Source organism: Priestia sp. TRM10 (assembly GCF_057808375.1).
The window spans coordinates 114,914-172,584 of sequence record NZ_JBJZOT010000007.1; the positions used below are offsets into that span (position 1 = coordinate 114,914).

General features: G+C 37.4%; 54 protein-coding genes and 1 other annotated feature (2 of these 55 running past the window's edge). Of the genes, 37 read left to right on the top strand and 17 right to left on the bottom strand.

Annotation, left to right across the window (positions count from 1 at the left end; all coding sequences use genetic code 11):
* The 5 genes in view from addB to hlpB are tightly spaced (at most 46 nt apart) and all read left to right on the top strand, a layout consistent with a single transcriptional unit that may run on beyond the window.
* Nucleotides 1–2,907, top strand: partial view of a helicase-exonuclease AddAB subunit AddB gene (gene addB / locus ACK3CR_RS05750; protein WP_488975036.1) — the 3' portion only. Its footprint begins 561 nt before the window's first position; the window shows 2,907 of its 3,468 coding nt (coding positions 562–3,468); its start codon lies off the left edge, out of view; it ends in the stop codon at nt 2,905–2,907.
* Nucleotides 2,904–6,614, top strand: a complete 3,711-nt coding sequence (addA, locus tag ACK3CR_RS05755) for a helicase-exonuclease AddAB subunit AddA (RefSeq protein ID WP_430239693.1) — start codon at nt 2,904–2,906, stop codon at nt 6,612–6,614. The genes addB and addA overlap by 4 nt, the downstream gene beginning before the upstream one ends.
* Before the next feature lie 46 nt (nt 6,615–6,660).
* A complete protein-coding gene (locus tag ACK3CR_RS05760; protein ID WP_243514589.1) occupies nt 6,661–7,821 on the top strand; it encodes an exonuclease SbcCD subunit D in 1,161 nt (386 codons plus the stop codon).
* Nucleotides 7,818–11,201, top strand: a complete 3,384-nt coding sequence (locus tag ACK3CR_RS05765; RefSeq protein WP_430239690.1) for an AAA family ATPase — start codon at nt 7,818–7,820, stop codon at nt 11,199–11,201. Before ACK3CR_RS05760 ends, ACK3CR_RS05765 begins: the two co-directional genes overlap by 4 nt.
* 22 nt (nt 11,202–11,223) lie before the next feature.
* Nucleotides 11,224–11,532, top strand: coding sequence for an HNH nuclease-like protein HlpB (gene hlpB, locus ACK3CR_RS05770; protein ID WP_488975037.1), 309 nt, complete (start codon nt 11,224–11,226; stop codon nt 11,530–11,532).
* Between the two features lie 23 nt (nt 11,533–11,555).
* Here hlpB and ACK3CR_RS05775 read toward each other — a convergent pair whose 3' ends face one another.
* From ACK3CR_RS05775 to ACK3CR_RS05800, 6 genes are all read right to left on the bottom strand, one after another.
* Complete coding sequence (locus ACK3CR_RS05775) at nt 11,556–11,777, bottom strand: spore germination protein (RefSeq protein WP_243514580.1); 222 nt, start codon at nt 11,775–11,777, stop codon at nt 11,556–11,558.
* A 1-nt stretch (nt 11,778) separates the two neighbouring features.
* Nucleotides 11,779–12,174 carry a spore germination protein GerPE gene (locus ACK3CR_RS05780; RefSeq protein WP_488975038.1) on the bottom strand — a complete coding sequence of 132 codons (396 nt, stop codon included), beginning with the start codon at nt 12,172–12,174 and terminating at the stop codon, nt 11,779–11,781.
* Nucleotides 12,175–12,186: 12 nt separating this feature from the next.
* Entirely contained in the window at nt 12,187–12,363 is a 177-nt protein-coding gene (locus tag ACK3CR_RS05785; protein WP_026009683.1) for a spore gernimation protein GerPD, read from the bottom strand.
* On the bottom strand, nt 12,363–12,974 hold the full coding sequence (gene gerPC / locus ACK3CR_RS05790; RefSeq protein ID WP_243514569.1) for a spore germination protein GerPC: 612 nt from the start codon (nt 12,972–12,974) through the stop codon (nt 12,363–12,365). Before gerPC ends, ACK3CR_RS05785 begins: the two co-directional genes overlap by 1 nt.
* Before the next feature lie 84 nt (nt 12,975–13,058).
* The gene (locus ACK3CR_RS05795; RefSeq protein WP_243514566.1) at nt 13,059–13,298 is read right to left on the bottom strand and encodes a spore germination protein GerPB; all 240 of its coding nucleotides are present in this window, start codon (nt 13,296–13,298) and stop codon (nt 13,059–13,061) included.
* A 12-nt stretch (nt 13,299–13,310) separates the two neighbouring features.
* On the bottom strand, nt 13,311–13,532 hold the full coding sequence (locus ACK3CR_RS05800) for a spore germination protein (RefSeq protein ID WP_019393877.1): 222 nt from the start codon (nt 13,530–13,532) through the stop codon (nt 13,311–13,313).
* Nucleotides 13,533–13,708: 176 nt separating this feature from the next.
* On the opposite strand from ACK3CR_RS05800, the gene ACK3CR_RS05805 reads away from it, so the two are divergent.
* Both ACK3CR_RS05805 and ACK3CR_RS05810 read left to right on the top strand, forming a co-directional pair.
* The gene (locus ACK3CR_RS05805) at nt 13,709–14,872 is read left to right on the top strand and encodes a DUF418 domain-containing protein (protein ID WP_488975039.1); all 1,164 of its coding nucleotides are present in this window, start codon (nt 13,709–13,711) and stop codon (nt 14,870–14,872) included.
* Nucleotides 14,873–14,927: 55 nt separating this feature from the next.
* Entirely contained in the window at nt 14,928–15,812 is an 885-nt protein-coding gene (locus ACK3CR_RS05810) for a fumarylacetoacetate hydrolase family protein (protein ID WP_488975040.1), read from the top strand.
* Nucleotides 15,813–15,850: 38 nt separating this feature from the next.
* Here ACK3CR_RS05810 and ACK3CR_RS05815 read toward each other — a convergent pair whose 3' ends face one another.
* Nucleotides 15,851–16,414 carry a DUF2777 family protein gene (locus tag ACK3CR_RS05815; protein ID WP_243514555.1) on the bottom strand — a complete coding sequence of 188 codons (564 nt, stop codon included), beginning with the start codon at nt 16,412–16,414 and terminating at the stop codon, nt 15,851–15,853.
* 193 nt (nt 16,415–16,607) lie between these two features.
* On the opposite strand from ACK3CR_RS05815, the gene asnB reads away from it, so the two are divergent.
* The 5 genes from asnB (at nt 16,608) to ACK3CR_RS05840 (ending at nt 22,200) form a co-directional block, all read left to right on the top strand.
* Nucleotides 16,608–18,452: an asparagine synthase (glutamine-hydrolyzing) gene (gene asnB / locus ACK3CR_RS05820; RefSeq protein ID WP_488975041.1), complete on the top strand. Its 1,845-nt coding sequence runs from the start codon at nt 16,608–16,610 to the stop codon at nt 18,450–18,452.
* Nucleotides 18,453–18,804: 352 nt separating this feature from the next.
* Complete coding sequence (locus ACK3CR_RS05825) at nt 18,805–19,968, top strand: ABC transporter ATP-binding protein (RefSeq protein WP_243514549.1); 1,164 nt, start codon at nt 18,805–18,807, stop codon at nt 19,966–19,968.
* The gene (locus ACK3CR_RS05830) at nt 19,969–20,610 is read left to right on the top strand and encodes an ABC transporter permease (RefSeq protein WP_243514547.1); all 642 of its coding nucleotides are present in this window, start codon (nt 19,969–19,971) and stop codon (nt 20,608–20,610) included.
* A gap of 41 nt (nt 20,611–20,651) precedes the next feature.
* Nucleotides 20,652–21,551 carry a glycine betaine ABC transporter substrate-binding protein gene (locus tag ACK3CR_RS05835; RefSeq protein WP_328123129.1) on the top strand — a complete coding sequence of 300 codons (900 nt, stop codon included), beginning with the start codon at nt 20,652–20,654 and terminating at the stop codon, nt 21,549–21,551.
* A 4-nt stretch (nt 21,552–21,555) separates the two neighbouring features.
* Nucleotides 21,556–22,200, top strand: a complete 645-nt coding sequence (locus ACK3CR_RS05840) for an ABC transporter permease (RefSeq protein ID WP_328123127.1) — start codon at nt 21,556–21,558, stop codon at nt 22,198–22,200.
* 33 nt (nt 22,201–22,233) lie between these two features.
* On the opposite strand, the gene ACK3CR_RS05845 is transcribed toward ACK3CR_RS05840, so the two are convergent.
* The 4 genes from ACK3CR_RS05845 to ACK3CR_RS05860 all read right to left on the bottom strand — a co-directional run bounded on the left by ACK3CR_RS05845 (nt 22,234) and on the right by ACK3CR_RS05860 (nt 24,951).
* A complete protein-coding gene (locus ACK3CR_RS05845) occupies nt 22,234–23,094 on the bottom strand; it encodes an SDR family oxidoreductase (protein WP_430239678.1) in 861 nt (286 codons plus the stop codon).
* An 80-nt stretch (nt 23,095–23,174) separates the two neighbouring features.
* The gene (locus tag ACK3CR_RS05850) at nt 23,175–23,666 is read right to left on the bottom strand and encodes a YajQ family cyclic di-GMP-binding protein (RefSeq protein ID WP_243514525.1); all 492 of its coding nucleotides are present in this window, start codon (nt 23,664–23,666) and stop codon (nt 23,175–23,177) included.
* 210 nt (nt 23,667–23,876) lie between these two features.
* Complete coding sequence (locus ACK3CR_RS05855) at nt 23,877–24,008, bottom strand: DUF3941 domain-containing protein (protein ID WP_019393866.1); 132 nt, start codon at nt 24,006–24,008, stop codon at nt 23,877–23,879.
* Nucleotides 24,009–24,060: 52 nt separating this feature from the next.
* On the bottom strand, nt 24,061–24,951 hold the full coding sequence (locus tag ACK3CR_RS05860) for a DegV family protein (protein ID WP_488975042.1): 891 nt from the start codon (nt 24,949–24,951) through the stop codon (nt 24,061–24,063).
* A 223-nt stretch (nt 24,952–25,174) separates the two neighbouring features.
* On the opposite strand from ACK3CR_RS05860, the gene ACK3CR_RS05865 reads away from it, so the two are divergent.
* A complete protein-coding gene (locus tag ACK3CR_RS05865; protein WP_328123121.1) occupies nt 25,175–26,020 on the top strand; it encodes a YitT family protein in 846 nt (281 codons plus the stop codon).
* 43 nt (nt 26,021–26,063) lie between these two features.
* Here ACK3CR_RS05865 and ACK3CR_RS05870 read toward each other — a convergent pair whose 3' ends face one another.
* From ACK3CR_RS05870 to ACK3CR_RS05880, 3 genes are all read right to left on the bottom strand, one after another.
* Nucleotides 26,064–26,546 carry a hypothetical protein gene (locus tag ACK3CR_RS05870; RefSeq protein WP_488975043.1) on the bottom strand — a complete coding sequence of 161 codons (483 nt, stop codon included), beginning with the start codon at nt 26,544–26,546 and terminating at the stop codon, nt 26,064–26,066.
* Nucleotides 26,546–26,692 carry a hypothetical protein gene (locus tag ACK3CR_RS05875; RefSeq protein WP_019393862.1) on the bottom strand — a complete coding sequence of 49 codons (147 nt, stop codon included), beginning with the start codon at nt 26,690–26,692 and terminating at the stop codon, nt 26,546–26,548. The genes ACK3CR_RS05870 and ACK3CR_RS05875 overlap by 1 nt, the downstream gene beginning before the upstream one ends.
* Before the next feature lie 105 nt (nt 26,693–26,797).
* Nucleotides 26,798–27,607, bottom strand: a complete 810-nt coding sequence (locus ACK3CR_RS05880; RefSeq protein WP_268582327.1) for a Cof-type HAD-IIB family hydrolase — start codon at nt 27,605–27,607, stop codon at nt 26,798–26,800.
* Between the two features lie 212 nt (nt 27,608–27,819).
* Here ACK3CR_RS05880 and ACK3CR_RS05885 point away from each other — a divergent pair, with 212 nt between their 5' ends.
* From ACK3CR_RS05885 to clpB, 13 genes are all read left to right on the top strand, one after another.
* Nucleotides 27,820–28,125: a metal-sulfur cluster assembly factor gene (locus ACK3CR_RS05885; RefSeq protein WP_019393860.1), complete on the top strand. Its 306-nt coding sequence runs from the start codon at nt 27,820–27,822 to the stop codon at nt 28,123–28,125.
* A 68-nt stretch (nt 28,126–28,193) separates the two neighbouring features.
* A complete protein-coding gene (locus ACK3CR_RS05890) occupies nt 28,194–29,441 on the top strand; it encodes a molybdopterin molybdotransferase MoeA (RefSeq protein WP_328123115.1) in 1,248 nt (415 codons plus the stop codon).
* A 428-nt stretch (nt 29,442–29,869) separates the two neighbouring features.
* Nucleotides 29,870–30,937 carry an N-acetyl-gamma-glutamyl-phosphate reductase gene (gene argC, locus ACK3CR_RS05895; protein ID WP_488975044.1) on the top strand — a complete coding sequence of 356 codons (1,068 nt, stop codon included), beginning with the start codon at nt 29,870–29,872 and terminating at the stop codon, nt 30,935–30,937.
* A 31-nt stretch (nt 30,938–30,968) separates the two neighbouring features.
* Nucleotides 30,969–32,201 (top strand): bifunctional ornithine acetyltransferase/N-acetylglutamate synthase, encoded by a 1,233-nt coding sequence (argJ, locus tag ACK3CR_RS05900; protein ID WP_488975045.1) that lies wholly within the window; start codon nt 30,969–30,971, stop codon nt 32,199–32,201.
* Nucleotides 32,164–33,006: an acetylglutamate kinase gene (gene argB, locus ACK3CR_RS05905; RefSeq protein ID WP_243514484.1), complete on the top strand. Its 843-nt coding sequence runs from the start codon at nt 32,164–32,166 to the stop codon at nt 33,004–33,006. Before argJ ends, argB begins: the two co-directional genes overlap by 38 nt.
* Entirely contained in the window at nt 32,981–34,141 is a 1,161-nt protein-coding gene (gene argD, locus ACK3CR_RS05910; protein WP_488975046.1) for an acetylornithine transaminase, read from the top strand. Before argB ends, argD begins: the two co-directional genes overlap by 26 nt.
* 105 nt (nt 34,142–34,246) lie before the next feature.
* The gene (locus ACK3CR_RS05915) at nt 34,247–35,317 is read left to right on the top strand and encodes a carbamoyl phosphate synthase small subunit (protein ID WP_243514478.1); all 1,071 of its coding nucleotides are present in this window, start codon (nt 34,247–34,249) and stop codon (nt 35,315–35,317) included.
* Nucleotides 35,310–38,426, top strand: a complete 3,117-nt coding sequence (carB, locus tag ACK3CR_RS05920; protein WP_488975048.1) for a carbamoyl-phosphate synthase (glutamine-hydrolyzing) large subunit — start codon at nt 35,310–35,312, stop codon at nt 38,424–38,426. Before ACK3CR_RS05915 ends, carB begins: the two co-directional genes overlap by 8 nt.
* A complete protein-coding gene (gene argF, locus ACK3CR_RS05925; RefSeq protein ID WP_243514473.1) occupies nt 38,426–39,379 on the top strand; it encodes an ornithine carbamoyltransferase in 954 nt (317 codons plus the stop codon). The genes carB and argF overlap by 1 nt, the downstream gene beginning before the upstream one ends.
* A 125-nt stretch (nt 39,380–39,504) precedes the next feature.
* On the top strand, nt 39,505–40,155 hold the full coding sequence (locus ACK3CR_RS05930) for an SDR family oxidoreductase (protein ID WP_488975049.1): 651 nt from the start codon (nt 39,505–39,507) through the stop codon (nt 40,153–40,155).
* Nucleotides 40,156–40,262: 107 nt separating this feature from the next.
* Nucleotides 40,263–40,442 carry a YjzC family protein gene (locus ACK3CR_RS05935; RefSeq protein WP_019393850.1) on the top strand — a complete coding sequence of 60 codons (180 nt, stop codon included), beginning with the start codon at nt 40,263–40,265 and terminating at the stop codon, nt 40,440–40,442.
* An 80-nt stretch (nt 40,443–40,522) separates the two neighbouring features.
* A complete protein-coding gene (gene cobT, locus ACK3CR_RS05940; protein ID WP_488975050.1) occupies nt 40,523–41,563 on the top strand; it encodes a nicotinate-nucleotide--dimethylbenzimidazole phosphoribosyltransferase in 1,041 nt (346 codons plus the stop codon).
* An 88-nt stretch (nt 41,564–41,651) separates the two neighbouring features.
* Nucleotides 41,652–44,246, top strand: a complete 2,595-nt coding sequence (gene clpB, locus ACK3CR_RS05945) for an ATP-dependent chaperone ClpB (protein WP_243514461.1) — start codon at nt 41,652–41,654, stop codon at nt 44,244–44,246.
* A 24-nt stretch (nt 44,247–44,270) separates the two neighbouring features.
* Here clpB and ACK3CR_RS05950 read toward each other — a convergent pair whose 3' ends face one another.
* Nucleotides 44,271–44,474 carry a YjzD family protein gene (locus ACK3CR_RS05950; protein WP_019393847.1) on the bottom strand — a complete coding sequence of 68 codons (204 nt, stop codon included), beginning with the start codon at nt 44,472–44,474 and terminating at the stop codon, nt 44,271–44,273.
* 244 nt (nt 44,475–44,718) lie between these two features.
* Between ACK3CR_RS05950 and ACK3CR_RS05955 the strand changes: the two genes are divergently transcribed.
* From ACK3CR_RS05955 to ACK3CR_RS05970, 4 genes are all read left to right on the top strand, one after another.
* On the top strand, nt 44,719–45,453 hold the full coding sequence (locus tag ACK3CR_RS05955; RefSeq protein ID WP_243514458.1) for an alpha/beta fold hydrolase: 735 nt from the start codon (nt 44,719–44,721) through the stop codon (nt 45,451–45,453).
* A gap of 110 nt (nt 45,454–45,563) precedes the next feature.
* Nucleotides 45,564–46,412 (top strand): NAD-dependent epimerase/dehydratase family protein, encoded by an 849-nt coding sequence (locus tag ACK3CR_RS05960; RefSeq protein ID WP_328123099.1) that lies wholly within the window; start codon nt 45,564–45,566, stop codon nt 46,410–46,412.
* Between the two features lie 113 nt (nt 46,413–46,525).
* Complete coding sequence (locus ACK3CR_RS05965) at nt 46,526–47,482, top strand: BMP family ABC transporter substrate-binding protein (RefSeq protein WP_328123098.1); 957 nt, start codon at nt 46,526–46,528, stop codon at nt 47,480–47,482.
* A 63-nt stretch (nt 47,483–47,545) separates the two neighbouring features.
* Nucleotides 47,546–47,737 (top strand): ComZ family protein, encoded by a 192-nt coding sequence (locus ACK3CR_RS05970; RefSeq protein ID WP_019393843.1) that lies wholly within the window; start codon nt 47,546–47,548, stop codon nt 47,735–47,737.
* Between the two features lie 46 nt (nt 47,738–47,783).
* On the opposite strand, the gene ACK3CR_RS05975 is transcribed toward ACK3CR_RS05970, so the two are convergent.
* Complete coding sequence (locus ACK3CR_RS05975; RefSeq protein ID WP_243514443.1) at nt 47,784–48,047, bottom strand: hypothetical protein; 264 nt, start codon at nt 48,045–48,047, stop codon at nt 47,784–47,786.
* Nucleotides 48,048–48,385: 338 nt separating this feature from the next.
* Here ACK3CR_RS05975 and ACK3CR_RS05980 point away from each other — a divergent pair, with 338 nt between their 5' ends.
* The 4 genes from ACK3CR_RS05980 to ACK3CR_RS05995 all read left to right on the top strand — a co-directional run bounded on the left by ACK3CR_RS05980 (nt 48,386) and on the right by ACK3CR_RS05995 (nt 52,514).
* On the top strand, nt 48,386–49,324 hold the full coding sequence (locus tag ACK3CR_RS05980; RefSeq protein WP_019393841.1) for a beta-ketoacyl-ACP synthase III: 939 nt from the start codon (nt 48,386–48,388) through the stop codon (nt 49,322–49,324).
* 59 nt (nt 49,325–49,383) lie between these two features.
* Nucleotides 49,384–50,619, top strand: a complete 1,236-nt coding sequence (fabF, locus tag ACK3CR_RS05985) for a beta-ketoacyl-ACP synthase II (protein ID WP_019393840.1) — start codon at nt 49,384–49,386, stop codon at nt 50,617–50,619.
* Nucleotides 50,620–50,727: 108 nt separating this feature from the next.
* Nucleotides 50,728–51,510: a DUF2268 domain-containing putative Zn-dependent protease gene (locus ACK3CR_RS05990; protein ID WP_243514438.1), complete on the top strand. Its 783-nt coding sequence runs from the start codon at nt 50,728–50,730 to the stop codon at nt 51,508–51,510.
* A 254-nt stretch (nt 51,511–51,764) separates the two neighbouring features.
* On the top strand, nt 51,765–52,514 hold the full coding sequence (locus ACK3CR_RS05995) for a YjbA family protein (RefSeq protein WP_019393838.1): 750 nt from the start codon (nt 51,765–51,767) through the stop codon (nt 52,512–52,514).
* Between the two features lie 25 nt (nt 52,515–52,539).
* On the opposite strand, the gene trpS is transcribed toward ACK3CR_RS05995, so the two are convergent.
* Nucleotides 52,540–53,526, bottom strand: coding sequence for a tryptophan--tRNA ligase (gene trpS, locus ACK3CR_RS06000; protein ID WP_243514436.1), 987 nt, complete (start codon nt 53,524–53,526; stop codon nt 52,540–52,542).
* A gap of 56 nt (nt 53,527–53,582) precedes the next feature.
* Nucleotides 53,583–53,785 (bottom strand) — a binding site (T-box leader).
* A 541-nt stretch (nt 53,786–54,326) separates the two neighbouring features.
* Between trpS and ACK3CR_RS06005 the strand changes: the two genes are divergently transcribed.
* The 3 genes from ACK3CR_RS06005 to ACK3CR_RS06015 all read left to right on the top strand — a co-directional run.
* Nucleotides 54,327–55,952, top strand: coding sequence for a peptide ABC transporter substrate-binding protein (locus ACK3CR_RS06005; RefSeq protein ID WP_488975083.1), 1,626 nt, complete (start codon nt 54,327–54,329; stop codon nt 55,950–55,952).
* Between the two features lie 106 nt (nt 55,953–56,058).
* A complete protein-coding gene (locus ACK3CR_RS06010) occupies nt 56,059–56,994 on the top strand; it encodes an ABC transporter permease (protein ID WP_019393835.1) in 936 nt (311 codons plus the stop codon).
* A gap of 3 nt (nt 56,995–56,997) precedes the next feature.
* On the top strand, nt 56,998–57,671 hold the 5' portion of the coding sequence (locus ACK3CR_RS06015; RefSeq protein WP_019393834.1) for an ABC transporter permease. It continues 244 nt past the right edge of the window; only the first 674 of its 918 coding nucleotides appear in the window; it begins with the start codon at nt 56,998–57,000; the stop codon falls past the right edge of the window.

Below are 57,671 nucleotides of genomic sequence, written 5' to 3' on the forward strand. Positions count from 1 at the left end.
GAAAAACTTCCTTACTCTTCTTATGTGAAAAATGCAACTGTTTATGTTGATGGCTTTTATACTTTTACTCCTCAAGAGCTTAACATTCTATTTTCTTTAATGAAGGAAGCTAAAGATGTGAAGATTTGTTTAACAGGAGAAAAGGAAAACTCTTATCTCTTTAGAACAACAGCTGAAACATATCAAACACTAAAAAACGGAGCAGATGAAGAAAGCATTGAAATTATGGATCCCCTCGTTTTAAAAGGTGGAGCAAGATACAATAATTCTTCATCGCTTCGTCATCTTGAACAATTTTTTGAGCATCGCCCTGTCCCAACTTTCGAGCAAGAAGTAGACGATATTAAGCTTTTTCCAAGCGCAAATAGGCGAGCTGAAATAGAAGGTGTTGCACGAGAGATACGTAAGATTGTTTCACAAGGAACGTACAGGTATCGAGATATGGCGGTTATTGTTCGTAATCCGAATGAATACGAAGACACGATAAGAGCGCTTTTTCAAGACTATGACATTCCGCACTTTATTGACCAAAAACGAGCAATGGCCCATCATCCGCTTATCGAATTGTTGCGTTCAAGCCTTGAGATAGCAGGAGGTTCATGGCGGTACGAACCTATTTTTAGAGCAATTAAAACAGATCTGCTTTTTCCACTCGACATCTCTCTTAATGAGATAAGAGAAGAGATGGACAAGCTTGAGAACTATGTACTCTCTTATGGTATTCAAGGTTCTAGGTGGACAAGTGAGGAAAAATGGACCTATAGACGTTATCGTTCCCTTGAAGATGTAAAAACAGGACAAACAGACGAAGAAAGAGAGATAGAACAAAAATTAAATGAATTAAGAGGCATTGTTGTTCATCCTATCCATTCATTGCAAAAAAGTTTAAAGAAAGCAAAAACAGGTTTCGAATATGGAAAAGCAATCTATGAGTTTCTTCTTTCTTTGAATATCCCTGAAAAGATGGAGAAGCTTAGAGAAGAAGCAAATGAAAATGGAGACTTACAGCGTGCTGATGAACATCATCAAGTATGGAAAGCCGTTATTCACTTACTTGATCAATTTGTAGAAATGATGGGAGAACAAAAGCTATCTTTTACACTCTTTAGCTCTATTTTAGATACGGGATTTGATAGCCTGAAATTTGCGCTTGTTCCTCAAGCAATTGACCAAGTGATGGTAGCGAACTTTGAGCGTTCTCGTTTAACAAATATAAAAGCTGTTTTTGTTATTGGAGCAAATGACGGGGTTATTCCAGCTCTTCCCGTAGAAGACAGCCTTTTATCAGATACTGAGCGTGAAAACTTACAGCGGATAGGTGCTTCTCTTGCTCCGAGTACAAGGGATCAGCTTTTCGATGAAGATTTCCTAATTTATCTTGCTTTTGTTTTACCAAAAGAACGCCTATACATTAGCTATCCTCTTGCGAACGAAGAAGGGAAAACGTTGCTTCCATCAAGGGTTATCAATCATTTGCGTGAAATGTTCCCACTTTTAAAGGAAGAGTGGCTTGCAGCGAATCCAGCAGAGCTTCCTGAAGAGGCTCAGCTTGCTTATATTCAGAGTCCCTATACATCCCTTGCAAACTTAGCATATCAACTGCAAGCATGGAGGAATGGCTACCCGATTAGTCCAATATGGTGGGATGTTTATAATTATTTTATAAAAGATGAAAATTATCGTTTATACAGTCGCCAAGTTTTGAGCAGTTTATTCTATAAAAATGAAGCTAAAGTGCTTTCAAAAGGGATTACTAAAAAACTTTATGGCCAAAAAATTAAAACGAGCGTTTCACGTATGGAAAAATTCAATGCATGTCCATACTCTCACTTTGCGGCGCATGGGCTAAAATTAAAAGAACGACGTGTTTTTAAACTCAATGCCCCTGATATCGGTGAACTGTTTCATGGTGCGTTGAAGTTGATCTCAGAGAGATTACAGCATGAAGGAAAAGAGTGGAGTGAGCTTACAAGGCAGGAATGTCATGAGCTTGCCGTATTTAGCGTTGACGAGCTTTCCTTAAATTTGCAAAATGAGATTCTATTAAGTTCGCATCGTCATCGGTACTTAAAACGAAAACTTCAGCAAACAGTAGAGCGAGCAACCATTATTTTAAGTGATCATGCAAAAGCAAGCGGATTTGCACCGATAGGGCTTGAGCTTGCCTTTGGTCCGAAAGAAACGTTACCATCTCTTCCGATTACATTGCCAAATGGCACAAAGATGGAGCTTGTTGGCCGAATTGACAGGGTCGACAAAGCGATGAGTTCAAAAGGCCTTCTTCTTCGGATTATTGACTATAAATCAAGCGACAGAGACATTGACTTAGTTGAAGTTTATTATGGCCTTTCTCTTCAAATGCTTGCTTATCTAGATGTTGTTATCACAAATGCTGCGAAATGGCTTGGTAAAGAAGCATTGCCAGCAGGTGTCCTTTATTTCCATGTACACAATCCATTTGTGAACAGTACAAAACTTCTTAAAGAAGATGAAATTGAAGATGAGCTATTCAAAAAGTTCAAGATGAAAGGCCTTCTTCTTGGTGAAGAGGAGTCTATTAAATTAATGGACACGACGCTTGAATCAGGGCATTCAAAAATTGTATCAGCAGGCTTGAAGAAGACGGGCGGTTTTTATTCAAATTCTTCTGTTGCAAGTGAACAAGAATTTGAGACAATTCGGAATTATATTCGTCAACACTTTGAAGCTTCTGGAACAAGTATTACAGAAGGAAAAATCGATATCTCTCCGTACAAATTAAAAGATCGTACGCCGTGTGATTTTTGTTCTTACAAATCTGTTTGTCAGTTTGACCAAGCATTTGAAGAAAATAGCTACCGAGAGCTTAAGAAAGAGCAAGATAAAATTGTGTTAGAACGTATGAAAGAAGAAGGTGAAACAAAATGACGGATCTAAGAGAGAAGCCAGCAAACAGTCAGTGGACAGATGACCAGTGGAAAGCTATCGTTGCTACTGGTCAAGATACGCTTGTGGCAGCAGCTGCTGGTTCTGGAAAAACAGCTGTTCTAGTTGAGCGTATCATTGGAAAATTGATAGACGAGAGATCGCCTATTGACGTTGATCAACTTCTAGTTGTAACTTTTACAAATGCATCTGCAGCAGAAATGAAACATCGAATTGGAGAAGCATTGGAGAAAGAGCTAAAAAATGCTCCATCTTCACTCCATCTTCGCCGTCAGCTGAATTTATTAAACAAGGCTTCCATTTCAACTCTTCATTCGTTCTGTTTGAACGTTATTCGTAATTATTACTATAAGATTGATATTGATCCTGGCTTTCGAATCGCAGATGATACAGAGGCAGAACTTCTACGTGATGAAGCACTTCAGGAACTTTTTGAGGACTATTACAGCCGTGAAGATAATCTTCAATTTTTAGATGTTGTTGATCGTTATACGAGTGATCGAAGTGATGCTGAAATTCAAGAGATTGTCCGAAAAATGTATGAGTTTTCTCAATCAACTCCGTCACCGGCAATGTTTTTAGATGAACTGCTTTTACAGTATAAAGTAAACGAAAATACGAGAATTAGTGATTTATCATTTATGCCTTTTTTAATGAATGAAGTAAGGAAACAGCTTCATAGTGTTGAAGATTTATTGAATCAAGGATTAGCCTTAACAAAGAAACCAGATGGACCGGCACCACGAAGTATAAATTTTGAGGAAGATCTTGAACAGCTTCAAAAAATTCAAAGCGGGGCAGCTTTATCTTTTGAAGAAGCGCATGAAGCAATGAGAAATCTAACCTTTTCACGCTTGAAACCATGCAAAAAAGGTGAATATGATCAAAACCTTGTGGATCAGAGTAGCGATATTCGCAAAACAGCAAAAGAAAAGCTAGAGAAGCTGCAGTCTGAGTTATTTTCTCGACCACTAACAGCTTATATAGACGATATGATAGATATGAAGCCTGTTATTGAAGTATTAACAGAGCTCGTAAAGGAATTTAGCAAACGTTATAGTCTTAAAAAACGTGAGAAAGGGCTCGTTGATTTTGGCGACCTTGAACATTATTGTCTTGCTATTTTAACAGAAGAAAGAGATGGGGAAATTGAGCGTTCAGCAATTGCTAAACAGTATGCTTCACAGTTCCATGAAGTTCTTGTTGATGAATATCAGGATACAAACATGGTGCAAGAAACAATCATCAAGCTAGTGACAAGAGACGAAGAGAGTACAGGGAATTTATTTATGGTAGGGGACGTTAAGCAATCTATTTATCGTTTCCGACTTGCTGAGCCATTTCTATTCCTTAATAAATATAAGCGATTTACAAAAGATGGTCGAACAGGTGGATTAAGAATTGATCTTAATAAAAACTTCCGAAGTCGAAGTGAAGTTCTTGATGCTACAAACTATCTCTTCTATCAGATTATGGATGAAGGTGTTGGAGAAATTTCTTATGACAGCGATGCAGAGCTAAAAAGAGGAGCTTCGTATCCGCCAGATGAGAACATGGTAACAGAGCTTCATCTTATTGAAAAGAACGGTGCAGACATTCCTGTTCAGGAGGGAGAATTTTCAACTGAAGAGCTTGAAACCTCTCAGCTTGAAGCACGTTTGATGGCTGGGAAAATTAAAGAAATGGTTCAGAATCGTTTTCAAGTTTACGATGCTAAAAAAGGGATAACAAGAAATGTAACATACCGTGATTTTGTTATTTTACTTCGCTCTATGACATGGGCACCTCAAATTTTAGAAGAATTTAAAGAACAAGGTGTTCCACTTTATGCTAATCTTTCTAAAGGTTATTTTGAAGCAACAGAAGTAACGATTATGCTGTCTCTTTTAAAAGTTATCGATAACCCATATCAAGATATTCCGCTTGCTTCTGTTCTTCGTTCACCACTTGTACGGTTAAATGATGAAGAACTTGCTTCAATTCGCCTTTATGATGAGAAGGGCACGTACTATGAAGCATTAAAAGCTTATCTGAAAGAAGCTTCAGCAGAAGACGAGAAATACAAAGATATTGAACATTTTTATCACTGTCTTTTGAAATGGAGAAAAGAAGCTCGTCAGCGCCCGCTATATACATTAATTTGGAATCTGTATAGAGAAACAGGCTTCTTCGAATTTGTCGGTGGGTTACCGGGAGGAAAACAAAGACAAGCCAACTTGAATGCTCTTTATGACAGAGCGCGGCAGTATGAATCAACTTCTTTCCGTGGTCTTTTCCGCTTCTTGCGTTTTATTGAACGCATGCAGGAGCGTGGAGATGATTTAGGCACAGCTCGTGCGCTTGGAGAGCAGGAAGATGTTGTGCGCCTTATGACCATTCATAGCAGTAAAGGGCTCGAGTTTCCAATCGTTTTTCTAGCAGGAATTGGTCGGTCATTTAACTTAATGGATGTTAATAAATCTTATTTGTTCCATAAAGAGCTTGGGTTTGGTTCAAAGCGAATTAACCCTCGCTTGCGTGTAGCATATCCAACCCTTATTCAACAAGCAATGAAACGCAAAATTAGAAGAGAGAGTATTGCAGAAGAAATGCGGGTACTTTATGTTGCTCTTACGCGTGCAAAAGAAAAGCTAATTTTAGTTGGGACAACAAGTGATAAAGAAAAGCTTGTGAACAAATGGGAAAGTGTTTTTTACCATGGGGATATTCTTTTGCAATCAGCTGTTAGAGAAGAAGCAAAATCCTATCTTGAGTGGATTATCCCTTCGCTTATCCGCCACAGAGATTTTGAGAGCTTTGCTCATAACCAACCAGCTTCAAATCAAGAGCTTTATAACCATCCGTCAAAATGGGAGCTAAATGTTGTCCCTTCTTTCTCTCTACAGGAAAGTGAAAAAAAGAAAGAAGAAGAAGACAAAGATCTTGTCGAAGCAATCAAAAACAGCCAACAGGTTAAAATCCAAAGCCCGTACAGAGAAGAAATTGAGCGTCGACTAGGATGGAGATACGCTTACCAACAAGCTTCTAAAACAAAATCAAAACAATCTGTCTCAGAGCTTAAACGACAAAGTCAGCTTCTCGATGAAGAAGAACAAACAAAAGGATTTCAAAAGCCTATTACAGAACGTCCACTCTTTTTACAAGCTAAAAAGTTAACAAGTGCTGAGAAAGGAACGGCTATGCATACAGTTATGCAGCATATTCCATTAAAAACAGATGTAACTGCAGCTTCTCTTCTTGAACTTTGTTCTTCTTTAATTACAAGAGAAATTTTAACAGAAAAAGAAGCATCATCGATTAATATTAATGGGTTACTTGGTTTCTTTGAAAGTGAGGTTGGACAGCGTCTGCAGCAGGCACCTTCTGTTTATCGAGAAATGCCGTTCAGTTTCTCTGCGAAGGCATCAGAGCTTGAACAAAACTGGGAAGGAAAAGAAGAACCCGTGCTTATTCAAGGAATTATTGATTGTTTGTTTAGAGACGAAAAAGGAGTAGTTTTATTAGATTTTAAGACAGATGATATTGCGAACCGTTTTCAAGGCGACTTTGAAAAAGCAAGAGATACACTTCTGAGCAGATATAAAACACAACTGAATCTTTATACACGAGCAGTTGAAGAAATTGGCTCCATTCATATTAGTGAACGATACCTTTATTTCTTTGACGGAGGTCATTTTTTATCATTATAAAAAGAGAAGAGATTTTTTCTTCTCTTTTTTCAAAAGGAGTATGAACATGAGAATTTTGCATACAGCAGACTGGCATCTCGGGCGTACATTAGAAGGAAGAAGCCGTCTTGAAGAACAGGAACAGTTCTTAGCTGAATTAGTAGAGGTTGTGAAAGATCAAAAAATTGATGCCATTTTAATGGCAGGAGATGTTTTTGATACAGTAAATCCACCTGCAACAGCTGAAGGAATGTTTTATGATAGCGTGGCAAAATTGTCACAGCAAGGAGCATGTCCAATCATTACAATAGCAGGGAACCATGACAGCCCAAATCGGTTAAGTGCTTCTTCTCCACTTGCGGGAGTTCAAAACATTCATCTATTTGGCTACCCCATAAACAATATTGTCAAGGTTCCAGTTGGAGGAGAAATGCTTGAAGTTGCGGCTTTACCGTATCCCTCTGAGTCTCGTCTTAACGAACTTCTGTCAGAGAATAGTGATGAAAAAGAGATCAGAAACTCTTATGATGCTAGAATTCAAGGGATTTTCAGCAATCTTGCAAGTCAGTTTACAAAAGGTGCCGTACACATGGCAATGAGCCATATTCATGTTGCAGGGGGAAGTGCTAGTGATTCAGAACGACCAATTGAAGTTGGAGGAGCATATACAGTAGCGGCAACAAGTTTGCCAGGAGAAGCTCAGTATGTTGCACTTGGACATCTTCATCGTCCGCAAAATGTTGGCAGAGCGAAAACACTTGCCCGTTATTCTGGATCACCTCTTGCCTACAGTTTTTCAGAAGCAGGGTATACGAAGTCCTTATCTATTATTGATGTTGTGCCCTATGGGAAAGCAGAGCTGACAGAAATTCCTATCAACAGCGGGAAACCGCTTGTAAGATGGAAAGCTAAGCATGGAATACAAGAAGTTTATCAATGGTTTGAAGAGGGGAAAGATGCTAACGCTTGGATTGACCTTGAAATTCATTTAACAGATGCTCTTTCAATGGAAGAGATCCACCGTTTGCGAAAAGAACATAACGGTATCATTCATATCCGTCCTGTATTTCATTATGAAGAAACACAGTCAGAGGAAGAAAAAGTTAAAGACATTCCGATTGATGAAGCATTCCGTCGATTTTATGAACGACAAACAGGAGGCGGAACTCCTGATAGTCGATTAATGGAGCTGTTTTTAAGCCTTGTTCATGAGGAGGAAGAGGAGTGAAGCCAATAACGTTAAAAATCCAAGGGCTCCACAGCTTTCGCCAGATGCAAATGATTCAGTTTGACGAGCTTTGCGAAGGTGGAGTTTTTGGGATTTTCGGACCAACTGGAAGTGGGAAATCTTCGATATTAGATGCAATGACGCTTGCCTTGTACGGGAAAGTAGAAAGAGCAGCAAACAATACGCATGGTATTTTAAATCATGGAGAAGATGAACTTAAAGTCGCGTTCACTTTTTGCTTAGAAAATGCAGACGGCATGCAAACGTATACTGTTGAACGGAATTTCAAGCGAAGTGACGAGTGGAGAGTAAAGTCAACAACAAGTCGCCTCATTGAAGAAGGAGACGAACGAGTTGTTTTGGCAGACAAAATGAATGATGTCAATCAGTATATTAACTCTTTGTTAGGTCTTACGATTGATGACTTTACACGAGCTGTAGTACTTCCACAAGGAAAGTTTGCTGAATTTCTGTCTTTAAAGGGAGCAGAACGTCGTCAAATGCTTCAAAGATTATTTAATTTAGAGAAATATGGAGACGAGCTTCTTCAAAAAATTAAGCGAAACCTTACAAATGCGAAACATGAACTTGATAAAATTTTAGCAGCACAAGCAGAACTTGGAGGAGCCACCGTTGAAAAAGTAAAAGAAGCTGAACAAGAAGTGAAAAGCTGTGAACTTTTGCTTCAAAAGAGAGAACAGGAGCTTTTACATATTCAAAAGGAATATGACCATAAGCAAAAACTATGGGAATGGCAGAATGAGAAAGAGGAGAGTGAGGCAAAGTTAAAAGAGCTTAAAGAGGAAGAACCGGAGATAAAGAATCGTGAAGAGCATTTAAGTAAAGCGCTCAAAGCAGAGAGTTTGCGTCCATATTTAGAAGAATGTGAAAATCTATTTTTACAGAAGCAAACAGCGGAAAAACAAAAAAATCAACGGGCAGGAAAATTAGAAGAAGTAAATCAAAAAGCAGCCTTGGCCAAAGAGGAATATGAACGAGCAAATAAAGAGCGAGAGCAAAGAGAACCTCTCCTTCTTGCTCAGCGTGAGAAGTATCAATATGCGGAAGAGCTAAATAAAGACGTTACAACGCTATCTGAAACGGTAAAGAACGCTCGCAAGCAACATGAGGAACTTTTGAAATCAGGAAGAGGTATTAAAGAGCAGTTTCAAAAGAGAGAAAGTTTATATAAGCGTGGAAAAGCAAAACAAAAAGAGCTTATGGAAGAACGAGAGAGGCTTAGTGTGTCTCCTTCTTACCGAACTAAAGTGCAATATGCTGTTCAAGAAAGTCGGGATATTGGTAGCCTCAAGGTGCAACATGAGGAAAAAAAAGAACAGCATAATCAAGTGAAGAAGAATCTTCAACAGTTAGAACTTGAAATGAAGAGTTCTATAGAAAATGAAAAAAAGGTGAAAAAACAAGCGGTAGAGCAGTACGATCTTCTGCAACATATCTATAATCTTGTTTGTGAGCGAGAGCGTGAAATTGAACGATTTATTGCTAGCGGGGAACACGAAATTGAGGCAATGCAGAGAAAGGTAGAAGAAGCAAATAAACAAAAGCTTGCATTAACACTTTCTGCACACCTTCATGATGGTAAGCCTTGTCCTGTATGTGGGTCAACGACACATCCTTTACCAGCAACAGGAGAAGAGATGGAGGCAACTGATGGAAAAGAGATTGATTTATTAAGAAAAAACTTATCAATTTTACAAGAACGTAAATATATTTGTTCCTCGTTGAAATTGAAGCTTGAGCCGCTTGCTGAGAAATTACTTGACTGTTTTGGGGAGTTTGAACAAACCGAGCAAGAAGATATTCCATCGCTTCTTACGAAAGATGAAACGTTAAAAGCTTGTATTGTAAAATTGCAAACAGAACTAAAAGGGCTGGAGCAAGATTATATTGGTCAAAAAGAGAAAATTGATCGCCTTGTAAAAATCGCAGGGGATGTAAGCGAGAAGAAAAATAAGCTATTGTTTGAGTCTGAGCAACAAAACAAAATGTTAATGGAACAAGCAAAATTTGTTCAACAAATAGAAGAAGAAATGAATAAGGCGCAAAAAGAATGGCAAGAACGTTACAAAGAATTTGAGATTACTAGCATTTCATCTATTCAACAACAACTTGAGCGTAACGATCAAAAACTGGCTGATCTCAATGAGCGAATTGAAAAAAGTGTGGAATACCTGGAGGAAACAGAAAAAGCATTGGAGAAATTGCGTGAAGAGTGGAATGTTCACGAACGCAAGGAAGTTGAGTTTTCCTCATTCTTGCAGAACAAAAAAGCGTCACTTTTAGAACAGCAGCAACGCTTAATACAAATTATTGGAGAAAATTCGCTAGAAGAACTTCTTAATGGCATAAATAAAGAGATCCATTCTTTAAGAGAAAGAGAAGACGAAACATTGAAAAGGTGGCACCTTTTCAATAATGAACATCAAGAAGTAAAAGCTTCATATGAATCAATAGTCTCCTCACTCGCAGAGTTAAATGAACGATATGAAGAGAAAGAAAGAAAATGGAAAGATAAGAGAAATAGCTCAGGCTTTCATTCTGATATAGATGTAAAAGAAATGTTAATAACAGAGGAGCAACAGCAGAAGATTCGTGAAGAAGTAGAAGCATTTTGGGACAAACTAAAGAGCGTCACAATAGCATTAGAAAATGTTACAAAATTGCTTGATAATCAAAGTGTCACAGAACAATCTTTTAAAGAGACATCTTCTATTTTGGCTGATTTAAAGGAAAGTGTGAAAGAAGCAACAACAGAACTAGGGTCAGCAAGAGCTCTTTTAAAAGATTTGCAAGTAAGAAATGAACGATTGGGAAGTTTGGAAAAAGAGAGAGAAAAGATACAAGAAGAGCTTTCTCAGTATCAGAAGCTTCAAAGCGTATTTAAGGGAAATGCTTTTATCGAGTATATGGCTCAAGAACAGCTTATTGCAATTAGCCGAGATGCATCAGAGCGATTAGGGTTTTTAACAAGACAGAGATATGCTCTTGAAGTAGATTCACAAGGAGGATTTGTTATTCGAGATGATGCCAACGGGGGAGTAAAGCGACCGATTTCAAGCTTGTCTGGTGGAGAGACATTTTTAACTTCTCTATCTTTAGCGCTTTCTCTTTCTGCAGGCATTCAGCTTCGAGGAGAATATCCACTGCAGTTCTTTTTCCTTGATGAAGGGTTCGGTACACTTGATAGCGAGCTTCTTGATACAGTTATTACAGCACTCGAAAAGCTTCAGTCTAATGATCTTTCAATTGGAATCATTAGTCATGTTCAAGAGCTGCGTGCACGTCTGCCTAAGCGCCTTATTGTTGAGAAAGCAGATGATCTTGGCAATGGTACAAAAGTGAAAATAGAAACGCTTTAAAGGAGAAAGGAGCAGATATGGTGTGGCAAAATCAAAAGAAGAGCGACGAATTGGTCGATGTGAGATTTGTGGAAGAGATGATGTTTATACAACTATTCATCATTTAACTCCAAAGGAAATGGGAGGCACATTTGAACCAACAGCAAACCTTTGTATTCCTTGTCACAAGCAAATTCACGCTCTTTATACAAATGACGAGCTAGCAGTTCGGTTGAATACAATTCCTGACTTGCAGCAGGATGAAAAGATTAGTAAATTTATGAAGTGGATCAGAAAGCAGCCGTCATCGCGTCTCCCAAGAACACGCAAATCTAATAGTAGAAAAGTATAAAAACAGGCCGTCGAGGCCTGTTTTTATGCATTTCCTGCTATAGTTTGGTCTGCGATATCCGGGTCGAACGTATTTGTAGCAGATCCGCCTGTATTTGTGTTAATAAGATTTCCTGTATTTCCAGATCCAGATCCATAAGCAACTTTTGAAGTGTCTTTAGGTGAAACATAAAAGGTATCCCCAAATGTAACAACACCACCGCCGCCAATGCTTACAATTTGCACAGGTCCAACAAGTGCTGGCATGCTATCCCTCCTCTCTTTCTTCCTGCTCTTTCTCTCGACGATCACTTAGAAGCTGTCTAACATGTTTAACACGTGAATAACATTTTATATCTTTTGTTGAGCCAATTTGAATAACAGAAGAAGTAGAAGCTCCAGTCACCCGAACAGATCCAACATGAATCATATTAGATTCGTTATATTTTACCGTTGGAATGTGTTTTAAGGTTAGTAGAGGGTAGCTTCGTTTAAAAAGGATATAATCATCAAAATTTCCTTCCCTGCCAAAAAAAAGTTCTGCTTCACGCTGTATAGCGATTACTTTTGCCGAAGCTCTAATATGTGTTGAATCTCCGATGTTAAAAATAGAGCTAGATGTTAAGGAATTCATTCGAAACCAATCTACTTTTGAAGTACGCATATTTTTTCTCCTTTATTGTAAGGAAAGAGGAACATAAGGACCGATAATAAGAGACTCTGGAGGTGTATCATAGGCAGAGGAAAGAGCTATGCTTTCAGTATCTCCAATCAAAAATACAGAGGAGGTAGATACACCAAGCACGTGAACATTTCCAACAAGTAAGTCTCTATTCACAACCGTATAATTCATCATTTTTCTGCTCCTTTAAATGATTGAGGAAGATGTGTTAAAAAGGCATCGATTCCCCGTTTCATATCTTGAGTAATTTGAGTTTTTATACTTTCTTTTTTCTCTTCTCTTGGTTGCTCATCATCTCGTTGCTGTAGATGGAAAAGAATCCGTTCTTCAAGCTGTTTCTTTATATCTTCTGTAATGAAATCATAATAGGACTCATGTAAGTTGATTCCTTTCTCCCTAGCAAGGTCACGAATCCAATCATGGCCGTTTCCTTCTAATAAGGTGAGCGTCTCTTCATAAATTTCATCGCCTAGCTCTTTTATATGTGCATTCCGGTTTGGTGGGGTTAAGTCACTCTGACTAATGCTGAAATCTTCAATTTGATGATCAGGAGAAAGTGGATTAAGCCCTATATTTAGCGTTCCTTCCAGTGTTTCAATTTTGAGTTGATCAAACTTGTATTCAATTCTGTCAATTTTAGTTGAAGGGACCTCTTTTAATGAATTCATCTGTTTTTGGAGGGTTCCTATAGCTTGCTCAAGCTGCAGAATTCGCTGATTCTGTTGTTGAATTTGAGCCTGAAGTTGGTGGATATATGTTTGCATCGTTCCTCCGTATTGCATAAAGAATCTCCTCCATTTCATATGAGTAAGCTGCTTTTATACATTATGCATGTGCCCAAAAGATGTGAAGGAGTTCTTATCAATTCATACGTTCTTTTTTCTTCCTAAATTAAGAGGAACACTTGGTGCTTCTGGCTCAAGAATGTTTGTGGTCTCACCTGCTTTTACTGTTTCAGGAGCCTTCTCCGTGAAGCCACCTGTATTATAAAGTTGGGCAAGAGAACGAATCATTCCAGCGCTTCCAATTTGAAAGACAGAAGAGTTACTAACGCTCGCAACCCGAATCGAATGGATGCAAATGCTTTGATTTACATAGAAATTCATACCTTCACCTCATTAAGCATTGGCAGCTATAGGTTGATCAATAAAGTCTTGATCCTGCGTATTCGTTGAACTGATTTTATTGTTAATCACCAATCCATCTCCAGTGCTAAAAGATCCTGCTCCAGCAAATGTTTTAGAATTTGCTGAAGGTGCGATCGTATAAACGTCTCCAATATGAAAAATACTTGCTGTTCCAACACTATTTACACTAACTGCTCCAACAATAGCTGGCATAAAAACACCCTTTGATTTTGAGTTATAGTGTATCGTATGTTAGGACGAAATATAAGGTGATAGCCTATTTATTCTTTTGTAATTGGAATAAATTTCTGACCCCTTTAAAGCTGATGATCTATTAAGTTTCAGCTATAATGATGGCTAAGAGAGAAATGAATAAGGAAGTGAGAATAATGAATGGAATAAAAGACGAAAGAATAGCAACTGTTGACCTTTTGAGAGGGTTCGCTCTTTTAGGGATTCTACTTGTCAACATGCCTGGATTTTATTCACCTTCTATCTATATGGATTCCTTTGAGGATACACAATCAAAAATATATATGGCTATAGATATTTTAGGACAGGGAAGTTTCTATCCTATTTTCGCTACTTTATTTGGTTTTGGATTTATGAAAATCTTTCAAACTGCTTTTAAGAATAATGTTGCTTTTACTCCTTTACTTTCAAGAAGGTTATTTTTACTTTTGTGTATCGGATGTGTACATGCTTTTGTTATTTGGTATGGTGATATTTTAATTTTATATGCTGTGTGCGGTTTTTTTCTTCTTTTTTTTCAAGAAGCAAGAGGGAGAACTTTTCTTTATTGGGGAGGAGCTTTATTTATTATTCCAAGTATCATTATGATTCTTCTTCTTATCGTTGCTTCGTTCTCAAAAGCAGAGTCAAATGCTGTCGGCGTTGTGCAGCCGCTTATTGATAGTTCTATAAATGCTTACAGAGATGGAAGCATTGCTGAGATTTTCTCTCAGCGTTTCCTTGATTGGTATTATATCAATAATATAGGGACGTTCCCGCTTCTTTTCTTATCTGTTTTTCCTTTCTTTCTCATCGGAGCCTTTTTAGCAAAAGAACAAGGGTTTGAACGTATAAAGGAAAACGTTCTTTTCATTAAATATGTATGTATGGTATGCTTTTTTGTTTTCCTATTTTTTAAGGTTCTTCCATATTTGATTGGTTTTAACGTCGCTACGGACTTTATGCAAGACAGCGTTGGCGGACCTTTAGGAGCAATCTTTTATATTACGCTGTTTATGCTGTATGGTGAAAAAATACCGCGGTTTATCGCGCAGCCTTTACAGTCAGCAGGAAGAATGGCACTCACAAATTATATTGCTCAATCTGTTGTATGTACGCTCCTGTTTTATAATTATGGATTAGGTTTTTATGGCAACATAACAGTTATGCAAGGCTTTCTGTTAGCTCTTGGTTTCTTTGTTGTTCAATGCATTGGAAGTTCTATTATCCTGAAGAGATACTCTAGAGGTCCTTTGGAGCATATTCTGCGCTCCTTCACATATCGAGGAATGAAAAATGAAAAAAACGCAGTTGAAAAGTAGGAATATAGAAAGAAAGAGCGAATTGTTTAAAAGGTAGAAAGAGGAGGAATAAAAAATGAAATTTGTGACAGCTAGACTACATGATGATGAATTTATTGGTATGATCCAAGGAGAGAAAGTAATTCATATAAATAAAATTGCAAAAGAGCGTTTTCAGACAGATATTCCAACAAATATGATTTCATTTATTGAGCATTTTCATTATTTTGAGCATATTATCAAGGAAATTATCGAAGAAAAAGGACATGATGCTTTTTCATATTCCATAGAGGAAACAGAGCTTCTTGCTCCAATTCCAAGACCGAGTAAAAATGTATTTTGTGTTGGAAAGAACTATCGTGATCATGCGATTGAAATGGGAAGTGAACAAGATATCCCAATGAACCTTATGATGTTTTCAAAGGCACCAACAGCTGTAGTAGGCCCTGATGCACCTATTTTACGTCATGAAGATGTAACAGATGAATTAGATTATGAGGGAGAGCTTGCTGTTATTATCGGAAAAAAAGGAAAAGCAATTTCTAAAGATGATGCTCTTCATCACGTTTTTGGTTATACCATTTTGAATGATATTACAGCACGAGATTTGCAGTCAAAACATAAACAGTTTCTAATCGGAAAGAGTTTGGATACTTCGTGTCCGATAGGACCTTTTATTGTGCATAAATCAGAAATTGAGAATGCAGCAAATTTACATATTGAAACGAGAGTAAATGGAGAGATAAGACAAGATGGTAATACAGAACAGTTTATTTTTCCGATTGAAGAAATTATTGCAACGTTATCAAAAGGAATAACACTTGAACCTGGTGATATTATTGCTACGGGAACGCCTGCTGGAGTTGGAAAGGGATTTAATCCACCAAAATTTCTATCTTCAGGAGACATCATTGAAATAACAGTTGAAGGTATTGGGACATTAAGAAATAAAGTGCAGTAACCAGAAAAGATCGTAAGAATTCTTCTTACGATCTTTTTCTATCCCAATTTTCGTAAATCAGATGATAAGAACTGCTCACCTGTATTGAGTGTAATCTCAAACCGGTCGTTTCCTTCACTACAATCAAAGTGGTGATGAACTGAACAGATTCTTTCTTCGTTATCAAAGATCAGGAAATTCACGCCGTTTCTTTCACCATCAGTAGGTAAGAAACATAAAGTGTTAAAGCAATAAATACAATCATAAAGAGAAAAAGAGAGATCATTCAATAGTTGGCTTAAGCGCATGAATGAGTGAGTTGAAAGCTCATCAATAAGAAGTTGATAAGCGTGTTGTAGTTTTTTTCCAACGCGCAGCTCTGCCCCATCTTGTAAAAAGCAAACTGTATTGTTAATTTCAAATGAATTATCTTGTTTCCAACATGCTTTTTCCCAATGACCTTTCCAATATACCTCACAAGATGAGCTAAGGATATCTTGGAGCATTGATGCTTCATCTTCTTCATCAAAAAAAATCCATTGTGAATCAATACACTCAAGCGTTCCTGAAATAAAGGAGCGTGGTTGCATTTCTAAGCACTGCGTTTTCGATAAATTTTTCATAGGCCACTCCTCCAAATGGTTTGTTGAAAATCCTATTACTATTCTTTGTTGTCTAATTTCCTATTTTCTATAACTATAAAACACAAAATTTTGAAGAAAAAGCGGATGGACAAATCAACCTCTTACTTTTTACGCATAAGATAGCACTATTGAAAAAGCTATGGACCACGATAAATGAAAGGGTGGGGAAAACATGTGTGGTATTACTGGTTGGATCGATTATAATCAGAACCTACTGAAAAAGCGTGACACAATTGAAAAAATGACAAAAACACTTGAAAAAAGAGGTCCTGATGATACGAACACTTGGGTAAGAGAGCATGTATCTTTTGGACATAAGCGTCTTGTTGTAGTTGATCCAAGCGGCGGAATACAGCCAATGACAAGAGATAAAAAAGAAAATTCTTACACCATTTGCTATAATGGAGAACTTTATAATACAGAAGATATTCGTAAGGAACTTTTAAAGAGAGGCTATACATTTAGCGGTCATTCTGATACTGAGGTGCTTCTTCTTTCCTATGTGGAGTGGAGAGAGCAATGTGTTGAACATTTTAACGGTATTTTTGCTTTTGCCATTTGGGATGAAGAACAACAATCTCTTTTTATGGCTCGCGACAGACTTGGTGTAAAGCCGCTGTTTTATCGTGTATATAGAGGAGGGCTTCAATTTGCATCAGAGCTAAAAGCTATTCTTGCTCATGAAGATGTAGAGGTAGAAATTACGTACGACGGATTAGCTGAAGTATTAGGTCTTGGTCCATCACATACGCCTGGCCATGGGATTTTTAAAGGGATTGACGAACTGCGTGCTGCACATGCTTTGACATTTAGTAGAGAAGGATTGAACATCTGGCGCTACTGGAATGTAAAAAGTGAAAAACATACTGATTCACTTGAAGAGACAGCAGAACATGTGCGAGAACTGTTTCAGGATGCTGTAACAAGACAGCTTGTTTCTGATGTTCCGGTTTGTACCTTTTTATCGGGGGGAATCGATTCAAGTGCCATTACAGCCATTGCTGCCAATGCTTTTCGGGAACAAGGCCACTCCCTTCATACTTACTCAATTGACTATGAAGATAACGAGAAATTCTTTAAAGCGTCAGAGTTCCAGCCAAACTCAGATGGGGCATACATTAAAAAAATGTCTGATGAATTTAAGACGATTCACCATAGCTGTGTGATTAACAATGAAGAGCTTGCTCATTATTTAGAAGAATCTGTGCTTGTTCGAGACATACCAGGCATGGCTGACATCGATTCTTCTCTCCTATGGTTTTGTAAAGAAATTAAGAAAGACTTTGTTGTTGGTCTTTCAGGTGAATGTGCAGATGAAATTTTCGGTGGATATCCTTGGTTCCATAAAACGCATGCTCTTTCTTCTGATAACTTTCCATGGATGCGCTCTGTTGATGCAAGGGTAGATCTTTTAAAAGATGAGTGGCAAAAAAAACTCTCACTGAAGGAATATGTAAAGAACGGCTATGAGCAATCCATTAAGGAAGTTCCCGCTCTTGACGGGGAAAGTGAAGAAGAGGCAAATAGAAGAAACTTATTTTATTTGAATATGATTTGGTTTATGCCAACGCTTCTTGATCGAAAAGATCGTATGAGTATGGGAGCAAGTCTGGAAGTGCGCGTTCCATTTGCTGATCATCGTCTTGTAGAGTACGTATGGAACATTCCATGGGAGATGAAAACGGCAGGAGGATATGAAAAAGGAATTTTAAGAAAAGCGCTTGAAGGGGTACTTCCAAACGAAGTTCTTTACCGTAAAAAAAGTCCATATCCTAAAACACACAATCCTCACTACACAAACATTGTGCAAAAGTGGTTAAAAGGTATTTTAAAAGATTCTAATTCCCCTCTATATGAGCTTTTTAATGCTGAAAAACTTAAGGCAATTGCGGATTCGAAAGGAAAAGAGTTTTCTGTTCCTTGGTTCGGGCAGCTTATGACAGGTCCACAGCTTCTAGCCCACCTTTGTCAGATTCATGTTTGGTTTGAGAACTACAATATTAAAATTGTGAAATAAAGCTAAAAACATAGTCTCCTTTTTGGAGAGACTATGTTTTTTTTATGCAACATTAAGGGTAAGGAGTAAAAAAGTAGGGTTTAATTGGACAAGTTATTGTTGAAAAATGAGAAAACTTTTGTAACTAAAGATGATAAAAATAGAATTTTAGCAACAATTAGTTAGAAGCCTTTGCCTATGAAGTAGGGCTTTTTTTAGAAAATTAGAAAAAAAACAGCCGGATTTTTAAAAAAGAGGTTTACTCTATGCAGAATAAGGGTAAGTGTTTAGTTCACCTGTGTAATTTATCTGATATTTTAGGTCTAAAAGGTGACAATCATGGAACAATAAACCCAAGAGGTGATGACAGTCAATGATTCGACTAGAAAGAGTATTTAAAAGGTACAATGATGGATTTCAAGCCCTAAAGGATGTAAACCTAACGCTTGAAAGTGGGAAAATTCACGTGATTATTGGCCCGAGCGGGTGTGGTAAGTCAACTACAATGAAGCATATTAACAGATTAATCACTCCATCGGAAGGGAAAATTTATATTGATGACGAGGATATTTCACAAGTGAACCCAGTTCAATTGCGCCGAAAGATTGGCTATGTTATTCAGAGCATCGGCTTATTTCCTCATATGACAATAGCAGATAATGTAGCTATTGTTCCTCGCTTATTAAAATGGGATGAAGATAAAATCTCAACGAAAGTAGATGAACTTCTTTCACTCGTTAACTTAGACCCACATACATATCGAGAACGTTATCCAAATGAATTAAGCGGAGGCCAGCAGCAACGTGTTGGGGTTGTTAGAGCCCTTGCTGCAGAACCTGATATCATTTTAATGGATGAACCATTCAGCGCTCTTGATCCAATTAGTCGTGAGCAGCTCCAAGATGAGCTTTCAAACCTTCAAGAAAATATAAAAAAGACGATTGTATTTGTTACTCATGATATGGATGAAGCAATTAAAATTGCTGACAATATTGTGTTGATGAAAGATGGAGAAGTTGTTCAAGTTGGCTCCCCAGATGAAATTTTGCGTCACCCTGCAAATGACTTTGTGAAAGAATTCATTGGTGAGAAGCGATTAAAAGCAAATGGAGGAGACTCATCTTTTGACTTCGAAGGAGATGAACTTCCAACAGTTGAAGAAGTAATGATTCCAAAACCAGTAACAGCCTATCCTGAGAGAGGGCTTGCTTCTTCATTGAAACTGATGGAGCAGAGAAAAGTAGATACGCTAATTGTTGTAGATAATCGTAAAAAATTACTTGGCTATGCTCCTATTTTGAATATTTTAAGACAGTATCGAGATGAAACAAAAACTTTAAAAGATGCGATGGAGCCTTTTACGTACGTTGTTCATAAAAACACTCCATTTACCGTCGCACTTGACTACATGAGTGAGCATAACTTACCTTATGTTCCAGTTGTAACAGAAGATGAGAAATTTGTCGGTGTTATCACAAGAGGGAGTATGGTAAAGCTGATGGCATCTGCTTACTCCGCAGAAGATGAGGTCATATAGATGGATACGTTAAAAGAATATGGAGTGTTTTTGCAATCTAGGTATCCAGAAGTTTTGAGTCGGTTAGGAGAGCATCTTTTAATCGTTGTATTGGCCGTTATTGCGGGCTGTATTCTTTCTATTACGGTTGCTATTTTGTTAACACGTATAAAAGAGGGAGTTATTAATTCATTAACGTTCGGACTTGCAAACATTTTTCAAACGGTTCCAACCATTGCCTTGCTTGCCATGTTAATTCCTCTTTTTGGAGTTGGTATGTACCCGGCTGTCTTTGCGCTTTTTCTTTATTCTATTCTCCCGCTATTACGGAATACATACTCAGGAATTAAGGAAGTTGATCAAAGTTTAATTGAATCCGCCAGAGGAATGGGGTTTAGTTCAATGCAAAGACTTTTTAAAGTTGAACTACCTTTATCTCTTCCATACATCTTGTCAGGCGTGCGTCTTACAACGGTATATATTATTAGCTGGACAACGCTCGCAGCGCTTATTGGAGCAGGCGGCTTAGGGGATTTAATTGTTTCAGGAATGAGTACCAACAACAACTTTTTAATTTTTACAGGTACAATAAGCTCAGTTATCCTCGCCCTTGTTGTAGATTTTCTACTGAATTTCCTTGTGAAGAAAACACAAAGAGCCTAAACAATTTGGATTCGTTCATCTCAACAGCCAAGGAGGATATTATGAGGATATTAAGTAAACTAACGATAATTTGTGTTGTTTCGCTTTTATTTTTATCATCTTGCAGTTCAAAAGATACGATTAAGATTGGAGCAGCAACATTTACAGAAACGAAAATTATCGCTCAAATTTATAAACAGCTTATTGAGGATAGAACAGATATTGAAGTAGACGTTATTCCAGATTTGCTTTCAACACCCATGATTTTAAAAGCAATGGATCGTGGAGATATTGATATGTCTTTAATGTATTCAGGCGTTGTTTTCAATAATTTCTTTCCGGTAGAATCAACAAAAGATCGTGATGAAGTATTAAAGATTGCAAAAGAAGGTTTTAATAAATATTACGATTTTAAATGGTTTGATCCATTAGGATGGGAAAATACATATGCTGTCACTGTTCGCAAAGAGGAGGCAGATGAGAAAAACCTGCAAACCATTTCTGATTTAGAACCATATCAAGATAGCATGAAGCTTGGTGTTGATTCAAGTTGGAAGGAAAGAACAGAAGACGGATATCGCCCTTTTTCTAAATATTACGGTTTGAATTTCCAAAACTTATATGCAATGGATATCAATTTATTGTATCAAGCTGTAGGTACAAAAGATGTAGATGTTGTTGTGGCCTATTCAACAGACCCACGCATTATTGAATATGATCTAAAAGTTTTAAAAGATGACAAAAGATTTTTCCCACCTTATGATGCTTCGATGGTTGCTCGTAACGCCATTTTAAAAGAGCATCCAGAAGTTGAAGGAATTATCGATGAGCTAACAGGAAAAATTGATGCCGAAACGATTACAAAATTAAGCTATGAAGTGGATATTAAAAATCGAAGTGAGCGTGATGTGGCAAAAGAATTTCTAACCGAGAGAGGTTTACTCGGGGATAAATCGGAGTGAGACAATGAATTTTATTAAAGAACTTTTTGGATATTGGGCAGATAATATTGATTTACTGCTTTTGTATACAGGAGAACATCTTCTAATGGTCATTATTGCCGTTGGCCTTGCTCTTATTGTCGGGACGCTGCTTGGCATTATTTGTTCTAGGTATAAAAGGATAGCTCCTATTATTTTGACGCTTGCCAACGTTGTTCAAGTTATTCCAAGCTTAGCTTTATTAGCTGTTTTAATGCTCTATTTTGGACTAGGATTTTACACGGTTGTTATCGGACTTTTCTTGTATTCACTTCTCCCTATTATTAGAAATACGTATGTTGGGCTTGAAGAAGTTGATAAAACAACAGTTGAAGCAGGTCATGGAATTGGCATGACGTACTTTCAGATTCTAACAAAAGTACAGCTTCCTCTTTCAATGCCGTTCATTATGGCTGGGCTGCGTATTGCAGCGGTCATCGCTGTCGGTGTTGCTACACTTGCTCCAATTGTTGGTGGAGACGGGCTTGGAAGAGAAATCTTCTCAGGAATTAACTCCCGTAATACTATTCGTATTTATGCAGGAGCAATTCCAGCTTGTATTGTGGCTGTCATAGCTGATATTGTACTAGGAAAACTCGAACGTAAAATGAAAATAAAAGTTACACGTTAAAAGAAGGCATAGCGAGAACGCTATGCCTTTTCATTACCCATTTACAGGAGTTCCACCATTTACATGTAGCATTTGACCTGTCATATAAGAAGAGCTGTCACTCGCAAGAAAGACATAGCTTGGAGCAACCTCAGATGGCTGACCAGCTCGTTCCATTGGAGTGTTAGAGCCAAATGTTTCAACTTGCTTGCTATCAAAGGTAGAGGGAATAAGAGGGGTCCAAATAGGGCCTGGAGCAACGCCATTTACCCGTATTCCTTGTCCAACAAGAGAAGCAGCTAAAGAACGAGTAAACGAAACGATAGCTCCCTTTGTTGAAGAATAGTCAATAAGGGTTTCGTGTCCCTTGTAGGCTGTAACAGAAGCTGTGTTAATAATAGTGCTGCCTTTTTTTAAATGTGGGAGAGCTTCTTTTGTTAGATAGAAAAAAGAAAAAATGTTTGTTGTGAATGTTCTATGAAGCTGTTCTTTTGTAATGTCAAGCAAACTTTTTTGTGGATGCTGTTCAGCTGCATTATTAACAAGAATATCGATTTTTCCATACTTTTTCGTTGTCTCATCTATAACAGTTTTACAAAATGATTCGTCCCCAACATCTCCTTGAAGAAGTAAACAATCGCCGTTCATTTCTTCAATTCTTTTCTTCGTTTCCTCTCCATCTTCTGTTTCACTTAAATATACAATAACAACTTTAGCTCCTTCTAAAGCATAATGATAAGAAACAGCTCGACCGATTCCACTATCTCCACCGGTAATAACTGCAACTTTTCCGGCTAATTTATCAGAGGGTTTATAGTTTGGATCAATGGAAACAGGAAGTGGATTCATTTCATTTTCAATACCTGGTTGATGATGCTGGTGCTGAGGGGGAAAAGTCTTTTTTTCATTCGTCATGACAGGGCTCCTTGTAAGTTTTACTTTAGTTTGAGCTTGTTTTTTCCTAGCTATACAAAAAAGAGCCCTTAAAAGGACTCTTAACGAAAGTTGATAAATTGAACATCGATAGGTAAATCAGCTTCACGAATAGCGTTCATAATTTGTTGAAGATCATCACGACTTTTCCCGCTAATGCGTACTTGATCATCTTGTACTTGACTTTTTATTTTAAGCTTTGAATTTTTTACAATTGTATTAATCTTTTTAGCATTATCTTTATCAATGCCTTGGACAAGTGTTGCGCGCTGACGAACTGTTCCTCCTGAGGCATTTTCAACTTTGCCATAAGAGATATTTCGAGTTGGGACATTTCGTTTAATTAGCTTAGTAATTAGCACGTCTTTTAGCTGATCAAGTTTAAAATCATCGTCTGAAATTAAGATAAGTTCCTCTCCATCAAGCGAGATATCGCTTTTGCTGCCTTTAAAGTCATAGCGATTTTTAATTTCTTTTAGCGCAATGTTGATTGCATTTGTTACTTCACTCAAATCTACTTGTGATACCACATCAAAAGAATTTTCTTTAGCCATAATAACCTCCACCATCTTTTTTGCTTTTTGAGCAAGTCTAATTGGGTTTATTATAGAAAAAATAAAGGATAGAGACAATCCTAAACCTAAAAAACTTTGCTTCTAAAAGCAAAGTTTTTTAGGTTTAGGATTCATCTTGTTGAAAGAATACCCTTAAATTCGTTATAAAAAGCTATAATAATTCTATTTTATGGAAAACAGAAACGAGTCTTAAAGGTGGTCAGGTTTCTTTGATTCTGCATGTTTTCCAAGCTTGCGATTACGCTCACGGAGAAGGTTTTTTTCGTGAAGCTCAGCATTATGGTCTCTTGCTTTTTTATCGTTATCACTTGTTTTAGACAATGAAAACAGCTCCTTTCATTCTTAAAGCATTTCTATAGTAGTACTACAGGTATTAGGATAACTCAGGATGTTTTTTTTTATCCGTTGCTTTCGCTTCATTTACAAAGAAAAGAGCAAGAGCACCTGGACCAGCATGAGAACCAATTACAGCCCCGATAATTTCAATCATAAAAGATTGAGGACCAAATTCTTGTACAATCATTTCTTTTAGTTCAATTGCAGCGTGCTCATCGTCACCATGACTAATCGCAATTATTTGATTTGATAAGGTAGGGGCACGATGTTTCATATGTTCAACCATGCGTCGAAAAACCTTTTTTCGACCGCGAATTTTTTCAAGAGGAATAAGTTTTCCGTCTTCAACATGAAGAAGAGGCTTAATATTTAGCAATCCGCCTACAAAAGCGGCTGTTTTACTAACGCGCCCTCCTTTAGCTAGTAAGGCAAGATCATCAACTGTAAAGATATGTTCAATATTTTTGCAATAAAATTTTGCTTGTTCAATAACTTCTTCAAAGGATTTGGATTGTAAAATTTGTTGAGCGGTATAATAAACAGCAAGACCTTGACCAAGGGATGCACATTTGGAGTCAATAATTTCAAATTCAACGTTTGGATATGTAGTTAAAAGTTCCTCACGCACGCTGAGTGCGGTTTGGTATGTACCTGAAAGTGCTGATGAAAAAGCAATATAAAGCATAGGATCGCCTTTTTTAGCAAGAGGTTCTAATATTTCATAAAGCCTTGTTGGCGATGGTTGTGATGTTTTCGCTTCATCACCAAGTCGAATATGTTCATAAAGCTCTTCTGGATAGAGCGATTGAGAATCTTCATAGTCCACTCCGTTAATATGAACGCGGAGTGGGATTGAGGTTATATTATATTGAGATAAAGTCTGTTGAGATAAGTCAGCCCCGCTATCTGTAATAAGCTGGATAGCCATTATTTCACCTTCCTAAAGTTAAGATAAAAAGTTTCTATTTTACGATAAAAGTAAGTGTTGTTTGAATTTCTATTATAAAGATTAAATGGAAAAGTATCCATAGGTCTTTACGCAATAAATGATACAAAGGGAATGCTTCTAAAGTCTTGTTTATTGTGAAAAAATCTTTCTAACTAGATATTAAGACATAAAAATCACTTTGCTGCTGAAAGAGAGGAATCTTATGATGCTGATTGAAATCCAGCGCCTTATCATTGTACTGATTGGAGCATTGTTAAATGCATGTTCGTTAAATTTATTTCTAATTCCTGCTAATGTGTATGCAAGTGGCTTTACAGGGGCAGCTCAGCTTATTTCAAGTATTTTAACAGAATTTACAGCATTTAATATTTCTACAGGAACTCTTTTATTACTGTTGAACATACCTGTAGCTATCTTAGGGTGGTTAAAAGTAGGTAAGTCATTTACTTTATACAGTTTTATAAGCGTTATAGGATCAACATTCTTTCTTGCTATTGTACCTATCTTAAATGTTTCAGAAGATCTTTTACTAAACGCTGTGTTTGGTGGAGTCATTGCAGCAGTTGGGATGGGAATTACGTTAAAGTGGGGAGCATCTACAGGAGGACTTGATATTGTTGCAATGATTTTATCTCGCATGAAAGACAGACCAATTGGCACGTACTTTTTCATTTTGAATGCTATTATCATTTTAACTGCTGGACTTTTATTTGGTTGGGAAAAGGCTCTTTATACGTTAGTAACGCTATATGTTTCAACAAGGGTTATTGATGCCATTCATACAAGACACGAAAAATTAACAGCTATGATTATTACGACCAAAACAGAGGACCTGAAAAAAGCTATCTATGCCAAGATGGTGCGGGGTATTACAACCATTCCTGCTAGAGGAGCTTTTACAAATAAAGAAAAAGAGATGATGATTATGGTTATTACACGGTATGAACTTTATGACTTAGAAAAAATCATTGAAGAGGTCGATCCCGAAGCATTTACAAATATTATTGAAACAGCAGGGGTTTTTGGTTTTTTTAGAAGAGATAATTAAAAAAGCTGAGGTCATGTGTCTTATGACCTCAGCTTTTTTATCTTTATTTTTTGTTGTTTAAATCTTTTAGCTGACGAGAGAAATTTTCTAACTCCTGTTTTTCTTGACCATTTGCCTTTTGCATTGCTCCTGAAACAGTCTCACTCGCAATTTCTTCACTGTAGTTTTGATTACTCTTCATACTGCTTCCATGTAATGACTGCTGTGAGAAAGTGTCTAAATGCTTTTGTTCTACACTTGAAGCGCCTTCTTTAGCTTTATTGACTGTTTCACTTGTTATATCATATTGCCCGTTATGGCCTCGTGAGCTTTGAGAATGAGACCCTGAGAAGTTTTTCTGCAAGTTACTTAAATGGCTCTTCTCCACATTATCAATACCTTTGTGCGGATGACCGAGAATTTCTTCAGCCATCTCAATACTTTCTTGTGAAGGACGGCGTGTTGGCTGTTGAGCTTTTTTACCATCTGCAGAACGTGAACGTTGCATAAATCTTTCCATAAGACTTCTTAAAAATGACTTTTCCATTACAGTTGTCCTCCTGTTGAAGAGGAATGAGCACGCGCTTGTTCAGCTTGTTCTAGCGTTAAGTGATAAGGAATACGTTCAGCATGTTTACTTACTGCGTCTGCACCTTGTTTTACAAAACGTTTTGATTTGTTGCTTCTGCCCATTCTTCATTCCCCCTTAAAAGTATACCCGCAAGTGACCCAACATTGGTTGGGGTCAGTTCTATTGTTTGCTTGGGAGAGAAAAATATAACGGAAAAAATTTGCCTACTATAGTTTTAAATGGTCAATCAAGAAATGAGCAATGCCTTCTTCCTCATTTGTTAAAGTGGAAGTGTTAGCTATTTCTTTTAATGAGGGAATAGCATTTCCCATTGCAACGCCAACTCCTGCAAATTTTATCATTTCGAAGTCATTATCTTCGTCACCAAAGGCAATAATATGCTGTGTAGGAATGTTATAATGTTCGGAAACCCTTTTTAAGCCAACAGCTTTATTGATTCCTTTCTTAACAATTTCTATGATGTGGAAAGGAGCTCCCCATCGTCTATGCTCAATAACTTCTGCATGAACATCTGAAAGATGTGAACGAATATCATCTACTTGTGATTGATTTGCATGGATAAGAATAGAGGTTGGATCTTCTCGGAGAAACTTTCGTAAGTCGCCTCTTGTCACTTTAGGGTGTCCAAGTGCAAGTACATCTGTTAATTGTCTATCATCATAATGAACGTACATATCGTCCATAACTTCAGCTAAAATATTAGTAACTTCGTACTGTTCCATTGCTTCTACAATTTCGTGAATTGTTTTGTGGTTCATTGGGCTATGATACGTTCCAAAAGTCCCATCTTGTGGATGATGAACAAGTGCTCCATTAAAGTTCACGATAGGAGTGGTTAAGTCTAATTCCTTGTAATACATCGTGCTTGAACGATAAGGACGTCCTGTAGCAATCATTACAATATGGCCTTGCTCCCTAGCGCTTGCAATGACTCTTTTTGTATAGGGTGTAATTTCTTTTTTATCTGTTAGTAATGTTCCATCAAGGTCTAAAGCAATCAAATGTTTTTCTGGCATAAGAGCTCCTTTCTTATAAAGCTTGTCTTTTTTACTGTAACACAAGTATATGTAGAACAGTGGGCGAAATGAACGTTTTAGTAAGGATTTAACGCTTTTTCAATTGTTGTGAGCGTAATTGGTTTCAATAGACTTCATTTGTCGTTATAATGGGGACATAAAAAGCCTAAAAAGTAAGACCGTAAAAGGCGAACTTTAAGGAGGTAGAAAAAATGGAAGCAAAACGTGAAGAAGTCATCATGGAAGCTCTTGAGAACGTAATTGATCCTGAGTTAGGTGTTGATATTGTGAACTTAGGTTTAGTTTATGGAGTTGAAGAAGATAAAGGTACAGTATTTGTTACAATGACATTAACCTCTATTGGCTGCCCACTTGCAGGTATGCTTTCAGACCAAGTAAAAACAGCTCTTGGGGCTGTCGAAGGAGTAGAAGACGTTGAAGTAAATATTGTCTTCGATCCACCGTGGTCAAAAGATCGTATGACTCGCTATGCAAAAATCGCGCTTGGCGTACAATAAAAGAAATCCCATTAGGTGTTTAACACACTAGTGGGATTTTTTTCTATACAAATTGGGGGAGTTTATTAATGATTGAGAGAAGAACACCAGTAAAAGTTGAAGAAGCTGTACATAAAGTGATGGAGTATATAAAACATGGAGAAGTTGAGGAAGTATTGTTGAACGAAGCATGTGGAAGATATTTGGGAGAGAGCATCATTGCTACACATCCTGTTCCACCATTTGATCGCTCACCGTACGACGGCTTTGCAATCCGTGCAGAAGATAGTAAATATGCGACAAGAGAAAATCCTGTTTCATTTAAAGTAGTAGAAACAATTGGAGCTGGAAAGGTCGCTTCAGCTCCCCTTCAGCCATTTCATGCTGTTCGCATTATGACAGGAGCTCAAATGCCGGAGGGAGCAGATGCAGTTGTTATGCTTGAATTGACTCATTCGTATGTGGAAGAACAACAAACGTTTATGTCTATCAAACGATCATTTGAAGCTGGAGATAATATTTCATTTAAAGGAGAAGATGTACAAAGGGGAGAAGTGCTTGTTGAAAAAGGAACAAAGATTAATCCAGGCACTGTAGCTCTTTTAGCAACGTTTGGTTATTCCCGAGTGCAAGTTGTTCAAAAACCAAGAGTTGGAGTGTTTGCAACAGGGACAGAACTTTTGAGCGTAGATCAGGATTTAGAACCAGGAAAAATACGAAACAGCAATGCGCCAATGGTATGTGCTCAGATTGAACAAAGCGGGGGGATAGCAATAGATTTAGGAATATTGGAAGATGATTTCGAAAAATGCTATAGGGCAGTAGAAGAAGTAATAAGCTCCGTTGATTTTCTTATTACAACAGGGGGCGTATCTGTAGGCGATTTTGACTATCTACCAGCTATTTATGAAAAACTAGGTGCAACTGTACTCTTTAACAAAGTAGGCATGAGACCAGGAAGTGTCACAACAGTTGCTGAGCTTGATGGTAAGATTCTTTTTGGCTTATCTGGAAATCCTTCTGCTTGCTACGTTGGGTTTGAGCTTTTTACATATCCAATCATCAAATCGTTTCTTCATAGTAAAAAACCTCACCACAGTGTTGTTAAGGCAACGCTTGGAAGTGATTTTTTAAAGGCGAATCCTTTTACTCGCTTTGTGAGAACAAGCATCGAATACACAAAAGAAGGATTTGTTGTAAATCCCGCTCGTCTTGATAAATCGAATGTTGTATCTTCACTTGCCTTTACAAATGGTTTAACAATTCTTCCAGGAGGAACAAAAGGATTTCAAAAGGGTCAGAAAGTAGATGTTTTATTAACTAAAGATACGAATTAATCAAAACGTGCCAGACTTGCTTGGCACGCTTTTTTTATGACGTTTAAATCATTCAGAATAACAAGGTGCTGAAAAAAGGGGGTTTAACATATATTAAAAATTGGTATATAGAACGTTGAAGGAATAAAAAGATAACGAAAATTCTAAAAATATGGACTTTTTTGTTTTTGTGATTTTAATTTTTGCTATCTTTTTTGAATGATGATGGTATATAAATACATGGAGGTGAAAGGGTTTTAAATAAAAATGAGTTAAGATTCTAGTATTAAGACGAATTATGAAAAGAAAAAGTATTCCGAAATGAATAAAATATACAATTGACTTTATTTTTATGCAAAGTTATAATAACAATTAATTCAACTAAGTGTTCTATTCTTTAACATAAATTTAGAGGAAACAGAGCATGCGAACAAAGGAGCATATATAGAATGGATAGCGAAATTCAAGAAAACCAGAAAAAAGTGAAAGTTGGCATTGTTGGTGCTACAGGATATGGAGGCGTTGAGTTAATTCGTTTACTTGAAGGACACCCTGTGTTTCAAGTAGAAGCTGTTTACTCTTCTTCAAAAGAACAAAAAGAAGTTCGAGAGGAATACCCTCATCTTGCCCACTATAATTGGTTGCTTGAAAAAATTGATCCCGAAGAGATGGCAAAAAGCGTTGATCTTGTATTTACAGCTACTCCATCAGGAATCTCAACAACGCTCGTACCACAGCTTATCGAAGCCGGAAACAGAGTCGTAGATTTATCAGGAGATTTTCGATTGAAAGAAGAAGGCATGTATGAAAAGTGGTATGGGAAAACACCAGGTCCTAAGAAATACATAGATGAAGCGACATATGGACTTGTAGAGTGGTTTTCAGAAAAAGTGAAAGAGAGTACTTTTATTTCTAACCCTGGGTGTTATCCAACTGCAACGCTTTTAGGTCTCATTCCGGTTGTAAAAGAGCGAATAATCCAGCCTCATTCCATTATTATTGATGCAAAGTCGGGTCTTTCAGGAGCAGGTCGTTCGCTATCACGAACAGCTCACTACGCAGAAATTAATGAAAATATGAAAATATATAAAGTGAATAAACATCAGCATATTCCAGAGATTGAACAAACATTGCACAGATTTGATGACAATATTGGACACGTCACATTCAATCCGCACCTTGTCCCGATGACAAGAGGAATTATGTCGACAATATATGCAACGGTAAAAGACGCTATGACTCGTGAAGAGCTTTATGAGGTGTATAAAAAAGCATATGAAGGTTCAACGTTTGTAAGAGTTCGTCCTCTAGGTGAGTTCCCAGCAACGAAAGAAGTAAGTGGGTCAAACTATTGTGACATTGGAATTGATTACGATGAAAGAACAAATAGGGTAACAATTGTTTCAGTCATTGACAACCTTGTAAAAGGAGCTGCAGGGCAAGCAATTGAAAATGCAAATATTTTAATGGGGCTAAAAGCAGAGACAGGTTTAGGCTTTCTACCTATGTACCCGTAATAGAATAGAAGGATTCAAGGAGGAGAAAACATTGCTACAAGTTCAGGTAGAACAGAAGATTTATAAATTAGAAGAGGGCTCGCTTTTATCTCCAAAAGGCTTTTCAGCCGGAGGTGTTCATGCAGGACTTCGTCACGCAAAGAAAGATGTTGGAGTTGTTGTAAGTGAGAAACCAGCAAGCTGCGCAGCTGTATATACACAAAATGTATTTCAAGCAGCTCCGTTAAAAGTAACGAGAGAAAGTATTGCAGAGGAACAGCTTTTACAAGCGATTATTGTTAATAGTGCTAATGCAAATGCTTGTACTGGTGAACAAGGATTGAAAGACGCGTATGAAATGAGACAGCTTACAGCACATAAGCTTTCTGTTCCAGAGCACTATGTAGCTGTTGCTTCAACAGGAGTAATCGGAGAAATGTTGCCGATGGAGAAGGTGCGAAACGGCATTCTTGATGTTACAACAAATCACGGAGTAAACGGAGCGGAAGATTTTCAAACGGCTATTCTAACAACAGATACAATAATGAAAAAGTCTTGTTATCAGTTTGAAATTGATGGGCAAACAGTGACAATCGGCGGAGCTGCAAAAGGATCAGGTATGATTCATCCAAATATGGCTACAATGCTTGGCTTTGTAACAACAGATGCAAACATTGATAGTAAATCTCTACAAGGTGCTCTTCGTTCGATTACAGACAACAGTTTTAATCAAATTACAGTTGATGGAGATACGTCAACAAACGATATGGTCCTTGTAATGGCAAATGGTATGGCGGGGAATGAAGCATTAACAACAGAACATAAAGAATGGTCAACATTCTATAACGCACTTCAGCTTGTTTGTGAAGATCTTGCTCGTCAGATTGCTAAAGATGGAGAAGGAGCAACAAAACTGATTGAAGTAAATGTTACAGGGGCAGCTACAAAAGAAGATGCAAACAAAGTGGCGAAATCTGTTATTGGTTCAAATCTTGTAAAGTCAGCTGTATTTGGATCTGATGCAAACTGGGGCCGAGTTCTTTGTGCAATAGGCTATTCTGGTGCAGACCTTAACCCTGAAACTGTTCATATTGCACTTGGACCAATTACAATGCTCGAAAACAGTACACCACAACCTTTTGATGAGGAAGAAGCAACAAAATACCTTGAGAATTCTACTGTTGTCATTCATGTGAATCTCCATAATGGAGAAGAAACTGGAAAAGCATGGGGGTGTGACTTAACGTATGACTATGTCAAAATCAATGCTAGCTACAGAACGTGAAGAAAAATCAGTTGTTGTTATAAAATGTGGAGGAAGCATCATTAATGAACTAACAGACGATTTTTTTCAAAGTCTTAGCGTTCTAAAACAAAATCATCATGTTGTAATTGTTCATGGTGGGGGACCTGATATTGCCGAGACTTTGAACGGATTAAATATTCAAACTGAATTTGTAGAAGGTCTTAGAAAAACGTCTGACGAGGTACTTAACGTTGTGCAAATGGTTCTCGGAGGAAAAGTGAATAAAACGTTTGTTACAAAACTGTTTAAAAATAAAATCAAAGCAGTCGGTCTTTCTGGATGCGATGGAGCTATTCTACAGGCACAGCAAATTCAAGACGGAAAACTAGGATTTGTAGGAGAAGTTAGTCATGTTGAGAGCAACCTCCTTTATAGTCTTCTAGAGCAGGGATATGTTCCTGTTATCTCATCAATCGGAATGGATGAGAATGGTCAGCTTTTAAATATAAATGCAGATGTTGCAGCAGGAGCTGTTGCAAAAGGATTGAAAGCAGAGCGATTGCTTTTTATTACAGATGTAAAAGGTGTTTTAAAAGATGGAGAATTGCTAGAAACGTTAACAGTAAAAGAGGTTGAAAGACTTATCGATGAACAAGTGATTACAGGAGGAATGATTCCGAAAGTAAAAACAGCTGTAAGTGCTTTGTCATCATCATTAGACAATGTTTATATTGCAAGTGGCACATCTTCATTTTGTAATGAGCAAGGATTAATCGGAACATCTATAAAATATGACACAAAAAGTAAGGAGTGTAATGATGAGCGCGTTGTTTCCAACATATAATCGATTAGAGCTTGAAATTGCACATGGAGAAGGAACAAAAGTAACTGATACAAATGGAAAAACATATCTTGACTTTATATCTGGAATTGCTGTTTGTAACTTAGGCCATCGCCCACCTTCTGTGCAAAAAGCGATCGAAGAGCAACTCGAAAAAGTTTGGCACGTTTCCAACCTTTTTCCGGTTTCTCTTCAAGAGGAAGTAGGAGAGCAGCTTGTTGCGCATAGCTGCTGCGATGCTGCTTTTTTCTGTAACAGTGGAGCAGAAGCAAATGAAGCTGCAATTAAGCTAGCACGAAAGTATACTGGACGAACAAAAGTGATTACGTTCAAGCAATCATTTCACGGTCGAACATTTGCCACAATGAGTGCAACAGGGCAAGGGAAAATTCAAGAAGGATTTGGCCCTCTTTTACAAGAATTTGTTTACCTTCCTTATAACGATAGCGAAGCTTTAGCAAGTGAGATCAATGAGAATGTTGCAGCTGTTATGCTAGAAGTTGTTCAAGGAGAGGGAGGCGTACATGCTGCAAATGCTGAGTTTTTACAGAATGTACAAAAGCTTTGCAAAGAGAACGGATCACTTTTTATTGTTGATGAAGTGCAAACAGGTATCGGAAGAACTGGAAAACCATTTGCTTATCAGCATTATGACATCGAACCAGATGTAATTACAATTGCAAAAGGACTTGGAAATGGGTTTCCCGTAGGGGCGATGCTTGGAAAAGGATTCCTCCGTGATACTTTTTCCGCTGGTTCACATGGTACAACATTTGGGGGAAATCCACTGGCAATGGCAGCTGCAAAAGCTGTCTTGGCTGAGATTTTTGATGAGAGTTTCTTAATAGAAGTTAATAAAAAAGTAGATTATTTTACAGAAAAATTAGCTGAGAAGCTTCAACATATTGAAGAAATTTGCGAAGTGAGAGGAAAAGGGTTTCTAATTGGAATTGAAACTTCTGTGAATCAAGGAGAGCTTTTAACAAAGCTTCGTGAAAGTGGATTATTAGTTCTACCTGCAGGACCACAGGTTTTAAGACTTCTTCCACCACTAACTGTCACAAAAGAAGAACTAGACGAAGCCATTGAAAAGCTAGAAAAAGTATTTACTGAGATGACTACGACAGTAATACAGTAATGAAAAGAGTAAAAGGTTTGATTGTTCTTTACATCAGACCTTCTTTTTAGAATAAGATTGTATAAAAATACTTAAAAAGAAATAATTATTCGTGAGAGGTGCATTATGAAGGGCTATCTTCATTTAGAAAACGGAGAAACATTTACTGGAGAGCTAGCTAAAACATCAGCAAAGCAAAATGTAGGAGGCGAAATTGTCTTCTTCACCGGAATGACGGGCTATCAGGAAGTATTAACAGATCCTTCTTACAAAGATCAAATTATTGTGTTCACATATCCGCTTATTGGCAATTATGGAATCAACAAAGAAGATTTTGAAAGTAAGAAGCCTCACGTGTCTGCTGTTGTTGTATATGAAAGCAAAACGAGTAAACACCATTATGAAGCTAATTACTCATTAGAGGAATATTTGAAAAAATGGGATATTCCACTCATTAAACATGTTGATACAAGAGCGGTTGTGAAGAGAATTCGTAAACAAGGAACAATGGGAGCAACGATTGCAACAGAAGCAGCTGTTGTGAACCCGTTAAAAGAAGGAAAGCAAATTCAAGCTGTATCTGTTGAACAGTTCGAAACAATCGGGGAAGGAAAGCGACACGTCGTGTTGATGGACTTTGGTTTTAAAAAATCTATTTTGGATTCTCTTCTTGAGAAAGATTGCAAAGTAACGATTGCTCCGTACAATACAACAAAAGAGCAAATTGAAGCCCTCAAGCCAGATGGAGTTGTGCTTTCTAATGGACCAGGAGATCCTGTTCAAATGAAGCCACAGCTTTCACACTTAAAAGAAATCGTATCATCATATCCAACCCTCGGCATTTGTATGGGTCATCAGCTTATCGGATTGACTTTTGGTGCACTAACTAAAAAACTTGCATTTGGTCATCGTGGAGCAAATCAGCCTGTAATTGATTTGAAAACAAAGCGCGTTGTTATGACATCTCAAAATCATAGCTATGTTGTTGATGAACAAAGTCTAGAAAATACAGAACTACAAGTTCGCTTTAAAAATGTGAATGACAAATCGGTTGAAGGATTAGCACATAAAGAGTTACCTGTCATTTCTGTACAATATCATCCAGAAGCACATCCAGGACCAAGTGAAAGTAACTACATTTTTGATGAATTTTTAACACTTATGAAAGAAGCAGGGAGAGAGAAAGCATATGCCTAAAGACACAACATTATCCACAATACTAGTCATCGGTTCTGGTCCGATTGTAATTGGGCAAGCAGCGGAATTTGATTATTCAGGGGCTCAAGCTTGCTTATCTCTAAAAGAAGAAGGATACAGAGTTATTCTTTTGAATAACAATCCAGCTACAATTATGACCGATAACCATATTGCAGATAAAGTATATTTTGAGCCTTTAACAGTAAGCTCTGTTGAGAAAATTATTGAAAAAGAAAAGCCAGAAGGTCTTCTTGCTACACTCGGAGGACAAACAGGACTAAACTTAGCACTGAACCTTGATGAACAAGGAATTCCAGAGAAGTACGGAGTACGCCTCCTTGGAACGCCTATTGAATCTATTCAAAAAGGAGAGAGTCGTGAGAAATTCCGTACTCTGATGAAAGAGTTAAATGAGCCTGTTCCTGAAAGTGAAATCGTAACAACGGTTGAAGAAGCAGTGGCGTTTTCTAAGAAAATTGACTTTCCTCTCATTGTAAGACCAGCTTATACGCTTGGAGGAACAGGAGGCGGAATTGCTCATACCCTTCAAGATCTCAAAACACTAACAGAAAGTGGACTTCGTGAAAGTGCTATTTCGCAGTGTTTAATAGAGAAAAGTATTGCAGGGTTTAAAGAAGTGGAATATGAGGTTATGCGTGATTACAAAAATACGTGTATTACGGTTTGTAATATGGAAAATATTGATCCTGTTGGAGTTCATACAGGTGATTCTGTTGTTGTTGCTCCGTCTCAAACGCTCACAGATGTTGAATATCAAATGCTTCGTTCTGCATCAATTAAAATCATCTCGGCACTTGGGATTGTAGGAGGCTGCAATATTCAGTTTGCGCTTGATCCAAACAGCAAGCAGTACTACCTCATTGAGGTAAACCCAAGGGTGAGCCGCTCTTCAGCACTTGCTTCAAAAGCAACAGGATATCCAATTGCCAAAATTGCAGCAAAACTTTCTGTTGGTTACAGCTTAGATGAAATCTTAAATCCTGTAACAGGAACAACATATGCAAGCTTTGAACCTGCTCTTGATTATGTAGTAACAAAAATACCTCGCTTTCCATTTGATAAATTTATGGAAGCAGACCGTTCACTTGGAACACAAATGAAAGCAACAGGAGAAGTAATGGCAATTGACCGCAATTTTGAGCGAAGCTTCCAAAAGGCCCTTTACTCACTCGAAATGGATAACGATGGAATGGTTCTCCCGTCTCTCACAAATAAAAGTGAAGACGAGCTTGTTGAGCTTATCTTAGCTCAAACAGATGAGCGCCTATTTGGGATTATTGAACTATTACGTCGCGGTTTTGATGGCAAGAGAATTCATGAATTAACAAAAATAGATTTGTTTTTCATTGATCACTTCCACCATCTTGTTCAGCTGGAGAAACAGCTTACAGAAACAACACTGGAAAAAGTTGAAGAAGACTTGTTTAAACTTGCAAAAGAAAAAGGATTTTCAGATGCAATGCTTGCCCACGTGTGGGATACAACAGAATCTATCGTGCGAGCAGAACGTAAGGAAAAAGGAATCATACCAAGCTACAAAATGGTCGATACGTGTGCAGCAGAGTTTGCTTCTGAAACAGCCTATTATTATTCAAGCTATTTTGGCGAAACAGAAACGATCCCTTCTTCAAAGAAAAAAATTGCTATCATTGGTTCAGGTCCTATCCGTATTGGTCAAGGAGTTGAATTTGACTATAGCTCTGTTCACGGGGTATTGGCACTTGAAAAAGCAGGATATGAAACGATTTTAATTAACAATAACCCAGAGACAGTAAGTACAGACTTTGAACTTGCTGATCGCTTATACTTTGAACCATTGACTGTTGAAGATGTATTAAACGTGCTAGAAGCAGAAGGTACGATGGATGTTATCGTTCAATATGGTGGTCAGACAGCTATTTCACTTGTTGATGGGTTAACAGAAGCTGGCGTTTCTATTCTTGGTGTTGGTAAAGGAGTGATTGATGCACTCGAAGATCGTGACCAGTTTTATAAGCTTCTTCAAAAACTAGATATTCCACATATTCAAGGGGAAATGGCGGCAAATGAAGCAGAGCTTGTTCACAAGGCAAAGCATATTGGATTCCCTGTTCTGATTCGCCCATCTTTTGTAATTGGCGGAAGAGGAATGATGACAATCTATAATGAAGCAGAGCTTGAAAAGTGTCTGGCTAAAGTTCATCCAACACATTATCCAATTTTAATCGATCGTTATTTGAAAACAACAGAAGTTGAAATTGATGCAGTATGTGATGGAGAAAACGTCGTGATTCCAACAATTGTGGAACATGTTGAAAAAGCAGGTGTTCACTCTGGTGATAGCTATGCATGGTTGCCAGCTCAAAGTTTATCAGAAAAAGAAAAAGCATACATTGTAGATTACGCAGAGAAAATTTCAAAAGAAGTCGGTTATAAGGGGATTATGAATATTCAGTATATTGTGCAAGATGGAACTGTTTATGTATTGGAAGTAAATCCACGAGCAAGTCGAACAGTACCACTTGTAAGTAAAGTCACAGGTGTTTCCCTTATCTCACTTTCAACAGATGTATTGCTCGGGAAATTATTGACGGATCTTTGTGAAGAAACAGGATTATTGTCCGATATTCCATATAAAGTGTTAAAATTCCCTGTCTTTTCGACAACGAAAATTTCTGGCGTTGATCCGCATGTTGGACCTGAAATGAAGTCAACAGGTGAAGGAGTTGCTATCGCAGCTACTACAGAAGAAGCAGCATATAAAGTGTTTAAAAGCTATCTTGAGACTCATGATAAGGGTACAGAAATTTATGTAGACAGCAGTGATATTCCAGAGCTTCTTACTCAAAAAGCGAAAGAAGCAGGTGTAAAGATTGTAACAGAAGGCGCTATAGAAGATTGGGCTAAAGGAGAGTCTGCTCTATTATTTTTAAGCTTAAAAGATGTTTCAGAAGGAAAAGAGAATCGTCTAAAAGCTTTAAAACATGGCTTGTTTGTTATGAACGAGTTAGAGACGTGCTTTGTCTTTTTACAAGGATATAGTCACCAAAACTATACAGTGCAGTCGCTTCAAGAATGGCAAAATGAGAGAGAAGAGGTTGGTGCATAATGAATTCTTTACAAGCAAACGAAGTAAATGTAAAAGGAAAAAGCTTATTAACATTACTTGACTGGTCAAAGGAAGAAATTGAAGCAGTCTTACAAAAAGGGATCGAGCTCAAAAAAGAGCGTAAAGAAGGAAAGCTGAATACATCTCTTAATGGTCAAACCCTTGGTCTTATTTTTGAAAAGTCTTCAACACGCACAAGAGTATCGTTTGAAGCTGGAATGATGCAGCTTGGTGGAAATGCGCTCTATCTAAATGGGCAAGATTTACAAATTGGCAGAGGAGAAAGCATCCACGATACAGCTAAAGTACTCTCTGAATTCATTGATGCTATTATGATTAGAACGTTTGAACACAGCAAGGTAGAAGAACTTGCAAAGTACGGTTCAATTCCTGTGATTAACGGTCTTACAGACGAGTTTCATCCATGCCAAGCTCTTGCTGATTTGATGACGATTTATGAAGAAAAAGGTACATTGAAGGGGTTAAAAGTAGCTTATATTGGGGATGGGAATAACGTAGCTCATTCTTTAATGATTGCATGTGCCAAAGTAGGGGCTCATTTTTCAATTGCTTGTCCGAAAGGCTATGAGCCTAAAGAATGGATTGTAAACGAAGCACGAAAAATTGCTGAACAACAAGGCGCAAACATCACTATTGTAGAAAATCCTGTTGAAGCTGTCCAAGATTCAGATGCAGTTTACACAGATGTATGGACAAGTATGGGGCAAGAAGCTGAAAATGATATTCGTTTGAAAGCTTTTTCAAACTATCAAGTAAACGATGAGCTTGTGAAGCATGCTAAAGATGATTACTTGTTCCTTCATTGTCTTCCTGCACATCGTGAAGAAGAAGTAACAGCTTCAGTAATTGATGGAGAAAATTCTTATGTTTTTCAGCAAGCTGGAAATAGAATGCACGTTCAAAAAGCTTTGTTACAGCTTATTCTTGGCTAAAAAGAATTTCAAGCAGCACACTTTAAAGTGTGCTGCTTTTTTGTTTAAGGATAGAAAGAGTCGGGAACTTCAACACTAGAAAGAAGGACAAATTCATTTTGTGGGTAGAGAGGATGGAAAGGTCAATGAATGTACTTATTGTTGGAGCAAACGGTACTACAGGAAATATTCTTGTCGAAAAACTAGGAAAAAGCAGTGAACACAAAGCAGTTGCAATGGTTCGAAAAGAGGAACAAAAAGCCAAAATGGAGCAACTAGGAGCAGATGAGCTTGTGATTGCTGATCTTGAAAAAGATATAGAGCATGCTGTGAAAGGAATGGATGCCGTCATTTTTACAGCGGGATCAGGTTCAAAAACAGGTCCGGATAAGACATATGCTATTGATCAAGAGGGAGCGAAACAACTTATAGATCAAGCGGAAAAGCATGGAGTAAAACGTTTTGTTATGCTTAGTTCAATGGGAGCGGGAAATTCAGATGCTACATCAGACCAAAATATGAAGGTTTACCTTGAAGCAAAAGGCTCTGCTGATGAGCATCTACAGAAATCTAGTCTTTCTTATGTAATTGTACGTCCTGGACTACTTTCTAATGATGAGGAAAATGGCCGAATCGAAGCAAAAGAAAAAATTGAAGATATGAAAGACCGCTCCATTCCGAGAGCAGATGTTGCAAACGTGTTGATTGAATCTTTGACAAACGAATATGTAACAAATAAAACATTTGAGATTTTATCTGGTGAACGTCATATAGAGGAAGCGCTGGAAAACATGTAGAAAACGGCCGATATGGCCGTTTTTTCTATGGAAGTTTTTAATAGGTAGTAATGAAGCTTAGAAAGGGTATATTAAGAGGGCGGAAAAGCTTATAAGGAGGTTTTACAATGGGTCAAAATCGACACTTTACACCAGGACAAAAAGCTCCTAACAATGGCCGATATATTGAAATCGGTGAGACAGGAAGCAATGTAAATAATCCAAAGCAATTGAAGCTTAAAGCAGGCGATCGTTTCCCTGAAACGTCAAACGATGACCGTCACTGGACATATATGAGAAAACCATAACAGTTGGAGCTCGCTTTTATTTTTTAAAGCGAGCTCTGCCTTTTTCGTTTAAAATGGAAGTGAAAGGGGCACGTATAAATATGTTAAATAATACAGTAAAAAACATTACAGAAGTTGATGTACATAAAAGGGAAGAAGCGACCAAACGTGTAGACACGCTTATTAAGCCATTAAAAAGTTTAGGAAGACTTGAAGAGCTCTACATACAGCTTGCAAGCATTACTGGAACTCTACATCCAAAAGTAGATAAAAAAGTTGTTCTCGTAATGGCCGGAGATCATGGCGTGTTTTCAGAAGGAGTAACAGCTTTTCCTCAGTCTATTACGGCTTTACAGACAGAGCTTTTTACTAAAGGAGTTACAGGAGTTTGTGCTTTAGCAAGACAAGCTAGAGCAGAAGTTGTTGTAGCAGATGTAGGTATCGCAGCGGATATCAATCATCCACTTATTAGAAACCATAAAATTGCTTATGGAACAGGAAATATTAGAAGGGAAGCTGCGATGACAAGGCAGCAAGCAGTAGCGGCACTTGAGGTCGGTATTCTTCTTGCTAATGAACAAATTGAGCAAGGGAAAAACTTGCTTGGCACAGGAGAAATGGGGATTGCTAATACAACTCCAAGTTCCGCCATTGTATCTCTTTTTACAGGGAAAGATCCAGAGGAAGTAACAGGGGTAGGAGCAAACCTTTCAACAACAAAGTTGTCACATAAAGCACTTGTTATTAAAAAAGCAATTCAACGACATAAGCCTAATAAAAATGATGGGGTGGACGTTTTAGCGAAGATTGGCGGATTTGAGATTGGGGCAATGGCAGGAGTTATGTTAGCCGGTGCAGCGCGGAAAATTCCTGTTGTTGTGGATGGATTTATTTCAACATCAGCAGCCCTTATTGCCCATGCCATTGAACCTAAAGTTCTTCCTTATTTAATTCCTGCTCATTTATCAATGGAGCAAGGAGCAAAAGCAGCGGCCGAGTTTTTAGGATTTAAACCTTTGCTGGAACTAGGACTTTGTCTTGGAGAAGGAAGCGGTGCAGCTCTTTCTTTTAACATTATTGAAGCAGCAACATTTATGAATGAAGATATGATGACATTTGAAGAAGCAGGCATGAAAATCTAAGCATTCTAGTTGTTCTAAAAAGAAAAAATTTATATACTATTACTAAAGGTCAAAGAAAGTCAAATTAGTGAAATGGTGTGTGATTTAAATGGATATGAATTCAATGACAGGGAAAGTGCAGGAAGCCATTCAGCGTGCACAAAATCTTGTAATTGAAAAACAGCATCAACAAATTGATCTTATTCATATGCTATCGGCTCTTTTAGAAGACAGAGAGGGAATAGCACAGCGCATATTGGAAAAATTGAATATTTCAGTAACGGACTTTAGAATTGACGTTGAAAAAGCTGTTGAGCGGAAACCTGTTATAACAGGATCAGGAGCTCAAGGGGGGTCCATTTATATTACGAGCTCTTTTTCGGCTCTTTTACAACGAGCAGAAAAGAAAGCGGAAGCTTTTAAAGATGCCTACATTTCAGTAGAACATATTGTACTTTCATTAGCAGAAGACGAACAAAAAGAAATTAAAGACTTATTTTTAAAATATAACCTAACCGAAAAAGAAATTTTACAAGTTGTGAAAGCAATAAGAGGTGATTCACACGTGAATAGTCAAAATCCTGAAAGCACATATGAAGTGCTTGAGAAATATGGACGTGATCTTGTTCAAGAAGTACGCGAAGGGAAAGTTGATCCTGTCATTGGAAGAGATGCAGAAATTCGTCGTGTTATCCGGATTTTATCCCGAAAAACGAAAAACAACCCTGTGCTTATTGGAGAACCTGGAGTAGGGAAAACAGCGATTGTGGAAGGATTAGCGCAGAGAATTGTACGCAAGGATGTACCTGAGGGGCTTAAAGATAAAACGATCTTTTCCCTTGATCTTGGAGCGCTTGTTGCAGGGGCGAAGTTTAGAGGAGAGTTTGAGGAAAGATTAAAAGCTGTTCTTCAAGAAATTAAGAAAAGCGATGGTCGTATTTTACTTTTCATTGATGAGCTTCATACAATTGTTGGAGCTGGTAAAACAGAGGGTGCAATGGATGCTGGTAATCTCCTTAAACCCATGCTTGCTCGTGGTGAACTTCACTGTATTGGGGCGACAACCCTTGATGAGTATCGTCAATATATCGAAAAAGATGCTGCACTTGAACGAAGATTTCAACAAGTTCAAGTAGCAGAGCCAACTGTTGAAGATACGATTTCAATTTTACGTGGATTAAAAGAACGTTTTGAAATTCATCACGGAGTCAATATTCACGATAGAGCGCTTGTTGAAGCAGCAACGCTTTCAGATCGTTATATTTCAGACCGTTTTTTACCTGATAAAGCCATTGATTTAATTGATGAAGCATGTGCAACAATTCGAACAGAAATTGATTCAATGCCTGCTGAGCTTGATGAAGTGACCCGACGCATTATGCAGCTTGAAATTGAAAAGGCAGCTTTAAGTAAAGAAAAAGATAGCATAAGCCAAGAACGTCTCAGCATTCTTGAAAAAGAGCTAGCAGACTTAGAAGAATCATCTAAATCAATGCGTCTTCAATGGGAAAAGGAAAAGGGAGATATTGAGTCACTTCAAGAAGTGAGAGAGCGTCTTGAAAAAGCTCGCCGTGATCTAGAGGAAGCTGAAGGAGCTTACAATTTAGAAAAAGCAGCGGAGCTAAGACATGGCCAAATCCCTCAGCTTGAAAAAGAGCTAGCGTCTCTTGAAAAACAAATGAGTGAAAGAGAAGAACACAGCTTGCTCCGAGAGGAAGTAACGGAAGAAGAAATTGCCGAGATAGTAGGAAGATGGACAGGAATTCCAGTTGTCAAGCTTGTTGAAGGAGAAAGAGAGAAACTGCTTCGCTTAGAATCTATCCTAGAAGAGCGTGTAGTGGGACAAAGTGAAGCTATCGAACTTGTCACAGACGCCGTGCTACGTGCAAGAGCTGGTGTGAAAGACCCTAGTAAACCAATTGGTTCTTTTATCTTTTTAGGGCCAACAGGGGTAGGAAAAACAGAGCTTGCAAAAGCGCTTGCTCAAAGCTTGTTTGACAGTGAAGACCAAATGATTCGCATTGATATGTCAGAGTATATGGAAAAGCACGCTGTTTCTCGTTTAATCGGAGCTCCTCCTGGATATGTGGGATATGAAGAAGGTGGACAATTAACAGAAGCAGTGCGTCGTAAGCCTTATTCTGTTATTTTGCTTGATGAAATTGAAAAAGCTCATCCAGAAGTATTTAATGTTCTATTACAAATGCTTGATGATGGGCGTATAACAGATTCTCGCGGAAAAACCGTTGATTTTAAAAATACAGTAATTATTATGACATCAAATATTGGATCACATTATCTTCTAGAAGGATTAGAAGACGGTAAGCTGACAGAAAGCGCGCGTGGAAGCGTCATGAATGAGCTTCAAGCCCATTTTAGACCAGAGTTTTTAAATCGTATTGATGAAACAATTTTATTTAAGCCACTTACTGTACACGAAATTACAGGGATTGTAGATAAAATGTTAAAGGAGCTTAGCGAACGACTGCAAAATCGTCAAATTTCTGTTGAATTAACAGATGAAGCTAAGAAGTATGTAGCGAAAGAAGGATTTGATCCTGTGTACGGAGCAAGACCTCTCAAACGTTTTATTCAAAAGAATATTGAAACCAAAATTGCACGTGAAATTATTAAAGGAACCATTCAAGATAATGATCATATCGTTCTCGATATGCAAGACGGCGAATTTTTCATTACAAAATAAAAAGCAGAGGATTAATCCTCTGCTTTATTCTTTACCAAGTTCTACTTTTCTTTTTTCTTCTTCACCAGTGCCAAGGGCTTCTCCTAGGATAATAACTAGTACTGTTACAGCAACAGATAAAATAGAAGCAACGGTAAAATTATATGTACCACCTTGCATCGAATTTACAACATATGCTGTCATGTTTACTAATAAAAAGCTCCAAAATAAAGATACGATAACTCTCAATTCCTCACCTCATTCTTCCTGCTTTTGCTCCTATTGTACCACAGCCTTTAGAGGATTATCATTGCAAAGAAAAAAACTTTTTGAACATTTTAAAACAGATGAAAAAGAAAACAGATACTAAAAAAATGCAGAGACTAGGCGCTCTTCCCTATCATTTCTCTTGTTTTCTCATAGACTGTTCATAGCGAGAGAACATTTTGCTTTCTTGTTAAAGTTAGAGAGTAACTATTCGGGGGACAACATTATGAATTGCCGTTACTTTATGCTTGAAAATCAATGGAACGTTATTCATCTTCCTGAAAAGCCAAATGGATTTGGTATTTTAATTTTAGGAGACAGCAACCATTTTGTAGAAGGTTCAACTAGTTTATGGACTCAGCATAAGGGGAGAGAACGGCTGGTAGACTGCTTACTTGAAAAAGGATACACAGTGTTTTATTCAAACTTGTTTGGAGCGAATTGGGGAAGTATAAAAGCTTTTCGTTTAGCAAGACAGCTTTATCATCTTGTTATGCGTCAGGAGATTTTAAATCGGAAAGTCCATTTATTAGCAGAAGGGATGGGAGGGCTTCTTGCTCTTCAATTGATGGAAGAAATGTCTGAGGAGATTCGATCTGCTGCTTTTCTCAATCCTTGTTTAGATTTTGAGCTTTACTATAAGCAGGCTCAAAAACATCCTTTTTTCTTAAAGCGTCTTGAAAAAGAGTATCGTGAAGCACATAATCTAACACGTTCCACAACACGTGAGGCAATGGAAAATCATGTGCGGCTTGAATATTATCAAAACGAAGTGCCAGCCAAAATTTGGGCCGATGTACGAAATTCTTCTCCGTATTCTGTTGAGCATAGTAAGCAATATGAAAAATTGAAAGGTGAGCAAGGAGGAAATGTAGAAATTTCTTTTTACTTGCCTGAGAAACAGTATTTATTTTCAAAAGCGCTTTGTTCATTCTATAAGAGCTGGGAACAAGAACTATAAAAGTAAGAAGACCTTTTTTAAAAAGGTCTTCTTTTAGTGGAAATAAATCAGTATTGCAAAGCTTATTTCATGCATACGATACAGTATCATACTAGAGAAGGAGCCTTCATATGAAAAAGGTAGCTATTATTGGTGCAAATCGATTTTTAGGTTTTCATTTAACAAAAATCTTCTTAGAACAAGGTGCAGAAGTTTATGGATATATCCATGATGGTCATCCTGCAGAAGGAATTGTGCGAAAAGAAATGTCTTTTATGTATGGCCGTAATGCAAATTTTACAGAAGTAACAGACCTTTCTAGAATTTTTGAAGATCAAAATATTGAAGCAGTGTATTTTACGTACATAGATGGAGGAGATCTTTATAGACGTTCATTTTTAAGAGGTAAAATTGTTGAAGCTTATGATGCATTAAAACAGACTATTTCTTTTTGTAAACGCCAGCATATTCCACTTATTTTCCCATCATCTCTAGAGGTTTTCGGAGATCATCAGCGAACTGTTGAAAAAAGCACGCTTCCAGAACCGACAACAGCAGCTGGTAAGCTTTATTATGAGTTTGAAAAAAAGCTTCAACATCACTGTAACCAAAAAAATTGTTATATTGTGCGGTGTGCCACGCTTTATGGTCCATTACAGCCTATGTCAATGGTTTTTCAGCAATCTTTCCTTGGAAATCAAATCTCTAAAATTTCGGAAGACAAACGAGATCTATTATATGTAGAAGACGTTGCATTAGAACTTAGTGATGAGAGTAAGCTAAATAAATTGGATCCTCTTTCCCATTTTGTCTCAGGTCAAAAGAGACAATGGCAAAAAGCAGCGTCCTTAGTTGGAGTAAAAGGAGATAAAAATAGCCCTCATATCTCTTGTCAAGGCCATCATATTGCCTATACAAAAGTTGAAGAAGGAATTGAAAAACAGAGAAAGAGTACAGAGTTACTGTTTTTGGAAAAGTAATAAAACCTTTTATCTAATGGAGGAAATAGGTTTTTACAAAGGGTTATCAAAGTTGTAGAATATAGGAGAACTAAACATTTGACTCGGGGCAGTGAAAGGTGTAAATGAGAGAAATGAATAACAAGAAAAAAGGTTTAGGGCTTCTATGCCTTCTTTTTTTGCTTTTAACAGGGTGTGACAATAAGCCACATAAAATCGAAAAAGTGGGTTTGCTTATCCCAAGTACTGTGAATGATCAGGTATGGGGGACGAAAGGTTATACAGGACTTGTCGGTATTCAATCTGAGTTTGGTGTTGATATTTTTTATAAAGAAAAAATAGATTCAGAGAGTCTCATAGAAGAAGCGGTAGAAGAATTTCATAAAAGAGGCGTCAATTTAGTCTTTGGGCATGGTGATATTTATACGCCTGTCTTTAATAAGCTTGGAAAAAAGTATCCTGATATGCATTTTGTAGGGTTTAATGGAGATGCAAAAGCGGATAATGTAACAAGTTTGAATTTTAGTGCTTATGCTATGGGGTTTTTTGGTGGCATGGTAGCAGGAAAGATGACGGAGACAAATCAAGTAGGAATCATTGCAGCGTACGCATGGCAGCCAGAGGTAAAAGGGTTTGCTGATGGAGCTGCTTTTCAGAATAAGAAAGTAAATGTTGATATTCGCTATGTTCATAGCTGGGACGATGTGCAAGCAGCATCGCATATTCTTAACAATATGCTTCAAAAAAATGTTGATGTTGTCTATCCAGCAGGGGACGGTTATAATGTTCCACTTATTGAAGAATTGAAAGAAAGGAACCTTTATTCAATTGGATTTATCTCTGATCAGAGCCATTTTGGTGGAAATACGGTATTAACAAGTACTGTTCAGGATGTTGCTCACCTTTATGTTGTCGCAGCTGAGAAGTTTGATAAAGGCGAGTTGCAGTCAGGGAATGCTTACTTTGATTTCCAAGATGGAGTTGTTTCAATGGGGGAATTTAGTCAGAATATAGATGAGTCATTTCGAGAAAAAATACAGAGAGATATTGAAACTTATCAAAAGACAGGGAAGTTACCAAATGAAAAGTAGCGTTTCTTCTTTTTTTTCGTTAAGATAGAAACAGTAATGTTAAATAGAAAAGAGGAACATAAGATGGATGAAAAAGGTATGCAGTTCATGCAAATTGCAATGAAGTATCTTCCTGAGGCAAAGCAGCTCTTAGATGAAACAGGAGCAGAGCTTACTGCCGAACATCTTCAGCCGTTTATGTCATTGCTTACAAAAGTGATGAATGAAGCATATGAGCTTGGTAAACAAGATGCACTAAATTCTGAAGAAGCATAAAAAAAGCAGCTAAGAGTATACTCTTAGCTGTTTTTTCTTAGAACGTTTATTTGTTTAACCACTTTAGAAAAAGAGGAGAAATTTCTTTTAAAAGAGGCTTCACACGTTCTAAAGAAGCCATAATTTCAAACATTTGTTCAAAAAGTTCCATATTCCCATATTCTTCAAAATAATTTGTTTCTTCAGCGTCTGCTTTTTGTATTTCTTCGAATTCAAAATCTTGTTCTTCAGTCTCTTTTTTTTCTTCCTTTGTTGGTGCTCTATGACCGAACATAAGCTTAGAGAAATGGTCCATTTCACGATCTGCCAAACCTTTCCCCTCCCTTTGACTAAATTACCCAATCCTCAATTATTACTATATGATAGGAACTTAGAAAGGTTTAGGGCAAATAACTATAAATACTAAACTTTTTAAGAGAGTTGTATAGATTGAAGTGGACAAATACACTAAAATAATTTAAAATTAGTACCAAGTCATAATAATTGATATTAAATTACAGTGCTATTTTGCTCAGTTCAGTCTCATGGGGACGAGAACAAAGCGATTTTTTTATGTCTTAAAAGTTTTATTGTATAATAGAGAGCGTGTAAAAAATAAATGATAGTAAATGATAAATAACAGAGTTTTCTTTTAAAGGAGTTGCTCATATGAATGCAGGAATAATTGGAATGGGGCGCTATTTACCAGAAAAAATCCTCACAAACCATGATCTTGAAAAAATGGTGGATACATCTGATGAATGGATTCGCACAAGAACAGGAATTGAACAGCGTAGAATTGTAGCAGAAAATGAAAAAACATCGGATATGGCTTATCATGCTTCAGTAAGAGCTCTAGAGGACGCAGGTATCACAGCGGAAGAGCTTGATATGATTATTGTATCAACTGTAACGCCAGATCAGCCGTTTCCAACAGTTTCTTGTATGATTCAAGAGCGACTTGGTGCAACTCGTGCAGCAGCGTTAGATATTAGTGCTGCTTGTGCAGGGTTTATGTATGGTGTGATCACTGCAAAACAATTTATTGAAACAAATGCGTACAAAAATATTCTTGTTATCGGAGCTGAGACGCTTTCCTCTATTACTGATTGGAATGATCGTAATACGGCTGTTTTGTTTGGAGATGGAGCAGGGGCAGCTGTGATTGGACCAGTATCAGAAGGAAGAGGAATTTTATCTTTTGAGCTTGGAGCAGATGGAACAGGTGGAAAACACCTTTATCAAAAACAAAAAGATTTTATTTTTATGAACGGTAGAGAAGTATTCAAATTCGCTGTTCGTCAAATGGGAGAATCTGCAGTAAATGTAATTGAAAAAGCAGGTTTATCAAAAGAAGATGTGGACTTTTTAGTTCCACACCAAGCAAATATTCGCATTATGGAATCTGCTCGTCAGCGTCTTGATCTTCCTGAGGAGAAGATGTCTAAGACTGTGAACCTTTACGGAAATACATCAGCAGCTTCTATTCCTATTTCTCTTGTTGAAGAGCTAGAACAAGGGAAGATTAAAGATGATGATGTGTTAGTTATGGTTGGTTTTGGCGGCGGGTTAACATGGGGCGCGATCGCTATGCGTTGGGGAAGATAAGCTTTTTATAGAAAATTCTTTATTTTAAGGTTTGAAATGAAAGAAAAGGAGATGTCTACATGAAACGTCGTGTTGTTGTTACGGGTGTTGGGGCTTTAACACCACTAGGGAATGATGCTAAAACATCATGGGAAAATGCTATTAAAGGTGTATCAGGAATTGGAGAACTAACAAGAGTCGATAAAGAAGAGTTCTCTGCAAAAGTAGCGGCGGAAGTAAAAGACTTTGAAGTTGAAAAATATATGGATCGTCGTGAAGCTCGAAAGATGGATCGCTTTACTCAATATGCTGTTGCTGCTTCACTTATGGCTGTTGAAGATGCAAAGCTTGAAATTACAGAAGAGATTGCTCCAAACGTTGGAGTATGGATTGGTTCTGGTATCGGTGGAATGGAGACATTTGAAAACCAGTTCACAACATTAACAGAAAAAGGCGCGCGCCGTGTGAGTCCTTTCTTTGTACCAATGATGATTCCAGATATGGCAGCAGGCCAAGTATCAATTGCTCTTGGAGCGAAAGGATTTAACTCGTGTACTGTTACAGCTTGTGCTACAGGCACAAACTCTATTGGAGATGCATTCAAAGTTATTCAACGCGGTGATGCTGATGCGATGGTTACAGGAGGAACAGAAGCGCCAATTACACGAATGTCACTAGCTGGTTTCTGTGCAAACAAGGCTTTATCAACAAATCCAGACCCAAAAACAGCTTGCCGTCCATTTGATAGTGACCGCGATGGTTTTATCATGGGAGAAGGCGCTGGAATTCTTGTGCTAGAAGAGCTTGAGCATGCACTTGCTCGCGGTGCTCACATTTATGCTGAAATTGTTGGTTATGGTGCAACAGGAGATGCGCATCATATCACTGCTCCAGCTCCAGGCGGAGAAGGTGGAGCTCGCGCAATGCGTATGGCTCTTGAAAATGCAGGATTGAAACCTGAAGATATTGATTATATTAATGCACACGGTACAAGTACAGAGTATAACGATAAATATGAAACAATGGCAATTAAAGAAGTGTTTGGTGAACATGCTAAAAAACTTGCCATTAGCTCAACAAAATCAATGACAGGTCACTTACTTGGAGCTGCTGGTGGAATTGAAGCAATCTTTAGTGTGAAAACGATTGAAGATAGCATTATCCCACCAACAATTAACTATCAAACTCCTGATGAAGACTGTGATTTAGACTACGTACCAAATGAAGCTCGTTCTCAAGAAGTGAACGCAGTATTAAGTAACTCACTTGGTTTTGGTGGTCACAATGCAACTCTTATCTTTAAAAAATATCAATAAAGGCTAGACTTCAAAGTGCTCTTTCAACATTAAATGAAAGAGCGCTTTTTTGTGCATTTTCCTTTTCCCTGCATATGATGTCATAAAAGCATAAAGGAGACTTAAAATATGCAGGTTATGAAGATGTATGAATGGGAAAAGGAGCAAGTAGTTTCAAAGCTCATCCCTTTTTTTAAAGGATATGACAACCAGCACATCTTAACTCTTTTACAGAGGAATGGAATGCTTCCCATCTCTCAGTGGGAAAAGGAAAAGATACGTCCTATTTTTTCAAAAGAAGTGCTTTTATGTATTAAGAAAACGTATAAGGAATTGCAAAAAGAATGGGAAGGTCCAAACGTTCCCTTTTTTCTTGCACCACTAGACGTAATGAAGAAAAAGATGGTTCGCACGCAGCGTGGAAAATCAGGATTAGCCTTTAATGATAAAGTGTTTCTTTTCTTAAGCGAAAGTTTACCTTTAAAAGAGATTCAGGCAGTTCTTGTACACGAATATCACCATGTATGTCGATTACACAAAATAAATAAAAAAGAAGAAAACTATACACTTATTGATTCTATTATAATGGAAGGACTTGCGGAGTCTGCTGTTCAAGAATACGTTGGAGAAGACTATGTTTCTTCTTGGGCTTCATACTATACAGAAAAACAAGCTCATCATTTGTTTAAAAAGGTAATTAAACCTTCTCTACATATAAAAAGAAGAGAGCGAGCTCATGATCAATTGCTTGTTGGAGGGGGATTTATGCCAAGGATGGTTGGGTACCATGTTGGTTTTCAAATTGTTCAAACTCTACTTTCAAACCAATCGTACAAAATGAAGGATTTATTTTTTTTAGACGGGCAGAGCATACTAGAAAAGTCAAAGTGGGCTGAGGAAAACTTTTCATAAAACTTTAAAAACAGCGTTTTATAGAAGAGTAGAGGGGGGAATTTTATTACAAAGGTAGTAAGTAAGTTGGAGTCTTTTTAATATTACCTTTCTCTTTGGAAGTATCTTCTTAAACCTTTAAAATACATTTCTTCTCTTTCATATATCGAAAAATGTAGAGGAATGTTGGATAAAATATGTGTTGAAATAGAATAAAAAGAGTTTTCTATGCCTATACTGATTTTTAATAAACCGTGATAAAGCGAGGGATAAAAATGCTATATCTTCATGACGTATGGGTCAATTGGTTTGAGGGTGAAGAAAATGGTTACAATGTATGTTCATTTCATGAATGGAGAAAAGAAGATACTGTAGAGTTATTAGATCAGGCTCCGCTTCTTAAAATTAATTCTCTGCTTTTTGATTATATTGAAAACGACTTAGCCGAGCTTCCAGAGCAGCTTCTATCTGATATCTATCAAAAAGCATATATCAGAAAAAATCATGAACGCATTCAAATGGACTATTGTTTTATTGTAACAGATGGGAAAAATATTTTAGCTATTGATACAATGGGATATCAAATCCCAATTCGCAAAAGTCGCCTTATTCCAAGGCAAGAGCAAATTGTCTATGAGATGGTGAAAGACGAAAATGAACTTTTCTTCCAATTCGATAAAGAACAGCTCTTAAAAAAGGAACATCATATTTTATCGCCGTCTCCTATATTAATGAATGGCTTAACGCGAAAAGAAAGACAGCTTAAGCAACTTCTTTTTATGGCTTTAGATCAACTACATACATCAAAGAATACAGCTCAGCTTCGCTACTGGTATACAGAGTGGAATCCAAGTGAATATGAAGTAATTCAAACAATGGCTTTTAACGAAGTCTGGGAGCGACTTTACGAAGAAACAAAAGAAGGATGGTCAGGACGACACCTTTTACTATGTGAACGACTTGTAAAAGGACAACCATTCTTTGAAAAACTGTGGGAAATGGAACAAGAATCAAAGGTGAATTAAAAAAGGCTGCATTTGCAGCCTTTTTTTAGCGTTTGCGTCCAATTCCCATTGCATTACGCATTTTTCTAAGCGTTTTATTTGCTGTTTTATTCGCTTTTTCAGCACCTTGATCTAAAATGTCATCAAGTTCTTTTGAATCAATAAGTTCGTAATAGCGTTTCTGGATAGGAGCAAGAGCGTCAATTACAACTTGTGCTAAATCACTTTTGAACTCACCGTAGTTTTTCCCTTCATATTGAGCTTCGAGTTCTGCAATTGTTTTATTCCCAAGGATAGAATAGATGCCAAGTAAATTTGAAATGCCTGGTTTTTCTTCGCGATTATATTTTACGATTCCTTCTGAGTCTGTTACAGCACTTTTAATTTTTTTCTCAATTTGTTTTGGCTCATCAAGCAACGTAATAAAAGCTTTTTGGTTTGGATCTGATTTGCTCATTTTTCTAGTTGGATCTGCTAGTGACATAACGCGTGCACCTACTTTAGGAATACGCGGTTCTGGAATTGTGAAGATATCATTGTGTTTTCTATTAAACCGCTCTGCTAAATCACGTGTTAATTCAATATGCTGCTTTTGGTCTTCACCAACAGGTACAACATCTGTTCCATAAAGTAAGATATCTGCAGCCATCAATGGTGGATATGTGAGCAGTCCTGCAGAAACGGCTTCTTTTCCAGCTGATTTATCTTTGAACTGTGTCATTCTTTCAAGTTCTCCAATATAAGCAACGCATTGTAGCAACCATCCAGCTTCAGTATGTGCTGGAACTTCTGATTGAATAAACAGCGTTGATTTGGTTGGATCAATCCCAACTGATACGTAAAGAGCTGCTAAACTGCGAATATTTTTGCGAAGTGCTAGACGATCCTGAGGAACTGTAATTGCATGCTGATCAACAATACAAAAATAACAGTTATACTCCTCTTGTAAGTCTACAAAATGTTTCATTGCTCCAATGTAGTTCCCTAATGTAACGGAACCGCTCGGCTGAATGCCTGAAAAAATAGTTTCCATTTGTTTTTCATCCTTTCTTTATTGAACGCTAAAAAACCGATTCATCTCTAGTAAATACTAGGGACGAATCGGTTCGCGGTACCACCCTACTTGCTTTTAAAAAGCCAGCTCGTATTCAGTAACGTTGAATAATACGTCTAAGCTTTGCACTTAGAAGCTCAAAAGTCCATTCCATATGAGTAACTGTTTGTTCACACCAACCACAAACTCTCTGAAAAAGTCACATTTCATATGTACTATTCTTTCTCATTGCCTGATATTAAATCTCTGCTTCTATTATACATAAATGATTCGAATTCTCCAAACTCCAAAATGATAAAACTTTTGTGTAATATTATCTCCCATACTATATGTGAAAAGCTTTTTAGATAAAGTCATTTCGGATTCCTAAACATTGTGAACTAGCTATATGTTGGTTGTTTCACAAGAGTGGTATAGGGTTTAGCTGGCAATTTCTATCTGACAACTTCTTTTTTTTTATGAAAATTATAGAAAATTAGTATTGCAATAAATTTTTAAACTATTTATAATAAACGTAATCCACAGTTATTTTACAAGTTCATTACAACATTTTAATTTTCAGAAAAGAACAAATAAATGGTCAATTCATCCTTATGAGCGCAATGTTATAAAACATTACATAATAAAATGAATAATGAGCCATTCATCTTTTATCTACTAAAAGATCTACTAATTAATGCCGTCCCTATTCTGAAAATTTAGATTAGTAGGAACTTATGCGTGTGATTGCTGACAAATAGAAAAAGGGGGAAACGATCGTGCAAAAGAAACGATGGGCAATGCTTACAAGTTTACTACTTGTTTTTACACTTATCTTGAGCGCATGTGGATTCGGTAGTAAAGAATCCTCAAGCGGTGGAGACGGAGGTGATGATGGTTCTAAGGACACGTTGAAGATTAATATCGGAACTGAGCCATTTTCACTACATCCTGGTTTAGCAAATGATAGTGTATCAAGTAACGTTTTATTACAAACATTTGAAGGGCTAACGCGTATTGGAAAAGATGGAAAACCTGAAAACGCGATGGCTGAAAAAATTGAAACTAGTGAAGACAAAAAAACATATACTTTCACAATTCGCGATGATGCGAAATGGTCAAACGGAGATCCTGTAACAGCAGGAGATTTCGAATATGCTTGGAAATGGGCATTAGATCCGAACAACCAATCACAATATGCTTATCAGCTTTATTATATTAAAGGAGCAGAAGAAGCAAATACAAAAGGTGGAAGCCTTGATGATGTTGGCGTAAAAGCAGTTGACGACAAAACATTACAAGTTGAGCTTGTAAACCCAACACCGTTCTTTGAATCGCTAACAGCGTTCTACACGTATTACCCAGTCAACAAAAAAGTAGCTGAAGCAAACCCTGAATGGTACACAAATGCCAGTGAGAACTATGTATCAAATGGACCATTCAAAATGACGAAATGGAAGCATGGCGGTTCTATTACAGTAGAGAAGAACGATCAATATTGGGACAAGGATTCTGTAAAACTTAAAAAGATTACAATGGCAATGGTTAAAGATGCTCAAACAAACTTAAACATGTTCAAAAAAGGTGAAATTGATTGGGCTGGTCTTCCGTTTGAATCTCTTCCAACAGAAGCGATTCCTAGTTTAGAGAAAGATGGTTCATTGAACGTTGAACCAATCGCCTCTGTATATGTGTATAAGTTTAATACAGAACAAAAACCATTCGACAATGTTAATATTCGTAAAGCATTAACTTACGCAATTAACCGTCAAGCAATTGTAGAAGAAATAACACAGGCAGGACAACTTCCAGCAATGGCACTTGTACCGCCAACAATGGAAGGTTTTAAAGATAATGAAAAAGGCTATTTCAAAGATCATGATGTGAAAAAAGCAAAAGAATATCTTGAAAAAGGTTTAAAAGAAATGGGTCTTAAAGACGCATCAGAACTTCCGAAAATTAACCTTTCTTACAACACAGATGACGCACATGCTAAAATTGCGCAAGCAGTCCAAGAAATGTGGAAAAAAGAACTTGGTGTTAACGTTGAGCTAGATAACTCAGAGTGGAACGTATACATTGATAAACTTCATAGCGGAAACTATCAAATTGGACGTTTAGGCTGGCTTGCGGACTTCAACGATTCAATTAACTTCCTTGAGCTTTATCGTGATAAAGAAGGCGGAAACAATGATACGAATTGGGAAAATCCAGAATACAAAAAACTTCTAATTGACTCTGCGCAAGAAACAGATCCGAAAAAGCGTGAACAAATGCTAAAAGACGCTGAAAAAATTATTATGGATGAGTTACCAATTGCACCAATCTATTTCTATACAAACCCATGGCTGCAAGATAAAAACTTAAAAGGAGCTGTCTTATCAGGACTTGGTGATGTACAGTTCAAATGGGCTTACTTTGAATAAAAAGTAATTTCATAGTTTGAAGACGGAAAGTATATGAGAGTCGTGTTCTCATATACTTTTCTGTCTGAAAAACGCAAAATTTGTCAAACCGTGGAGGTGTAGTGCTTTGTTAAGATACATTGGAAAAAGACTAGTTTATATTCTTATTACACTATGGATTATTGTGACAGCTACGTTTTTCCTTATGCAAGCAGCACCAGGGGGACCGTTTTCCGGAGAGAAAAAGCTCCCACCTGAGATTGAAGCCAACTTAAATGCACATTATGGTCTAGATCAGCCGCTTTATAAGCAATACTTTGATTACTTAGTGTCAGTAGCACAGTGGGATTTTGGTCCATCATTTAAGTATAAAGGTCAGACAGTAAACGACCTCATTAATTCAGGATTTCCAATTTCTTTCACCTTAGGAATGGAAGCGATTCTACTTGCTTTAGCGCTAGGAGTGCTATTAGGAGTTATTGGAGCATTAAATCATAATAAATGGCCGGATTATACGGTAGCTGTTATTGCTGTACTTGGAATATCTATCCCAAGCTTTATTATGGCAGCTGCTCTTCAGTATATCTTTGCCATGAAGCTAGGTTTATTCCCTGTTGCACAGTGGGAGTCATGGGCACATACATTTTTACCAACGCTAGCCCTTGCTGCAACTCCGATGGCATTTATTGCTCGACTTACTCGTTCTAGCATGATTGAAGTACTAGGAAGCGATTATATCCGCACAGCAAAAGCAAAAGGATTAAGTAGAGCAAGAGTAACCATTACGCACGGCATTCGTAATGCAATGCTTCCGGTTATTACGTATATGGGACCTATGACTGCTGGAGTATTAACAGGAAGTTTTGTTATTGAAGATATCTTTGGAATTCCGGGTCTTGGGGCTCACTTCGTTAACAGTATTACAAACCGTGATTATACAGTGATCATGGGCGTTACCGTCTTCTTCGGTGTCATCTTACTATTGTGTGTATTACTTGTTGATATTCTATACGGATTTATTGATCCGCGTATTAAAATCTCCAAAGCGAAGAAAGGAGCTTAACTCATGCAACAAATTCCAAAAGAGATGTTTGAACCTGTATCTACTAATCATAATGAGGCTGAGAAAATTTCGAAGCCGAGTCTATCATTTTGGAAAGACGCTTTTCTTCGCTATCGAGAGAACAAGCTTGCAATGTTTGGCACAGTGCTGATTATTCTTCTCTTAGTAATGGCTATCTTTGCTCCGATATTTTCAAAATATGACTATGAAACAACAAATTTATTAAATACAAATCAACCTCCTTCAAGTGAGCACTGGTTTGGAACGGATGACCTTGGACGAGATATTTTCGTCAGAACATGGGAAGGTGCACGTATTTCTCTTTTCATCGGCCTTGCCGCTGCTTTTATTGATTTAATTATTGGGGTGATTTGGGGAAGTATTGCAGGTTTTCGCGGTGGGAAAACCGATGAAGCAATGATGCGAATTGCAGATATTTTATGGGCAATTCCTTATCTTTTAATGGTTGTTCTTTTAATGGTTATTTTGGATAAAGGACTGCTTCCAATGATTATTGCAATGTCGATTACAGGATGGATTAATATGGCTCGTATTGTACGTGGGCAAGTCCTCCAATTAAAAAACCAAGAGTTTGTGCTTGCTTCTCAAACATTAGGGGCAAAAACAAGTCGCTTATTGTTTAAACACCTTATTCCAAACTCAATGGGTCCTATTCT

Excerpts from the sequence above, each read along its gene's own strand:
- addA (WP_430239693.1), top strand. The coding sequence starts at position 2,904 with ATGACGGATCTAAGAGAGAAGCCAGCAAACAGTCAGTGGACAGATGAC.
- ACK3CR_RS05760 (WP_243514589.1), top strand. The coding sequence starts at position 6,661 with ATGAGAATTTTGCATACAGCAGACTGGCATCTCGGGCGTACATTAGAA.
- ACK3CR_RS05775 (WP_243514580.1), bottom strand. The coding sequence starts at position 11,777 with ATGCCAGCACTTGTTGGACCTGTGCAAATTGTAAGCATTGGCGGCGGT.
- ACK3CR_RS05780 (WP_488975038.1), bottom strand. The coding sequence starts at position 12,174 with ATGCGTACTTCAAAAGTAGATTGGTTTCGAATGAATTCCTTAACATCT.
- ACK3CR_RS05785 (WP_026009683.1), bottom strand. The coding sequence starts at position 12,363 with ATGAATTATACGGTTGTGAATAGAGACTTACTTGTTGGAAATGTTCAC.
- gerPC (WP_243514569.1), bottom strand. The coding sequence starts at position 12,974 with ATGCAATACGGAGGAACGATGCAAACATATATCCACCAACTTCAGGCT.
- ACK3CR_RS05795 (WP_243514566.1), bottom strand. The coding sequence starts at position 13,298 with ATGAATTTCTATGTAAATCAAAGCATTTGCATCCATTCGATTCGGGTT.
- ACK3CR_RS05800 (WP_019393877.1), bottom strand. The coding sequence starts at position 13,532 with ATGCCAGCTATTGTTGGAGCAGTTAGTGTAAATAGTGTTGGAACAGCA.
- ACK3CR_RS05805 (WP_488975039.1), top strand. The coding sequence starts at position 13,709 with ATGAATGGAATAAAAGACGAAAGAATAGCAACTGTTGACCTTTTGAGA.
- ACK3CR_RS05810 (WP_488975040.1), top strand. The coding sequence starts at position 14,928 with ATGAAATTTGTGACAGCTAGACTACATGATGATGAATTTATTGGTATG.
- ACK3CR_RS05815 (WP_243514555.1), bottom strand. The coding sequence starts at position 16,414 with ATGAAAAATTTATCGAAAACGCAGTGCTTAGAAATGCAACCACGCTCC.
- asnB (WP_488975041.1), top strand. The coding sequence starts at position 16,608 with ATGTGTGGTATTACTGGTTGGATCGATTATAATCAGAACCTACTGAAA.
- ACK3CR_RS05825 (WP_243514549.1), top strand. The coding sequence starts at position 18,805 with ATGATTCGACTAGAAAGAGTATTTAAAAGGTACAATGATGGATTTCAA.
- ACK3CR_RS05830 (WP_243514547.1), top strand. The coding sequence starts at position 19,969 with ATGGATACGTTAAAAGAATATGGAGTGTTTTTGCAATCTAGGTATCCA.
- ACK3CR_RS05835 (WP_328123129.1), top strand. The coding sequence starts at position 20,652 with ATGAGGATATTAAGTAAACTAACGATAATTTGTGTTGTTTCGCTTTTA.
- ACK3CR_RS05840 (WP_328123127.1), top strand. The coding sequence starts at position 21,556 with ATGAATTTTATTAAAGAACTTTTTGGATATTGGGCAGATAATATTGAT.
- ACK3CR_RS05845 (WP_430239678.1), bottom strand. The coding sequence starts at position 23,094 with ATGACGAATGAAAAAAAGACTTTTCCCCCTCAGCACCAGCATCATCAA.
- ACK3CR_RS05850 (WP_243514525.1), bottom strand. The coding sequence starts at position 23,666 with ATGGCTAAAGAAAATTCTTTTGATGTGGTATCACAAGTAGATTTGAGT.
- ACK3CR_RS05860 (WP_488975042.1), bottom strand. The coding sequence starts at position 24,951 with ATGGCTATCCAGCTTATTACAGATAGCGGGGCTGACTTATCTCAACAG.
- ACK3CR_RS05865 (WP_328123121.1), top strand. The coding sequence starts at position 25,175 with ATGATGCTGATTGAAATCCAGCGCCTTATCATTGTACTGATTGGAGCA.
- ACK3CR_RS05870 (WP_488975043.1), bottom strand. The coding sequence starts at position 26,546 with ATGGAAAAGTCATTTTTAAGAAGTCTTATGGAAAGATTTATGCAACGT.
- ACK3CR_RS05875 (WP_019393862.1), bottom strand. The coding sequence starts at position 26,692 with ATGGGCAGAAGCAACAAATCAAAACGTTTTGTAAAACAAGGTGCAGAC.
- ACK3CR_RS05880 (WP_268582327.1), bottom strand. The coding sequence starts at position 27,607 with ATGCCAGAAAAACATTTGATTGCTTTAGACCTTGATGGAACATTACTA.
- ACK3CR_RS05885 (WP_019393860.1), top strand. The coding sequence starts at position 27,820 with ATGGAAGCAAAACGTGAAGAAGTCATCATGGAAGCTCTTGAGAACGTA.
- ACK3CR_RS05890 (WP_328123115.1), top strand. The coding sequence starts at position 28,194 with ATGATTGAGAGAAGAACACCAGTAAAAGTTGAAGAAGCTGTACATAAA.
- argC (WP_488975044.1), top strand. The coding sequence starts at position 29,870 with ATGGATAGCGAAATTCAAGAAAACCAGAAAAAAGTGAAAGTTGGCATT.
- argB (WP_243514484.1), top strand. The coding sequence starts at position 32,164 with ATGACTATGTCAAAATCAATGCTAGCTACAGAACGTGAAGAAAAATCA.
- argD (WP_488975046.1), top strand. The coding sequence starts at position 32,981 with ATGAGCGCGTTGTTTCCAACATATAATCGATTAGAGCTTGAAATTGCA.
- ACK3CR_RS05915 (WP_243514478.1), top strand. The coding sequence starts at position 34,247 with ATGAAGGGCTATCTTCATTTAGAAAACGGAGAAACATTTACTGGAGAG.
- carB (WP_488975048.1), top strand. The coding sequence starts at position 35,310 with ATGCCTAAAGACACAACATTATCCACAATACTAGTCATCGGTTCTGGT.
- argF (WP_243514473.1), top strand. The coding sequence starts at position 38,426 with ATGAATTCTTTACAAGCAAACGAAGTAAATGTAAAAGGAAAAAGCTTA.
- ACK3CR_RS05930 (WP_488975049.1), top strand. The coding sequence starts at position 39,505 with ATGAATGTACTTATTGTTGGAGCAAACGGTACTACAGGAAATATTCTT.
- ACK3CR_RS05935 (WP_019393850.1), top strand. The coding sequence starts at position 40,263 with ATGGGTCAAAATCGACACTTTACACCAGGACAAAAAGCTCCTAACAAT.
- cobT (WP_488975050.1), top strand. The coding sequence starts at position 40,523 with ATGTTAAATAATACAGTAAAAAACATTACAGAAGTTGATGTACATAAA.
- clpB (WP_243514461.1), top strand. The coding sequence starts at position 41,652 with ATGGATATGAATTCAATGACAGGGAAAGTGCAGGAAGCCATTCAGCGT.
- ACK3CR_RS05955 (WP_243514458.1), top strand. The coding sequence starts at position 44,719 with ATGAATTGCCGTTACTTTATGCTTGAAAATCAATGGAACGTTATTCAT.
- ACK3CR_RS05960 (WP_328123099.1), top strand. The coding sequence starts at position 45,564 with ATGAAAAAGGTAGCTATTATTGGTGCAAATCGATTTTTAGGTTTTCAT.
- ACK3CR_RS05965 (WP_328123098.1), top strand. The coding sequence starts at position 46,526 with ATGAATAACAAGAAAAAAGGTTTAGGGCTTCTATGCCTTCTTTTTTTG.
- ACK3CR_RS05970 (WP_019393843.1), top strand. The coding sequence starts at position 47,546 with ATGGATGAAAAAGGTATGCAGTTCATGCAAATTGCAATGAAGTATCTT.
- ACK3CR_RS05980 (WP_019393841.1), top strand. The coding sequence starts at position 48,386 with ATGAATGCAGGAATAATTGGAATGGGGCGCTATTTACCAGAAAAAATC.
- fabF (WP_019393840.1), top strand. The coding sequence starts at position 49,384 with ATGAAACGTCGTGTTGTTGTTACGGGTGTTGGGGCTTTAACACCACTA.
- ACK3CR_RS05990 (WP_243514438.1), top strand. The coding sequence starts at position 50,728 with ATGCAGGTTATGAAGATGTATGAATGGGAAAAGGAGCAAGTAGTTTCA.
- ACK3CR_RS05995 (WP_019393838.1), top strand. The coding sequence starts at position 51,765 with ATGCTATATCTTCATGACGTATGGGTCAATTGGTTTGAGGGTGAAGAA.
- trpS (WP_243514436.1), bottom strand. The coding sequence starts at position 53,526 with ATGGAAACTATTTTTTCAGGCATTCAGCCGAGCGGTTCCGTTACATTA.
- ACK3CR_RS06005 (WP_488975083.1), top strand. The coding sequence starts at position 54,327 with ATGCTTACAAGTTTACTACTTGTTTTTACACTTATCTTGAGCGCATGT.